This window comes from Agromyces aerolatus (assembly GCF_031432255.1).
Lineage (GTDB): Bacteria > Actinomycetota > Actinomycetes > Actinomycetales > Microbacteriaceae > Agromyces.
In genome coordinates this window covers 1-57,671 of sequence record NZ_JAVKGQ010000004.1, presented here as the reverse complement: position 1 = coordinate 57,671, position 57,671 = coordinate 1, and the positions used below count along the sequence as shown (strand labels likewise).

General features: G+C 69.9%; 47 protein-coding genes and 1 pseudogene. 10 read left to right on the top strand and 38 right to left on the bottom strand.

The window, feature by feature from the left end; translation table 11 throughout:
• Window positions 1-4: 4 nt before the first annotated feature.
• The 20 genes and pseudogenes from RH864_RS06740 to RH864_RS06645 form a co-directional block, all read right to left on the bottom strand.
• Window positions 5-1,657 (bottom strand): GMC family oxidoreductase, encoded by a 1,653-nt coding sequence (locus tag RH864_RS06740; protein WP_310516760.1) that lies wholly within the window; start codon window positions 1,655-1,657, stop codon window positions 5-7.
• 41 nt (window positions 1,658-1,698) lie between these two features.
• Complete coding sequence (locus tag RH864_RS06735; RefSeq protein WP_310517040.1) at window positions 1,699-2,649, bottom strand: aldo/keto reductase; 951 nt, start codon at window positions 2,647-2,649, stop codon at window positions 1,699-1,701.
• 66 nt (window positions 2,650-2,715) lie between these two features.
• A pseudogene (locus tag RH864_RS06730) lies at window positions 2,716-3,666 on the bottom strand (LacI family DNA-binding transcriptional regulator); the annotation flags it as partial.
• 90 nt (window positions 3,667-3,756) lie between these two features.
• On the bottom strand, window positions 3,757-4,824 hold the full coding sequence (locus RH864_RS06725) for an ABC transporter permease (protein WP_310516759.1): 1,068 nt from the start codon (window positions 4,822-4,824) through the stop codon (window positions 3,757-3,759).
• A gap of 48 nt (window positions 4,825-4,872) precedes the next feature.
• Window positions 4,873-6,483: a sugar ABC transporter ATP-binding protein gene (locus RH864_RS06720; RefSeq protein ID WP_310516758.1), complete on the bottom strand. Its 1,611-nt coding sequence runs from the start codon at window positions 6,481-6,483 to the stop codon at window positions 4,873-4,875.
• A gap of 71 nt (window positions 6,484-6,554) precedes the next feature.
• Window positions 6,555-7,637 (bottom strand): sugar ABC transporter substrate-binding protein, encoded by a 1,083-nt coding sequence (locus RH864_RS06715; protein WP_310516757.1) that lies wholly within the window; start codon window positions 7,635-7,637, stop codon window positions 6,555-6,557.
• A gap of 440 nt (window positions 7,638-8,077) precedes the next feature.
• A complete protein-coding gene (locus RH864_RS06710) occupies window positions 8,078-9,214 on the bottom strand; it encodes a LacI family DNA-binding transcriptional regulator (protein WP_310516756.1) in 1,137 nt (378 codons plus the stop codon).
• 29 nt (window positions 9,215-9,243) lie between these two features.
• On the bottom strand, window positions 9,244-10,767 hold the full coding sequence (gene araA / locus RH864_RS06705; RefSeq protein WP_310516755.1) for an L-arabinose isomerase: 1,524 nt from the start codon (window positions 10,765-10,767) through the stop codon (window positions 9,244-9,246).
• Window positions 10,768-10,813: 46 nt separating this feature from the next.
• A complete protein-coding gene (locus RH864_RS06700) occupies window positions 10,814-12,451 on the bottom strand; it encodes a xylulokinase (RefSeq protein ID WP_310516754.1) in 1,638 nt (545 codons plus the stop codon).
• Complete coding sequence (locus RH864_RS06695) at window positions 12,448-13,164, bottom strand: L-ribulose-5-phosphate 4-epimerase (RefSeq protein ID WP_310516753.1); 717 nt, start codon at window positions 13,162-13,164, stop codon at window positions 12,448-12,450. The genes RH864_RS06700 and RH864_RS06695 overlap by 4 nt, the downstream gene beginning before the upstream one ends.
• Window positions 13,165-13,458: 294 nt before the next feature.
• Complete coding sequence (locus RH864_RS06690; RefSeq protein ID WP_310516752.1) at window positions 13,459-14,580, bottom strand: substrate-binding domain-containing protein; 1,122 nt, start codon at window positions 14,578-14,580, stop codon at window positions 13,459-13,461.
• A gap of 49 nt (window positions 14,581-14,629) precedes the next feature.
• Window positions 14,630-15,982 (bottom strand): multiple monosaccharide ABC transporter permease, encoded by a 1,353-nt coding sequence (gene mmsB, locus RH864_RS06685; RefSeq protein WP_310516751.1) that lies wholly within the window; start codon window positions 15,980-15,982, stop codon window positions 14,630-14,632.
• On the bottom strand, window positions 15,979-17,499 hold the full coding sequence (mmsA, locus tag RH864_RS06680; protein ID WP_310517039.1) for a multiple monosaccharide ABC transporter ATP-binding protein: 1,521 nt from the start codon (window positions 17,497-17,499) through the stop codon (window positions 15,979-15,981). Before mmsA ends, mmsB begins: the two co-directional genes overlap by 4 nt.
• A 244-nt stretch (window positions 17,500-17,743) precedes the next feature.
• Complete coding sequence (locus RH864_RS06675; RefSeq protein ID WP_310516750.1) at window positions 17,744-18,751, bottom strand: LacI family DNA-binding transcriptional regulator; 1,008 nt, start codon at window positions 18,749-18,751, stop codon at window positions 17,744-17,746.
• A gap of 133 nt (window positions 18,752-18,884) precedes the next feature.
• Window positions 18,885-20,309 carry an MFS transporter gene (locus tag RH864_RS06670; protein ID WP_310516749.1) on the bottom strand — a complete coding sequence of 475 codons (1,425 nt, stop codon included), beginning with the start codon at window positions 20,307-20,309 and terminating at the stop codon, window positions 18,885-18,887.
• Window positions 20,310-20,369: 60 nt separating this feature from the next.
• The gene (locus RH864_RS06665; protein ID WP_310516748.1) at window positions 20,370-21,200 is read right to left on the bottom strand and encodes an aldo/keto reductase; all 831 of its coding nucleotides are present in this window, start codon (window positions 21,198-21,200) and stop codon (window positions 20,370-20,372) included.
• Between the two features lie 95 nt (window positions 21,201-21,295).
• Window positions 21,296-22,624, bottom strand: coding sequence for an APC family permease (locus RH864_RS06660; protein WP_310516747.1), 1,329 nt, complete (start codon window positions 22,622-22,624; stop codon window positions 21,296-21,298).
• Window positions 22,625-22,788: 164 nt separating this feature from the next.
• Window positions 22,789-23,952 (bottom strand): cystathionine gamma-synthase, encoded by a 1,164-nt coding sequence (locus tag RH864_RS06655; RefSeq protein ID WP_310516746.1) that lies wholly within the window; start codon window positions 23,950-23,952, stop codon window positions 22,789-22,791.
• A gap of 76 nt (window positions 23,953-24,028) precedes the next feature.
• The gene (locus RH864_RS06650; RefSeq protein WP_310516745.1) at window positions 24,029-25,396 is read right to left on the bottom strand and encodes a cystathionine beta-synthase; all 1,368 of its coding nucleotides are present in this window, start codon (window positions 25,394-25,396) and stop codon (window positions 24,029-24,031) included.
• A gap of 123 nt (window positions 25,397-25,519) precedes the next feature.
• On the bottom strand, window positions 25,520-27,025 hold the full coding sequence (locus RH864_RS06645) for a sugar porter family MFS transporter (RefSeq protein ID WP_310516744.1): 1,506 nt from the start codon (window positions 27,023-27,025) through the stop codon (window positions 25,520-25,522).
• Between the two features lie 165 nt (window positions 27,026-27,190).
• Here RH864_RS06645 and RH864_RS06640 point away from each other — a divergent pair, with 165 nt between their 5' ends.
• Both RH864_RS06640 and RH864_RS06635 read left to right on the top strand, forming a co-directional pair.
• Window positions 27,191-27,874: a DUF3105 domain-containing protein gene (locus tag RH864_RS06640; protein ID WP_310516743.1), complete on the top strand. Its 684-nt coding sequence runs from the start codon at window positions 27,191-27,193 to the stop codon at window positions 27,872-27,874.
• Window positions 27,871-28,632 carry a DUF305 domain-containing protein gene (locus tag RH864_RS06635; protein WP_310516742.1) on the top strand — a complete coding sequence of 254 codons (762 nt, stop codon included), beginning with the start codon at window positions 27,871-27,873 and terminating at the stop codon, window positions 28,630-28,632. Before RH864_RS06640 ends, RH864_RS06635 begins: the two co-directional genes overlap by 4 nt.
• Before the next feature lie 92 nt (window positions 28,633-28,724).
• Here the strand turns inward: RH864_RS06635 and RH864_RS06630 are convergent, their stop codons facing one another.
• The 4 genes from RH864_RS06630 to RH864_RS06615 form a co-directional block, all read right to left on the bottom strand.
• The gene (locus RH864_RS06630; RefSeq protein WP_396129952.1) at window positions 28,725-30,641 is read right to left on the bottom strand and encodes an ABC transporter ATP-binding protein; all 1,917 of its coding nucleotides are present in this window, start codon (window positions 30,639-30,641) and stop codon (window positions 28,725-28,727) included.
• A gap of 87 nt (window positions 30,642-30,728) precedes the next feature.
• A complete protein-coding gene (locus tag RH864_RS06625) occupies window positions 30,729-31,727 on the bottom strand; it encodes a carbohydrate ABC transporter permease (RefSeq protein ID WP_310516741.1) in 999 nt (332 codons plus the stop codon).
• Window positions 31,724-32,692 (bottom strand): carbohydrate ABC transporter permease, encoded by a 969-nt coding sequence (locus RH864_RS06620; RefSeq protein WP_310516740.1) that lies wholly within the window; start codon window positions 32,690-32,692, stop codon window positions 31,724-31,726. The genes RH864_RS06625 and RH864_RS06620 overlap by 4 nt, the downstream gene beginning before the upstream one ends.
• Before the next feature lie 141 nt (window positions 32,693-32,833).
• A complete protein-coding gene (locus RH864_RS06615; RefSeq protein ID WP_310516739.1) occupies window positions 32,834-34,192 on the bottom strand; it encodes an ABC transporter substrate-binding protein in 1,359 nt (452 codons plus the stop codon).
• A 281-nt stretch (window positions 34,193-34,473) separates the two neighbouring features.
• On the opposite strand from RH864_RS06615, the gene RH864_RS06610 reads away from it, so the two are divergent.
• Window positions 34,474-35,490 (top strand): LacI family DNA-binding transcriptional regulator, encoded by a 1,017-nt coding sequence (locus RH864_RS06610; protein ID WP_310516738.1) that lies wholly within the window; start codon window positions 34,474-34,476, stop codon window positions 35,488-35,490.
• Between the two features lie 343 nt (window positions 35,491-35,833).
• Here RH864_RS06610 and RH864_RS06605 read toward each other — a convergent pair whose 3' ends face one another.
• The 4 genes from RH864_RS06605 to rplJ all read right to left on the bottom strand — a co-directional run bounded on the left by RH864_RS06605 (window position 35,834) and on the right by rplJ (window position 38,804).
• The gene (locus RH864_RS06605; protein ID WP_310517037.1) at window positions 35,834-37,081 is read right to left on the bottom strand and encodes an MFS transporter; all 1,248 of its coding nucleotides are present in this window, start codon (window positions 37,079-37,081) and stop codon (window positions 35,834-35,836) included.
• Between the two features lie 59 nt (window positions 37,082-37,140).
• Entirely contained in the window at window positions 37,141-37,608 is a 468-nt protein-coding gene (locus tag RH864_RS06600) for a MarR family winged helix-turn-helix transcriptional regulator (RefSeq protein ID WP_310516737.1), read from the bottom strand.
• A gap of 246 nt (window positions 37,609-37,854) precedes the next feature.
• The gene (gene rplL, locus RH864_RS06595) at window positions 37,855-38,244 is read right to left on the bottom strand and encodes a 50S ribosomal protein L7/L12 (protein ID WP_310516736.1); all 390 of its coding nucleotides are present in this window, start codon (window positions 38,242-38,244) and stop codon (window positions 37,855-37,857) included.
• A gap of 44 nt (window positions 38,245-38,288) precedes the next feature.
• On the bottom strand, window positions 38,289-38,804 hold the full coding sequence (gene rplJ / locus RH864_RS06590; protein ID WP_310516735.1) for a 50S ribosomal protein L10: 516 nt from the start codon (window positions 38,802-38,804) through the stop codon (window positions 38,289-38,291).
• A 386-nt stretch (window positions 38,805-39,190) separates the two neighbouring features.
• Here rplJ and RH864_RS06585 point away from each other — a divergent pair, with 386 nt between their 5' ends.
• The 3 genes from RH864_RS06585 (at window position 39,191) to RH864_RS06575 (ending at window position 42,414) form a co-directional block, all read left to right on the top strand.
• Window positions 39,191-40,912, top strand: a complete 1,722-nt coding sequence (locus tag RH864_RS06585; RefSeq protein ID WP_396129951.1) for an MDR family MFS transporter — start codon at window positions 39,191-39,193, stop codon at window positions 40,910-40,912.
• A gap of 1 nt (window position 40,913) precedes the next feature.
• Window positions 40,914-41,372: a MarR family winged helix-turn-helix transcriptional regulator gene (locus tag RH864_RS06580; RefSeq protein WP_310516734.1), complete on the top strand. Its 459-nt coding sequence runs from the start codon at window positions 40,914-40,916 to the stop codon at window positions 41,370-41,372.
• Between the two features lie 148 nt (window positions 41,373-41,520).
• The gene (locus RH864_RS06575; protein ID WP_310516733.1) at window positions 41,521-42,414 is read left to right on the top strand and encodes an oxygenase MpaB family protein; all 894 of its coding nucleotides are present in this window, start codon (window positions 41,521-41,523) and stop codon (window positions 42,412-42,414) included.
• Here RH864_RS06575 and RH864_RS06570 read toward each other — a convergent pair.
• Window positions 42,411-43,619: an NAD(P)/FAD-dependent oxidoreductase gene (locus RH864_RS06570; RefSeq protein ID WP_310516732.1), complete on the bottom strand. Its 1,209-nt coding sequence runs from the start codon at window positions 43,617-43,619 to the stop codon at window positions 42,411-42,413. The two genes, RH864_RS06575 and RH864_RS06570, sit on opposite strands and share 4 nt — an antisense overlap.
• On the bottom strand, window positions 43,616-43,954 hold the full coding sequence (locus tag RH864_RS06565; protein WP_310516731.1) for a Rieske (2Fe-2S) protein: 339 nt from the start codon (window positions 43,952-43,954) through the stop codon (window positions 43,616-43,618). The genes RH864_RS06570 and RH864_RS06565 overlap by 4 nt, the downstream gene beginning before the upstream one ends.
• A 48-nt stretch (window positions 43,955-44,002) precedes the next feature.
• Between RH864_RS06565 and RH864_RS06560 the strand changes: the two genes are divergently transcribed.
• Window positions 44,003-44,398: a RidA family protein gene (locus tag RH864_RS06560; RefSeq protein ID WP_310516730.1), complete on the top strand. Its 396-nt coding sequence runs from the start codon at window positions 44,003-44,005 to the stop codon at window positions 44,396-44,398.
• 116 nt (window positions 44,399-44,514) lie between these two features.
• On the opposite strand, the gene RH864_RS06555 is transcribed toward RH864_RS06560, so the two are convergent.
• Both RH864_RS06555 and RH864_RS06550 read right to left on the bottom strand, forming a co-directional pair.
• Window positions 44,515-46,146: a sensor histidine kinase gene (locus RH864_RS06555; RefSeq protein WP_310516729.1), complete on the bottom strand. Its 1,632-nt coding sequence runs from the start codon at window positions 46,144-46,146 to the stop codon at window positions 44,515-44,517.
• On the bottom strand, window positions 46,143-46,892 hold the full coding sequence (locus RH864_RS06550) for a response regulator transcription factor (protein ID WP_310516728.1): 750 nt from the start codon (window positions 46,890-46,892) through the stop codon (window positions 46,143-46,145). The genes RH864_RS06555 and RH864_RS06550 overlap by 4 nt, the downstream gene beginning before the upstream one ends.
• A gap of 298 nt (window positions 46,893-47,190) precedes the next feature.
• On the opposite strand from RH864_RS06550, the gene RH864_RS06545 reads away from it, so the two are divergent.
• The 3 genes from RH864_RS06545 to RH864_RS06535 all read left to right on the top strand — a co-directional run bounded on the left by RH864_RS06545 (window position 47,191) and on the right by RH864_RS06535 (window position 50,375).
• Window positions 47,191-48,693 carry an ABC transporter permease gene (locus RH864_RS06545; RefSeq protein ID WP_310516727.1) on the top strand — a complete coding sequence of 501 codons (1,503 nt, stop codon included), beginning with the start codon at window positions 47,191-47,193 and terminating at the stop codon, window positions 48,691-48,693.
• 116 nt (window positions 48,694-48,809) lie between these two features.
• Complete coding sequence (locus RH864_RS06540) at window positions 48,810-49,478, top strand: ABC transporter ATP-binding protein (protein ID WP_310517035.1); 669 nt, start codon at window positions 48,810-48,812, stop codon at window positions 49,476-49,478.
• 168 nt (window positions 49,479-49,646) lie between these two features.
• Window positions 49,647-50,375, top strand: a complete 729-nt coding sequence (locus RH864_RS06535) for an amidase domain-containing protein (protein ID WP_310516726.1) — start codon at window positions 49,647-49,649, stop codon at window positions 50,373-50,375.
• 128 nt (window positions 50,376-50,503) lie between these two features.
• On the opposite strand, the gene RH864_RS06530 is transcribed toward RH864_RS06535, so the two are convergent.
• The 6 genes from RH864_RS06530 to RH864_RS06505 all read right to left on the bottom strand — a co-directional run bounded on the left by RH864_RS06530 (window position 50,504) and on the right by RH864_RS06505 (window position 57,620).
• The gene (locus tag RH864_RS06530; protein WP_310516725.1) at window positions 50,504-51,532 is read right to left on the bottom strand and encodes a sugar phosphate isomerase/epimerase family protein; all 1,029 of its coding nucleotides are present in this window, start codon (window positions 51,530-51,532) and stop codon (window positions 50,504-50,506) included.
• A complete protein-coding gene (locus RH864_RS06525; RefSeq protein WP_310516724.1) occupies window positions 51,529-52,398 on the bottom strand; it encodes a sugar phosphate isomerase/epimerase family protein in 870 nt (289 codons plus the stop codon). Before RH864_RS06525 ends, RH864_RS06530 begins: the two co-directional genes overlap by 4 nt.
• Before the next feature lie 125 nt (window positions 52,399-52,523).
• Window positions 52,524-53,735: a substrate-binding domain-containing protein gene (locus tag RH864_RS06520; RefSeq protein ID WP_310516723.1), complete on the bottom strand. Its 1,212-nt coding sequence runs from the start codon at window positions 53,733-53,735 to the stop codon at window positions 52,524-52,526.
• Entirely contained in the window at window positions 53,735-54,904 is a 1,170-nt protein-coding gene (locus RH864_RS06515; protein WP_310516722.1) for an ABC transporter permease, read from the bottom strand. The genes RH864_RS06520 and RH864_RS06515 overlap by 1 nt, the downstream gene beginning before the upstream one ends.
• Window positions 54,901-56,070 (bottom strand): ABC transporter permease, encoded by a 1,170-nt coding sequence (locus RH864_RS06510; RefSeq protein ID WP_310516721.1) that lies wholly within the window; start codon window positions 56,068-56,070, stop codon window positions 54,901-54,903. The genes RH864_RS06515 and RH864_RS06510 overlap by 4 nt, the downstream gene beginning before the upstream one ends.
• Window positions 56,067-57,620 (bottom strand): sugar ABC transporter ATP-binding protein, encoded by a 1,554-nt coding sequence (locus RH864_RS06505; RefSeq protein WP_310516720.1) that lies wholly within the window; start codon window positions 57,618-57,620, stop codon window positions 56,067-56,069. Before RH864_RS06505 ends, RH864_RS06510 begins: the two co-directional genes overlap by 4 nt.
• Window positions 57,621-57,671 lie beyond the last annotated feature (51 nt).

Sequence of the window (57,671 nt, the reverse complement as noted above, 5' to 3'; positions counted from 1 at the left end):
CGGATCAGGCGTCGGTCCAGCCATGGCGGTCGACCTGCAGGATGCGGTCCGCGCAGCGCCAGGCGTTCGCCATGATCGTGAGCGCGGGATTGATTCCGGTCGCTGTCGGGAAGAAGCTCGCGTCGAAGACGTAGAGGTTCGGCACCTCGTGGGACCGGCACCAGCGGTCGACGACCGAGGTCGCCGGGTCGTTCCCCATCCGGGTCGTGCCGAGCTCGTGCGAGGTGTTGCCCGTGATCCGCTCCATGTTGACGGGGACCACCCGACGGGCACCCGCGGCCTCGAGGATCTCCCCGTTCTTCCGCACCTGCCACTGCTCCTGCGCGAAGTCGTTCGGGTGCGGCGTGTGCGTGATGCGCGCCACCGGCAGCCCCCACGCGTCGGTGACGGTCGGGTCGAGGTCGACGCGGTTGTCCTCCACGGGGAGGTCGTGCAGGAGGATGCCGATCTTCATGCTGTGGTTGAAGAAGTCGCGATCGGCGTCCTTCGCCGACTGACCCCACGTCGGACGGCCGGGGAAGCTCCAGTTCACGGGGTGGCCGATCATCGACGGGAAGATGAGCGATCCGAGGATGTGACCACGGCTCTCGTCGGTCTCGTAGAAGTCGAACGAGCACAGGCTCATGTAGTGGCCCGCCCAGCCGTAGAGCGGGTCGCTCACCTCGCGGTCGAAGAGTCCGACCGAGAACGAGTACTGGTGGAAGGTGGCGTTCTTGCCGACCATGCCGCTGCCGTTGCCGAGGCCGTCGGGAAAGAGCGCCGACTTCGACATGAGCAGGAGGCGCGGAGTCTCGATGCCGCCCCCGCAGACGATCACGGCCTTGCCGTACTGGACGAACTCGTCGCCGTCCTCGTCCTGGTACCGCACGCCCGTCGCACGGCCGTCCCTGCCGACCAGGATCTCACTGACGTAGCAGTCGGGCCGGAGATCGTAGTTGCCCGTGGCGATGGCGTCCGGGATGAAGCTGATGAGCGTCGACGACTTGCCCGATCCGGGATCCGGGTACTGCTGCCAGAACCCGTTCTCGCTGAACGGCTCGCGCCCGCGGTAGGGCTCGGTCACCATGCCCTGCGGCATCGGGAACGTGCTGTGGCCGAGCTTCGACATCGCCGTCGCGAAGGTGCGGCCGATCTGGCTCAGGGGCGAGGGCTTGGTGGGGTAGCCGCGGCTGCGCCACGCCTCCCACTTGTTCGCCCCGGCCAGGCCCGACGTGCCGAACTCCCACTCGACGCGCGTGTAGTACGGCTCGAGCTCGTCGTAGGTGATCGGCCAGTCGACGAGGCTCGCGCCCGGCACGTCGCCATGCAGCGAGCGCAGCTTGAAGTCGCTTTCGGTCATGCGCGGCACCATGCCGCCCCAGTGCGTCGTGCCGCCGCCCACGACCTGCGGGGTCGCCGAGAAGTTCGTGACCACCGCCTCCTCCCGATCATTGGGCCGGTAGGTGCGCGGCTTGATCTTGGGGTCCTGCCAGATGAAGTTCCGGTTGAGGAACTTGAGCTCGTCGCCGGACGCGTGCTCGGGCTTCAGCCACGGGCCGCGCTCCAGGCCGACGACCTTGAGTCCGGCTTCGGACAGCACTTTCGCCGCCGTCGCGCCGCCGGCTCCCGCCCCGACGATGACGACGTCGACCGGCTCGGGCTGCTGCTTTCGGTTCATGGATGTGTTTCCTCTCTGTATACGCTGCGAGGACGCGCGGCTCAGGCCGCGTCCGACTCGATGCCGTGGCGGCCCACCGCGGCGAGGGGCAGGAGCTCCGACCAGAGCTCGTCGGGGATCTCGACGTCGAGGAGGCGGATGGTCTCCTCGACCCGGCTCGGACGGCTCATGCCGACGATGGTCGAGGTCACGCGATCGTCGCGAACGGAGAACTGCAGGGCGGCCGCGGCCAGCGGCACGCCGTAGCGCTCGCACAGCGCCTCCATCCGCAGCACGCGGTCGATGGTCGACGGCCCGACGGGCGCGTAGCAATAGCGCGGGACCGCGCGCGGGCCCTTCACGAGCATGCCGCCGCCGAACGGGGCCGCGTTCACGAATGCGACGCCGCGACGCGCCGCGTCGTCGAGCAGCGGTTCCGCCGTCTGCTCCACGAGGGTGTACCGGTTGTGGCTGATGACCGCGTCGAACGCCTCGGTCGCGAGGTACTGCAGCTCGAGGTCGATCGGGCCGCCTGCGACCCCGAGCGAACCGATGACTCCCTGGTCGCGCAACTCGATGAGCGCCTCCAGCGGTCCGCCCGGTGCGACGCCCTCCTCGAAGGAGATCTTCTCGGGATCGTGCAGGTAGACCAGTTGCAGCCGGTCCAGCCCGAGTCGCTCCAGGCTCTCTTCCACGGATCGACGGACCCGATCACCGGAGAAGTCCGTGGTGCCCGGGATGGGGTCGACCTTCGTGGCGATGACGACGCCCTCCGGGATGCCGCCCGCCTCGGCGATCGCACGTCCGATGCGCGCCTCGCTCGCTCCCCCGCCGTACTCGTTCGAGGTGTCGATGAAGGTGAACGGGCTGTCGAAGACCCGGCGGATCGTGGCGACCGCGGTGTCCTCGTCGACCTCGTAGCCGTACTGGGCGGGGAAGCTGCCGAGCGCGCTCGTGCCCACGCACACGCTGGAGACGTCGAGGCCGGTGCGGCCGAGTGGACGGAGAGACATGACTGGTTCCTGCTTTCTGGTGGGGATGGATTCGAAGTTCGGCGACAGCTTCGCGCTCTCGCGGAGCACGAGCCTGGGTCGGACGGGCGGAGCAGGCCCCGGCTCGCCCCCGTCCATGAGCCGCAGCAGCTGGTCCACCGCGAGCCGGCCGACCTCGGCGAAGTCGAAGTCGACCGTCGTCAAGGCGGGTCGGAAGTAGGCGGACTCGGGCACGCCGTCGAAGCCGACGACGCTCACGTCGCCCGGCACCCGAAGGCCCGCGTCGGCGAACGCCTTCATGACCCCGAGCGCCATCTGATCGTTCGCGGCGAAGACCGCGTGCACCGCTCCTGAGCGCGCGAGCCGGCGACCGGCGAGGTAGCCGGACTCGGTGGTCCAATCCCCCGCGATGGGCGGAGGCGTCACCGCGCCGCGCTCGGTGAGTGCCGCCGACCAGCCCTCGAGCCGGGCGGTGGTGCCGAGCCAGCCGGCAGGCCCGCTGACGTGGTGGACCGTCGGATGCCCCGCGTCGAGCAGCGCCTCCGTCGCGAGCCTCGCACCCGCCACCTCGTCGGTCGAGATCCGTTCGGTCGCCGGGCCGCCGCCCGGGTGGAAGATCACGAGCGGCACGTCCGCCTCGAGCTCGTCCAGCGCCGACCGGGCGGCAGCGATGGGTGCGAGCACGATGATGCCGTCGACGCTGTCGGCGGTCAGGTGGTCCAGCGCACGCCGCATGGTGTCGCGATCCACATCGACGAGGCTGACGATGTCGGTCGCGTAACCGGCTCGGCGAGTCTCCTCGGCGATGCCCGTGAGCGTGAGTGCGGGGCCGTACTGGGCGAGTCCGAAGCTGATCACGCCGACGCTCATGCTGCGGCTGGTCGCGAGCGCCCTGGCCGCAGGGTTGCGACGGTAGCGCAGGCGCTGGATGGCCTGCTCGACGCGCTCCCGCACCTCGGGGGTGACGCCGCCGGCCTGATTCATCACACGCGAGACGGTCTGATGCGAGACACCGGCGAGACGCGCGACATCGATCATGCGCGGGCCGCGCGTGGCGGTGGGTTCACGGCGCACGGGACCCTCCCTCCCTGGGCTGCGTGGATGTGGGCTGCGGTCGCGGGACGGGCGTCAGACGGGACGTGCTCTCCCTCGTCCGAAATGCCTGGAGAAGAAGCCCGAGATCCGCTGCACGCCGCCCGCGCTCGACAGGAAGACGGCGATCACGATGACGGCGCCCTTGATCACGAGCTGCGGCTCGGAGGAGATGCCGACGAGGTTCATGATGTTGATGATCGTCGCGAGCACGAAGACGCCGATGACGGCGCTGATCGGGTCGCCCTTGCCGCCCATGAGCGACGCCCCTCCGACGACGACCGCGGCGATCGCGTCCAGCTCGTATCCGACGCCGATGAGCGAGCTGCCCTGCCGAAGCTGGGCTGCCGCGATGAGACCCGCGAGCCCGGCGAGCAGGCCGGACAGGGTGTACGTGATGATGAGGTTGCGGGCGACCGGCAGGCCCGAGAGGCGAGCCGCCTCGGGATTGCCGCCGATGGCGTACAGCGAGCGCCCGAACGTCGTGAACTTCGCGACGAGCGCGGCGATCACCGCGACGACGATGAAGATGACGACCGGGTTGCGCACGCCGAGCACGGTGCCCGTCGCGAACGCCTCGATGAAGGACTGGTCGAGGATCTGGATGAGGCTCGTCGACTGGATGATGTAGCTGAAGCCCTTCACCGCGCTCATCATCGCGAGCGTCGCGATGAACGGCGGGATGTGCAGCCAGACGACCAGGAGTCCGTTGATGAACCCGGCGATCGCGCAGCAGAACAGCGTGAACACGACCGACAGCCCGGCGGACATGCCCGATTGCAGCGTCAGCGCCACGATCACGGTCGACATGGCGAGGATCGAGCCCACCGACAGGTCGATGCCGCCGGTGAGGATCACGAAGAACTGCCCGATGGCGAGCACGGCGACGATCGAGGCCGCGGCGATCACGTTCTCGGCATTGCGGATCGTGAGGAAGTCGGCCGAGACGTAGTACCCGATCACGATGATGGCGATCAGCACGAGGATCAGGTAGCTCTTCGGCAGCGCGCGCCGCGCGAGGTCCTTCAGCCTCGCGCCGGCGCCGGGGGCCTGAGGCCGGTCGCCGCCTCGTTCGGGCGGGGACTGCAAGGTGGTGTGCGACATGATGATTCGTTCTCCTGGGTGGATCGGACCTGATGGCGTCGGTGCGGCTCAGGCGAAGCGTTCGAGGATGGCGTGACCGTGCGGGTCGATCTGGTCGTGGGTGAGCTCGTCGACGACGCGTCCCCTGGCCATGACGAGGACCCGGTCGCACATCATCGCCTCGGTGATCTCGGAGCTCGCCACCACGACCGTGCCGCCGGCTTTCGCGAACTCGCGGATGAGCTCGTACATGTCCTCTTTGGCGCCCACGTCGACGCCTCGCGTCGGCTCGTCGCAGACGAGGATCCTCGCGTCACGCACGAGCCAGCGGGCCAGGATCGCTTTCTGCTGGGTACCGCCGGAGAGCGTCTTCAGCGATTGACCGACGCCCGAGACCTTCATGCCGAGCCTGGTCACCATGTCGGCCGCGACGCGCTTCTCACGTCGGGAGTCGATCACGCTCAGCCGGCTGAACATCGGCAGGCTCGCCAGCGTGATGTTGGCGGCGACGCCCATGTCCGGGACGAAGCCCGCCGCTTTGCGGTCCTGCGGGAGCAGGCCGATGCCACGGCGGATCGCGTCCCGGGGCGCGGCGAAGTCCACGTCGTCTCCGTCGACTCGAATCCTGCCCGACGTGCGTTTCCGCGCCCCCGCGATGAGGCCGGCGAGTTCGGACTGGCCGCTGCCGATGAGTCCGGAGAGCCCGAGGACCTCGCCGGCGCGCAGCTCGAACGACACATCGTCGACGCTGCCCTCCTCGGAGAGGCCCTCGACCTGGAGGATGACCTCGTCTCGTGCTCCCGGGCCGAGCCGCGGCGAACGCTCGCCGCGGAGCGCGGCATCGGCGATCGAGCCCTCGAGGCTCTTGCCGACCATCGCCGTCACCACGTCGGCGGGCTTCGAATCCGCGGTCTGCAGGTCAGCGGCATTGACGCCGTCGCGGAGGACGGTCACGGCATCGCACAGGGAGTAGAGCTCGTCCATGCGGTGCGAGATGTAGAGCAGCGTGACACCCTGCTCTGACAGGCTGCGGAGCACCGTGAACAGCCGTTCGACGTCCGGCAGCGGCAGCGTGGAGGTGGGCTCGTCGAGGAGGAGCACCCTGGCGTCCTTGTGCAGCGCCTTCGCGAGCTCGACGGCCTGCTGTTCGGCGGTGGAGTAGCTTCCGACCGGCCGGCGCACATCGAGATGGAAGCCGACCCGGTCGAGTGCGTTGCGGGCCTCGGCCTGCATCCGCCCCCAGTTCACGGCCGCTCCGCCGCGCTTCGGCAGCCGGCCGAGGAAGATGTTCTCGGCGACCGAGAGCGAAGGCACGAGCGAGAGTTCCTGGTAGATGGTGTGGATGCCCGCGTGCTGGGCGTCCATCGGCTCTCGGAAGCGCTGCACTTCACCGCCCAGCCGGATCGTGCCCGCATCGGGCGCTTCAGCGCCCGAGAGGATCTTCACGAGTGTCGACTTCCCCGCACCGTTCTGACCCGCGAGCGCGTGGATCGAGCCGCGGCGGACGCTGAAGCTCACACCCTTCAGCGCTTGCACGCCGGGGTAGGACTTGGTGATGCCGTCGAGCTGCAGTTCAGGAACCGCGAGTTCGGCGCCGACCGCCTCGAGACGGACGGCGGCGTCGGCCGCGTCGGCGGGGCCGGCCGCGTCGGCGGCGCCGGCCGGTTGGTTCGCAAGCATCGTTGCTCCTTCGTGCGTGGGGATGCGGATGGTGGGGCCGGCCCCGGAGGCACCGGAGCCGGCCCGAAGGGTCACTCGCCCTGAGCCCGGACGTACGTGTCCTCGGCCACGTAGTAGTCCGCTGCGTTCTCCGGGGTCACGACCGTGGTGTCGATGTACAGCGTCCCTTCGGGGCAGGCCGACTGGTCGTCGTTGTACGCGGCGAGCGCCATCTTCACGGCGGTCGCACCCTGATCCCATGGCTGGTTCGACGCCGTCGCCTGCAGCGGGCCGTCGGGGTCATCCATCATCTCTTTGACGGACACCATGCCGCCGTCGTAGCTGGCGAGGATGATCCCGTCGCCCCAGAGCCCCGCCTGCTGCAGGCCCTGCACCACGCCGCCGTTCATGACGTCGCTCATGCTGTAGACGACCTTGAGGTCGGGGTTGGCCGTGGCGACGTCGCGGATCGGCGCGAGCGCCTTGTCGGGCTTCCACTCGCCGTACTTCGTCTCCAGTTTGACGGTCGAGACGCCGGCGTGCTCCGCCATGATGCGCTCCCAGCCCTCCATGAAGCCGTTGAAGCGGAGGTCGCTGAGGACGTCGCCGGGGAAGCCGCCGATACCGACGACCTTCATCTCGCCCGCGTCGCCGAACTTCTCGAGCGCCCTGTTCGCGGCCACCTCGCCGGCGAGCGAACCCGTGTACCCCTGGTCCTCGGCGACGTAGCAGAACATGTCGGCGACGAGCGATTCGTCGAGGTTCGAGTTGACGGTGACGAGCGGGATGCCGGCCGCCTTGAGCGCGTCGACCGACGGTCCGACGCCGATCGGGTCGTTCGCGTTCATGATGACCACGTCGACGCCCTTGGTGATGAGCGTCTGGATGTCCGCGTTCTGACGGACGGTGTCGCCGTTCGCGTCGAGCAGCTCGATCCGGGCGCCGATCTTCTCGGCCTCGGCCTCGCCTCCTTCGACGAGGGTCTTCCACCAGTCGCTGCCGCTGATGCCACGCTGGCTCCAGCCGATGACCAGGCCTTCGCCGGACGCCTTGTCCTCCTCGGTCGTGGCGCCGCCGTCGGCGCGACAACCGGAGAGGGCGAGGGCCGCGACGGCGAGCGCCGCGGCGGCGAGCTGCCGCCGGCGTCGTGACACACGTGCTGAGGGGTTCGCCATGCCAACACTCCTTTGTGCTTGGGGACGACCCGTCTATGGGCCGTCGGTGACCCGAAGGTATCGCAGTGTTAGCGCACTATCAAGGGGGGTTTTCGACGATGGCCACCGAATGAACCCCGCCCGCATTCCGGAACACGCGCCCGACTCGGCTATAAACGCCTGATAAAAAGATATTTACATTATTACCGCGTGAGAGGTCGATGGCGTCACCATGCGCGGGTCAGTCGCCACTATGAACCTAGACAGTGATCGCTAACTTTCGGATCGCTCTGCACGACCAGGCGCGCCGGCGCCGAGCCCCGTTGGTCGAGTAGTGAGCGCCAGCGAGCGTATCGAGACCCGGTGTCCCGACCTCGAGACCGGGTCACCGGGGTCTCGATACGCGTGCTCGTTCCTCGCGCGCTACTCGACCAGCGAGGGGGCGGCGCGGTACTCGCGCGCTACTCGACCGGCGAGGGCGGCGGCGTTGTGCTCGCGCGCACGACGAGGTCCGGCACGCGTGCCGTCCGGTCGGGTGCGTGCGCGTCGTCGCGCATCGCGTCGAGCACGGTCGCCATGACGTCGCGACCGAGCCAGTCGAAGTCCTGCCGCACCGTCGTCAGCGCGGGCGTGAAGTACGCGGCTTCGGGGATGTCGTCGAATCCCACGATGCTGAGCGCATCCGGCACGGCGACGCCCGCCTCGTGGCAGGCGTGCAACAGACCGAGCGACATCTGATCGTTCCCGACGAAGACGGCCGTCGCCCAGCCCTCCGCGAGCAGTGACCGGCCGACCTCGTACCCCGAGGCCGCGAGCCATTCACCCGCGAACGGCGCGCGCAGCTCGAGCGAGTGCTCGCGCATGACGTCGGTCCAGCCGCGGCGCCGCTCCGCGGCATCCATCGAGTCCGAGGGCCCCGTGACGTGCGCGATTCTGCGGTGGCCGAGCCCGATCAGGTGCTCGGTCGCGAGCCGGGCACCCGCGTACTGGTCGAGTGAGACACGATGCACGCGGCGCGCGCCAGTGACGCCAGTGGCGCCGGTCGCGGCGCCGCGCGGTCCGCCCGCGCCCTCCGACGCCACCGCGACGAGCGGGACCCCCGCCTCGATGCCGCGCAGCACCTCGGACGCCTCACGCTCGCCCGCGATCAGCACGATCGCCTCGACGCGTTGCAGCACGAGCCGGTGCACGGCCTGCCGGAGCGCGACCGCGTCGAGCGTGCGCATGCTCGCCTGGCTCACGGTGTACCCGGCGTCGCGCGCAGCCTCGTTGAAGCCGAGGGCCGCGCTCGACGGCCCGTAGTCCGGGCGACCCGCCTGGATGAGCCCGATCGAGCCCGAGCGGCGCTTCGCCATCGCGCGCGCAGCGGGAGACGGCGTGTACCCGAGCTCGGCGATCGCCTGCTCGACGCGAACCTTCGTTGCCGCCGCGACACCCGTCAGACCATTGAGCACGCGCGAGACGGTCTGATGCGACACGCCCGCGCGGCGCGCGACGTCGAACATGGTCGGCACGCCGGCCGAACCTGGCGGCTCGACGGGCGAGACCTCGGGTGAGCCATCCGGCCCACCCGGCGCATCCACACGAGCCTCGCTCACACGACCCGACCTCCCGGCGCCTCGAGTCCCTAGAGGCCTTGGGCCAACCGGTAGTACGCCTGGTTCCACCGTACTTCGTCGACGAACCCGCGCTGCGTCGTCTGCTCGTCGATGACCAGCAGCTCGAGCTTCGCCATCTCGGCGAAGTCGCGGAAGACCTCGACGCCCACGGCCGTCGACATGACCGAGTGGTGCGCGGCGCCAGCGGTGAGCCAGGCGGCGGCACTCGTCGGGAAGTCGGGTGCGGGCTTCCAGATCGCGCGCCCGACCGGCAGGTTGGGCAGCGGATGCCTCGGGGCCACGTTCTCGACCACGTTGGCCGTCAGCCGGAAGCGGTCGCGGAGGTCGCTCAGCGCGACCACGATGGCCGGCCCCGGGTCGGCCGTGAACACGAGCCGCACCGGGTCGTCCTTGCCGCCGATGCCGAGCGGATGGATCTCGAGCGACGGACGGGCCGTCGTGAGCGAGGGCGAGACCTCGAGCATGTGCGAGCCGAGGATCAGCTCGTCTCCGGGCGTGAGGTCGTACGTGTAGTCCTCCATGAGGCTCGCGCCGCCGGGCAGCCCCGCGCCCATGACGTTCGCGATGCGCACCAGCACCGCGGTCTTCCAATCGCCCTCGGCACCGAACCCGTAGCCCTCGGCCTGCAGGCGCTGCACGGCCAGGCCGGGCAGTTGCTTGAGAGCGCCGAGATCCTCGAAGCTCGTCGTGAACGCCCCGAAGCCGCCCTCCTCGAGGAACGATCTGAGGCCGAGCTCGATCGCGGCACCGTCGCGCAGCGAGCCGTGGCGCTCACCTCCGCGACGCAGCTCGGGCACGACGTCGTACAGGTCCTCGTACTCCTGCACGAGCACGTCGACCTCGGCGTCGGTCGCGGCGGCGACCGCCTCGGCGAGCTCGTTGACCCCCCAGGTGTTCACCTGGACGCCGAGCCTGATCTCGGCCTCGGTCTTGTCACCCTCGGTCACCGCGACGAAGCGCATGTTGTCGCCGAACCGCGCGAGCTTGAGGTCGCGGCTCGCCGCAAGCCCCGCGGCGGCGCGCTGCCAGGTCGCGAGCTCGCGCTGCACGCGCGGGTCGGTCGCGTGCCCCACGATCGTCTTGCGGGGCACGCCGAGGCGGGTCTGGATGTAGCCGAACTCGCGGTCGCCGTGCGCGGCCTGGTTCAGGTTCATGAAGTCGAAGTCGATCTCGCCCCACGGCAGCTCGACGTTCGCCTGCGTGTGCAGATGCGCGAGCGGCTTCTGCAGCGCCTCGAGCCCCGCGATCCACATCTTCGCCGGGCTGAACGTGTGCATCCAGGTCACGACACCGATGACCTGGGGGGCCGCGTTGGCCTCGAGCATGACGCGCTTGATCGCCGCCGAGTCGGTGAGCACGGGACGCCAGACGACCTTCACCGGAACGGCGGATGCCTCGTCGAGCTGTTCAGCGACCCGCTGCGACTGCTCGGCGACCTGGCGCAGCGTCTCCTCGCCGTAGAGGTGCTGACTGCCGGTGAGGAACCAGACCTCGAGCTGGTCGAGGCTCGTCGTGAGTGGCGTGCGGGTCATGGCGTCTGCTTTCTGTCCGGCGGTCTGGTGGTTGAGAGGGGACGGGTCAGAGTGCGCCGACGGCCGCCGCCTCCGCGGCGAGCCCGGCGCGGTACCGGTCGAGATAGCGGGCGAAGCCCGCGACATCCGCCGGGTCGGGTTCGGCGACCGTGACGGATGCCTCCGCGAACACCGTCCCGTCGAGGTAGTCGCCGAGCGCGGTCGGCGCCGACGCCGCGGCCGACGTGACGTACGACGCGAGCACGGCCATACCCCACGCGCCGCCCTCGGACGCGGTCGCTCCGACCGCGACCGGCGCGTCGAGCGCGCCCGCGAGGAAACGCTGCGCGACCCCCGCCGTGCGGAAGATCCCGCCGTGCGCGTACATGCGATCGAGCGCGACACCCTCGTCCGCGAGCACCCGCATGCCGAGCGCGAGCGTGCCGTAGACGCCGTACAGCTGGGCGCGCATGACGTTCGCGAGCGTGAGCCGGCTGTCGGGCGTGCGCACGACCATCGGACGGCCCTCGTCGAGACCCGCGATCGGCTCACCCGCGAGCGTGTTGTAGGCGATCACGCCGCCCGCATCCGGCTCGCCCTCGAGCGCCTCGCGGAACAACAGCTCGAACACCGTGTCCGGCGAGGCCGCGCTGCCGGCGAGCTCCGCGAAGCGCGAGAACACGCTCGCCCAGGCTCCGAGCTCGCTCGCACCGTTGTTGCAGTGCACCATGGCCACCGGGTCGCCGGCCGGCGTGGTCACCAGGTCGACCTCGTCGTGCGGGCTCGAGAGCGGGCGCTCGAGCACGACCATGGCGAAGATGCTCGTGCCCGCGCTGACATTGCCGGTCCGCGGCGCCACCGCATTGGTCGCGACCATGCCGGTGCCGGCGTCGCCCTCCGGAGGGGCCAGCACGATGCCGGGGCGCAGCACACCGCTCGGATCGAGCAACGCCGCGCCCTCGGCGGTCAGCTCACCCGCGGGTCGGCCGGCGACGAGCACCTCGGGCAGAAGCCGCTCGACGTGGAGACCGGGCGCACGATCGGCGACGAACGCGTCGAAGCGGGCGAGCAGGTCGCGGTCGTAGTCGGCGGTGCCGGCGCCGATCGGCGCGGCGCCGATCGGGAACATTCCCGAGGCGTCGCCGACGCCGAGCACCTTGCGGCCAGTGAGCCGCCAGTGCACATACCCCGCGAGCGTCGTGACGAAGTCGATCTCGGGCACGTGCGGCTCGCCGTCGAGCACCGCCTGCCCCAGATGCGCGATCGACCAGCGCAACGGGATGTTCACGCCGAACAGCTCGCTCAGCTCGGCCGCCGCCCGACCGGTCGACGTGTTCCGCCAGGTGCGGAACGGCACGAGCAGCTCACCGGCCGCGTCGAACGCCAGATACCCGTGCATCATGGCCGAGATCCCGATCGCGCCGAAGGTCTCGGGCTGCACGCCGTACCGCTTCCGCACGTCGGCGACCAGGTCGGCATAGGCCGCCCGCAGCCCCGACCACACGTCCTCGAGCGAGTAGGTCCACACCCGGTCGACGAACTCGTTCTCCCATTCATGGCCGCCCGACGCGAGGACGGTCGCCGGATCGTCGGACCGCACGAGGCAGGCCTTGATCCGCGTCGAGCCCAGCTCGATGCCGAGTGAGGTCCGGCCCGCGAGGATGGCGTCGCGGGCTGCGCCGTCGCGCTGTGCTGAGGAATTCATCGCCGGGCATCCCCCGCCTGGCCGTAGACGTTCTGGTAGCGGTCGTAGAGCCGGTCGATCTGCTCCTGCGGGATCGGGATCAGCGGGCCGGCCTCGCGCGCCAGGTGCACCGTGCGCGCCACGTCCTCGGCCATGACGGCCGCCTTCACCGCATCCTTCGCGTCGACCCCGATCGTGAACGGGCCGTGGTTCTGCATCAGCACCGCCCGCGACCGGTGACCCGACAGCGTCTCGACGATGCCGCGACCGATCGAGTCGTCGCCGATGATCGCGAACGGGCCGACCGGGATCGGGCCGCCGAACTCGTCGGCCATTCCCGTGATCACGCACGGGATCTCTTCGCCGCGCGCGGCCCACGCGGTCGCGTACGTCGAGTGCGTGTGCACCACACCGCCGACCTGGGGCATGTTCCGGTAGACGTACGCGTGCGCAGCCGTGTCGCTCGACGGGCTGCGGTCGGAGCCGGGCGAGCCCGGAATCACTCGGCCTTCGAGATCGCAGAGGATCATGTTCTCGGGCGTGAGGTCGTCGTACGACACGCCCGACGGCTTGATCACGAACAGGTCGGCGCCCGGCACCCGCCCCGAGACGTTGCCCCCGGTCCAGATCACCAGGCCGTACCGCGTGAGCTCGCCGTGCAACCGGGCGACCTCGGCTCGCACCGCGGCGATCGCCGCCTCGACCTCGGGGCTGAACGTTCGACCGGCTTCCATGAGACCCCTTCGGCAGTTCCGTTAGCGCTAACGGTTCTCGATGTTAGCGCTCACGGTTCGGTCGAGCAACCGCTGCCCGAGGCATCCGCCCGCCCCCTGACCCGCCACCCATTCCTTGCTCAGGAACGACGGAGCACCACGCCGGCGCGGCGCGCCCGCCGCGCCGGCAGGCGTCGCGATGTTCCTGAACACGGAACGCGGGACGGTTCGAGGGCGACGCGAAGCGGCCCCCGCTTCCCATCGGAAGCGGGGGCCGCGAGCGCGAACGCGCGAGACGGTGCGTGCTGCGCCGTCTTACTGTGCCGCGGTCACGATCTCGAGGAGGTTCGGGTTGTTGGCGTAAGCCTCAGCCGCGTTCTCCTTGGTGACGATGACCGGGTCGAGCAGGTACGCCGGGACGACCTTCACGCCGTTGTCGTACTGCTCGGTGTCGTTCACATCGACCTCTTCGCCCTTCTGGAGCTGCTCGATCATCTTGATCGTCTGCTCGACGAGGAGCGTGGTGTCCTTGTTGATGGTCGAGTACTGGATGCCCTCCATGATCGACTTGACCGACTCGACCTCGGAGTCCTGGCCGGTCACGGTGATCTTGGTGACGTCCTTGCCGGCCTGCTGGGCCGACGTGAGGATCGCGCGCGCGAGCGTGTCGTTCGGCGACAGGACGCCGTCGATCTCCTTGTCACCGTAGGTCGAGGTCAGCAGCGAGTCCATCCGGCTCTGCGCGTTCTCGGCCAGCCAGCCCTCGGTCGCGGTCTGCGCGATCTCGGTCTGCCCCGAGGCGACGACCAGCGTGCCGTCGTCGATCTTCGGCTGCAGCACGTCCATCGCGCCGTTGAAGAAGACGGCCGAGTTGGCGTCGTCGGGCGAGCCCGAGAAGAGCTCGATGTTCCACGGCGCCTCGTGACCCGAACGTGCGGCCAGGCCTTCGAGCAGTGCCTCACCCTGCAGCTGGCCGACCTTGAAGTTGTCGAACGCCACGTAGTAGTCGACGTTCTCGCTGTTCTCGAGGAGCCGGTCGTACGCGATGATCTTCACGCCCGCGTCAGCAGCCTGCTGGAGCTGCGTGCCGAGCTGCTTGCCGTCCTTCGCACCGATCACGATGACCTTCGCGCCGTTCGTGATCATGGCCGAGATCTGGTTCTGCTGCTCGGCGACGGTGTTCGACGCGGGGGCGTACTGCACGTCGGGCTTGAACCCGGCGTCACGCAGCCCCGACTCGAACAGGCCGCCCGCGAGCACCCAGTTCTCCGACGTCTTGTCGGGCAGGGCGACGCCGATCGTCGCGTCCGCGGCGAAGCCGCCTGCCGACTCTGAGCTTCCCGCGTCGGAGCCACCGCGCTCGCCGCTCGCGCAGCCGGCCAGCGCCAACGCTGCCGCCGCTGCCACGGCGGTTGCCGTCAAAGCGATTCTCTTCATCGATGTGTCACTTTCTCTCTTGGTTGGTGAGACGAATCGGCGGGTGCGCTCAGTCGCGCACGACGTCGGCCGGCTGGCTCGTCTCGTTCGTCCCGGCCGTCGGCACGACGGCGGGAGCTTCGGGGGCGGCGGTCTCGAGGCGTGCCTGACGGCGACGCGACCAGATCCCGAGGATGGACGGGCCGCCGCTGCGCTTGCTCAGCACGTCGACGCCGACCGCGAGGAGCAGCACGAGGCCCTTGATGATCGACACGAAGTCGGCACCGACGCCGAGCAGCTGCAGGCCGTTGTTGAGGAACGCCATGACCAGGCCACCGATGATCGACCCGATGACGGTGCCGATGCCGCCGGACACCGCCGCGCCGCCGATGAAGACCGACGCGATCGCGTCGAGCTCCCAGCCGTTGCCGTCCTGCGGGCCGGAGGCCGTCGATCGGGCCACGAAGATCATGCCCGCGAGCGAGGCGAGGACCGACATGTTCATCATGACGAAGAAGTCGATGCGCCGGTCCTTGACGCCCGAGAGGGTCGCCGCGAGCCGGTTGCCGCCGACCGCGTAGATGTGCCGGCCGAAGATCGTGCTGTTCGTGATGAACGAGTAGAGGATCACGAGCACGACGAGGATGATGCCCGAGATCGGGAAGCTCGTGCCCGGCCGGCCCGTCGCGAAGAGCCACGCCGCCCAGAGGATGACGCCGGCGAGCACGACGACCTTCACGATCGAGACCCAGGCGGGTGCCATGTCGGAGCCCGTCTTCCGTTGCTGCGCCCGGATCCGCAGCTCGTTCCACACGATCCAGGCGGCGCCGAGCAGGCCGAGCACCATCGTGAGCACGTTGAAGTTCAGGGGCACGGCCAGCTCGGGCAGGTAGCCGGCGCCGATCTTGCCGAACTCGGGCGGCACCGGCACGGTCGTCGACTGGCCGACGACCTGGTTGGCACCGCGGAAGATGAGCATGCCCGCGAGGGTCACGATGAACGCCGGAACGCCGACGTAGGCGACCCAGAAGCCCTGCCACGCGCCGATCGCGACGCCGACCAGCAGGCCGATGACGATGGCGAACGGCCACGGCACGTTCCAGTCGGCCATGGACTTCGCGACGACGATGCCCGTGAACGCCGCGACCGAGCCCACGGACAGGTCGATGTGGCCCATGATGATGACCATCACCATGCCGATCGCCAGGATCAGGATGTACGAGTACTGGTTGACGACGTTGATGAGGTTCGTCGGCGAGAGCGTGAGCCCGTTCGTCATGATCTGGAAGAAGACGATGATGACGATGAGCGAGCCGAGGATGCCGAACTGGCGCAGGGTCGACTGGCCGCCGCCGAACACCTTGCGGATATCGGCGAGTCCACCGCTCTTCTTCTTCGGGCTGGTGTCGGTCGCGCTGGTCATGCGATTGCCTTCTTCTTGGCGGAGGTCATGCTGCGCATGAGGTTCTCCGGGGTCGCTTCTTCTGCGGGGATGTCGTCGGTGATCTGGCCCTCGAAGACCGTGTAGATGCGGTCGGCGATGCCGAGCAGCTCGGGAAGCTCACTCGAGATGAGGATCACGCCCTTGCCCTGCGCCGCGAGCTTCTGGATGATCGTGTAGATCTCGTACTTCGCCCCCACGTCGATGCCGCGGGTGGGCTCGTCGAGGATGAGCAGGTCGGGGTCCGTGAACATCCACTTCGCGAGCACGACCTTCTGCTGGTTGCCGCCCGAGAGTTTCGAGACGCCGGCGTCGACGCTCGGCGTCTTGATGCGCAGCTGCTTCCGGTAGTCCTCGGCGATGCCCGCCTCACGCGTGTCGTCGACCACGCCGCGCTTGGCGATCTTCGAGAGCTTGGCCGAGACGATCGATCGCTTGATCGTGTCGAGCAGGTTGAGCCCGAGCACCTTGCGGTCCTCGCTCACGTACGCGAGCCCGTGGTCGATCGCGGCCTCGACGTCTTTCAGGACGATCTCTTTTCCATCCTTGACGATGGTGCCCGACAGGTAGTTGCCGTACGAGCGCCCGAACAGGCTCATCGCGAGCTCGGTGCGGCCGGCGCCCATGAGCCCGGCGAGCCCGACGATCTCGCCGCGACGCACGTGGAAGCTCGAGTTCTTCGCGACGAGTCGCTCGGGCGCCTGCGGGTGCTGCACGGTCCAGTTGCGGACCTCGAAGAAGACCTCGCCGATCTTCGGCGTGCGGTCGGGGTACCGACTCTCGAGGGACCGGCCGACCATGCCGCGGATGATGCGGTCCTCGTCGACGCCTCCCGCGCGCACGTCGAGCGTCTCGATCGCGCGGCCGTCGCGGATGATCGTGATCGAGTCGGCGATCTGCTCGATCTCGTTGAGCTTGTGGCTGATCATGATCGAGGCGATGCCCTTGCCCTTGAGCCCGAGGATCAGGTCGAGGAGGTGCTGGGAGTCGTCTTCGTTCAGGGCCGCGGTGGGCTCGTCGAGGATGAGGAGCTTGACGTTCTTCGCGAGGGCCTTCGCGATCTCGACGAGCTGCTGCTTGCCCACGCCGAGGTGCTTGATCTGGGTGTCGGGGTTCTCGTCGAGGCCGACCCGGGCCATCAGGTCGATCGCCTCGCGCTTGGCCTCGACCCAGTCGATGCGGATGCCCTTGGCCACCTCGTTGCCGAGGAAGATGTTCTCCGTGATCGACAGCTCGGGGATCAGTGCGAGCTCCTGGTGGATGATCGCGATACCCGCGTGCTCGCTCGCCCGGATGTCCTTGAACTCGACCTTCGCGCCGCGGAACCAGATCTCCCCGGTGTAGGTGCCGACCGGGTAGACGCCCGAGAGCACCTTCATGAGGGTGGACTTGCCCGCCCCGTTCTCGCCGCAGATGGCGTGGATCTCACCGGCCTTCACGGTGATCGACACGTCGGAGAGCGCCTTGACGCCGGGGAACTCCTTGGTGATCGAGCGCATCTCGAGGATCGGCGGCTGGCCGGTCTCGGGCGAACGCAACGTCGGGCTCACAGTTGACCTCACTGTCGATGGGGACGAATCTGACGCATCGATGTGTCGGCATGTGACCGTTCACATCGGAGACCATCGTGCATCTCGGCCGGTCGGGTGTCAAGTCGATCGGAGACGCTTTTCCAAGCGATGCCAATCCGATACCGTCGGCGGCCGAGGCGGCCCGCCGGCGCGGCCTGCCGACGGCCGGACATCAGCGGACGGCGCGCACCGCCAGGGGTGACGCCGTCGACTCGCGGATGACCAGCCTGGGCTCGATCACGGCGCCGAGCGCCGTGGGTTCCTCGCGCATCTCGGCGAGCAGCAGGGCCATCGTGCGGCGGCCGAGCTCGGCGAAGTCCTGATGCACCGTGGTGAGCGGCGGCCAGACGTGCGGTGCGACCGGAAGATCGTCGAAGCCGACGACGCTCACGGCTCGCGGCACGTCGAGCCCGGCGTCCCGGAACCCGTGCATCACCCCGATGGCCATCAGGTCGTTCGCCGCGAAGACCGCCGTGAAGTCGCGACTTCGCGCGAGTTCGCGGCCCGCGAAGTAGCCGAAGTCGGCGGTCCAGTCACCGAGGATCGGGGGCCTCGTGGGCAGGTCCGCGTCGGAGATGGCGTCGAGGAAGCCCTGCATGCGGCTCTCGGCCTCGATCCAGTCGCGCGGGCCCGCGAGATGCACGATCTCGTGATGACCGAGCTCGATCAGGTGCTCGGTCGCTATGCGGGCGCCCTGCACCTGGTCGGCGGCGAGCTCGGTGCGCAGCGCACCGGTCGCCGACTGCAGGCTCACGAACGGCACGCCGAGCGAGAGCTCGGCGAGCACGTTGAAGACCCGCACCTGCGGGGCGATGACGACGAGCCCCTCGATGGCCTGCTCCATGAGATGCTCGACCGCCTCGACGATGGCCTCGGGCGTCGTGCCCGCCAGATTGGCGGTGTTCACCCAATACCCTTCGCGACGTGCGGCGTCCTCGATCGCCGCGACCGACGACGATGGGCCGTACTCGCCCGTCGTGGCCATGAGCACGCCGATCGTGCGGGAACGGCTCGTGACCAGGGCGCGGGCGGCCCGGTTTGGGCGATATTGCAGGGTCTCCATGGCCTGGAGCACGCGCTGCTTCGTCTCGGGGCGGATGCTCGGGTGCTGGTTGAGCACCCGCGAGACCGTCTGATGCGACACCTCAGCAAGGCGCGCGACATCGCGAATGCTCGGCATTCGCCCTCCATCAGACTCAGGCATCTTCCGCGACCGTTCGAACTGGAGATGTGCACGTTCACACGCGGCGCCTCCATTATGCACGCGCTGGGCGACCGGCCGCGCATCGATGACGCGACGGATGCCTCGCGGCTCAGCCGTTGGGCACGCCCGGCGGACGTACGCGGCCCGCCACGAACAGCGCGACGAGCGCCACGACGACGGTGACGGTGAACTCCGGGTAGTACCAGTCGAACGCGAACGCGCTCGCGACGAGCGCGGTGACCGCGATCGACACCGACGCGCCGAGCGACTCGCCGATGGTGAGCGCTGAGCTGTTGAAGCCCTGTTCCCGTTTCGGCGACAGCTCCAGCACCGCGACCGAGAACCTCGGGTACATGAATCCCATGCCGAACCCGGCGATCGTCCAGGCGGCGAACCCGATCGCCGGATGCCACGCGAACACCGAGCCGCCGAGCACGACCACGAGGGCGACCAGCAACAGGCCACTGCCGATGCGGACGATCCGCGTGTTCGGGACCCGGTCGAGCCGTCCCTGCAACCAGCTCGCGATCGCCCAGCTCACGCCCGCACCGGTGAGCACGGCGCCCGCGAGGCTCGGTCGCATCTCGTACGTGTCGCGGAAGAACGCGGGCAGGTAGACCTCCGTCGCGAAGAACGCGGCCGCGACGATCGCCCGCATGAGCACGGTCGCAGGCAGGCCGCGCCGCCCGCTCAGCGTGCCCGGTGGCAACAATGGACGAACCGCGATGAGGACCACGACGATCGCGACCGGTGCGGCGATCCAGCGCCACGGGTCGCCGAGATCCTTGGCGAGCCCGAGCCCGAGGGCTGCGCCCGCCGCGAGCAGCGACCAGAGGATGCGACTGGCGCTCCAGGGGACATCATGGTCACCCGCGAGCTCGTGCCGCGCCCGCGCCAGCGGCATCAGCACCATGACGCTGATCGGCAGCGCGAGCACGGCGACGCCGAGGAACACCCAGTGCCAGCTCGTGGCCTCGGCGACCAGGCCGGCGAGCGTCGGGCCGATGATCGACGGGATCACCCAGGCCGCGGCGAATCCCGCGAACACCCGCGAACGCAGACGCTCGGGGTAGATCCGCGCGACGATGACGTAGAGCGGGACGATCACGGCGGCGCCCGCGAACCCGTGCACGAACCGGCCGATGACGAACACGACCATGGTGGTCGCCGTGCCGGCGATCACCACGCCGATCAGCCAGACGATCGCCGAGGCGATGAGCGGGGCCATCGGACCGCCGCGATCGGACCAGTTGCCGGCGATCACCATGCCGACGACGCCGGCGGCGAGCGGGATCGCGAACGCCACGGCGAACAACGACCAGCCGTCGAGATCGTCGGCGATGAGCGGCATCACCGTCGTCACCGCGAGCGTCTCGAACGCCGCGAGGAAGACCAGCGCGAACATGCCGAGGCTCAGCCAGCGGAACCGGGCCGAGAACACGCCGTCGGCGCGCGGCGCGTCGCCGTCGGCGCGCGGCTCACCGGCTTCGGCGCCGCTCGCGGCGTCCGACTCACGTGGCGTGGCTCCGGTCACACGCTCGACTGTATGACGTCGGAGGCGGACGACGTCAATCCTGACGCGCGCCGCGCGGGCTCACATCTCTTCGTGGGAATCGGGGTCGCCGTCCCAGAGGCGCCCGCGTTCGAGCGATGAGATGGCCTCGACGTCCTCGGGCAGGAGCTGGAACCCGAACACGTCGAGGTTGCTGCGCCGCCGTTCGGCGTCCGCTGACTTCGGGATCGGGATGGACTCGAGCTCGACGTGCCAGCGCAGCACGAGCTGCGCGGGCGTCACCCCGTATCGTGCGGCGAGCTCGGTGATCACGGGCTCCTGCAGGAGCTCGGTGCGCTTCGCGAGCGGGCTCCAGCTCTCGGTGCGGATGCCGTACTCGTCGTGGAACGCGCGCAGCGCCGTCTGAGGGTAATACGGGTGCAGCTCGACCTGATTGACGACTGGCATGAGTCCGGTCTCGTCGAGCAGGCGGGTGAGCATGACCTCGGTGAAGTTCGAGACGCCGATGGAGCGCACGAGCCCCTTCTCACGCAGCGTGATCATGGTGCGCCACGTCTCGACGTAGCGGTCGACGCTGGGATTCGGCCAGTGGATGAGGTACAGGTCGACCCACTCGACCCCGAGTCGCCGCCGCGACTCCTCGAAGCTCGCGAGCGTCTCCTCGGTGCCGTGGTGCCGGCCCGGCAACTTCGTGGTGACCACGAGATCGGAACGGTCGACGCTCGTGCGACGGAGCGCCTCCCCCACCGCGGCCTCGTTGCCGTAGTTGTAGGCGGTGTCGATGAGGCGGTAGCCGTCGTCGATCGCCGAGAGGATCGCCTCGACCCCCGGCTCGTCATCGAGCCCGTACGTGCCGAGGCCGAAGGCGGGGATCCGATTGCCGTCGCGCAGCGCGTACTCGGGAACGGTCATTGCTCCATCCTCACCCACAGCGGGACCGGATGCCACATCGCCTCGCGCGTCGGCCCGAGACGACGGCTCGGACACGGCAACACAAACCCGACGACTCAGACACGACGCTCGACGCCGCGGCGGCGGCGCGCGCGGCGCACCACGGTGACGGCGACGGATGCCACGGCGAGCGCGAGCGGCACCAGGAGGTTCTGCCAGGCGAGCACGAGCAGGCCCGCCGTCATGGCCGTCGCGACGACCGCGAGCCACCAGCCGACGCTCCAGCGGCGCAGCAGCAGGGTCGCAGCGAGCATCCCGGCGGCATAGATCGCGACCATGTTGCTCGTATGGATCAGGATGAACGCGGTCAGGTCGAGCCGGTTGAGGAGCATGAGCCCGAAGTAGACGACGATGAGCGCGCCCGTCAGGGCGAGCGACCGGCGCGGGATCTCACCGTCGGCGGCCCCCTTCGCGAGGAACCGGGGCAGGTCGCCGTCGCGACCGAGGGCCGCCCCGAGCTTGCCGAACGCCGGAAGGTAGGCGTTCACGACACCCAGGCTCACGATTCCCGCCACGATCGCGACGAGCACGGACCCGATACCGGGAGCGGTGGTCTCGACGAGCGCGAGCAGCGGCACCTGGCCCTCACCGGCCCGCTCCCCGAGCACGGCCACGGTCACGAACTGCAGCGACAGGTAGCCGACTCCGACGATGACGATCGCGATGGCGGTCGCGATGGGGATGGTGCGGCGCGGGGTGCGGAACTCGCCCGCGATGTGGGTGCCGACCTCCCAGCCCGCGAACGCCCACACGAAGAGGCTGATCGCGAGGCCGACACCCGCCCATCCGTGCGGCAGGAACGGTTCGAAGTTCGCCGCGTCGACCGCGGGGAAGGTGGCTGCGACGACACCGATCACGACCGCGAGCAGCAGGCCCGTGAGCACGAACTGCACCCAGCCCGCGATGCGGACGCCGAACCAGTTGGCGACGAACGGCGGGATGAACAGTGCGAAGCCGATGATCGGCACGGCGGCCCGGTCGACGCCGAGCACGGCCACGACGTACTCGCCGCCGAGGATCGCGACGACCGGTGCGCCGACGCAGACCCCGAAGAAGAACCAGTAGCCGGTCATGCGCGCGGCGGTCGGACCGAGCGCGCGCCGCACGTAGCTGGCCACGCCGCCCGCATCGGGGTACCGCGCCGCGAGTGCCGCGAACGTGCCGGCCAGCGGCACCGAGAGGACGAGGACGGCCGCGACGGCGACGATCGAGGCCGGCCCGGCCGCCGCCGCCGCGAGCCCGGGCAGCACGAGGATGCCCGTTCCGAGCACGCTCGCGACGTACAGCGCGGTCCCCTGACCGAGGCCGAGCGTGCCACGCGCTGTCCCCTGCGCGCGCCCGTCGACGTTCGGCGCTGAGGCCCCGGCATCCGTTCGCGAGCTCACCCGCCCAGTCTGGAGGACGCCGGCCGGCGCTCGCGCACCCCTGGACGTCGATGTCCGAAAACATCCTGCCAACGCTCCCCCGCTGGTCGAGCAGGGAACGCCAGCGACCGTATCGAGACCCCGCGACCCGGCCTCGATACGCCGCGCTCCTCGACCGACGGGACCTACAGGCGCGCGAGCGCGGCGTCGATGTCGGCGAGCAGGTCGTCGACGTCCTCGATGCCGACCGAGAGGCGCACGATGGACTCGGGGACCTCGGCCTCGGTGCCGCGCACCGAGGCGTGCGTCATCGACCAGGGGTGGTTCACGAGCGACTCGACGCCGCCGAGGGACTCGGCGAGCTGGAACAGCTCGGTTGACTCGGCGAAGCGGCGCGCCGCCTCGCCGCCGCCGGCCAGCTCGATCGAGAGCATGCCGCCGAAGCCCGACATCTGACGCGCTGCGAGCTCGTGCCCGGGGTGCGAGGCGAGCCCGGGATAGAAGACGCGCGCGACGCCCGGATGGCCGGCGAGGCGCTCGGCGATCGCGAGCGCGTTCTCGCTATGGCGCTGCATCCGGACCGCGAGGGTCTTGATCGCGCGTGAGGTGAGGAACGCGTCGAACGGGCTCGAGACCGCGCCGGCCGCGAACTGCGTGAAGCCGGCCCGCTCGGCGAGCTCCTCCTGTCCGGCGGCGAAGACGAGTGCGCCCCCGATGAGGTCGGAGTGGCCGCCCAGGTACTTCGTCGTCGAGTGCACCACGACGTCGGCGCCGAGCGCGATCGGCTGCTGCAGCGCCGGGCTCGCGAACGTGTTGTCGACGACCGTGAGCACGCCGGACTCCTGGCCGAGCTCGGCGAGCGCCGCGACGTCGGAGATCTTCATGAGCGGGTTGGAGGGCGTCTCGACCCACAGCACCTTCGTGGTGCCGAGCTCGATGGCGCCGCGCACGGCGTCGAGGTCGCTCGTGTCGACGGTCGAGTGACGGATGCCCCAATCGCCGAATATCTTGCGGATCAGGCGGTGCGTGCCGCCGTAGACGTCGTTGCCGATCACGACGTGGTCGCCGGGGCGGAGCACGGTCCGGAGCAGCGCGTCCTCGGCCGCGAGACCCGACGCGAACGAGAGGGCGCGGATGCCGCCCTCGAGCGACGCGAGCTGCGTCTCGAGCGCCGTACGTGTCGGATTGCCGCCACGGGAATACTCGTACCCGCCGCGGAGCCCGCCGATGCCGTCTTGGACATACGTCGAGGTGAGGTACACCGGGGGGATCACCGCGCCGGTCGTGGGGTCGAAATCCTGACCGGCGTGGATGGCGCGGGTCGCGAAGCGTGCGTCGTCGTCGTGCATGGTGGAGCCTTTCACTTCGGTGGCGGCGGGGCCGCCGAGCCGGGCCGGCCGGTCGGCGGGCCGGTGCCGGCCTGAGTCAGTGGGAGAGATAGGTGAGCAGGTCGGTGCGCGAGATCACGCCGACCGCCTTGCCGCCGTCGGTGACGAGCAGCGCGGGTGACCCGGTGAACGCCGAGCGCGCGGTCGCGACCGGCTCGTTCACGCCGATCAGCGGCAGCGGCTCGTCAATGACCGTCGCGACCTGGTCGGTGAGCTTCACTTCGCCCGAGAAGACCTTGCCGAGCAGGCCCTCCTCGCCGAGCGAGCCGAGCACCTCGCCGAGGACGACGGGCGGTTCGGCGGAGAGCACCACGAGCTGCGAGACGCCGGTCTCGGTCATGAGGTCGATCGCCTCGCGCACCGTGTCCTGCGGGTGCACGTAGACGAGCGGGGCCGTGCGGTCGGCCTTGGCCGACACGACGTCGGCGATCGTGTGCCCCTCCGGCGCATTGCCGAAGCCGTACGCGCGCATCCACTTGTCGTTGAAGATCTTGCCGAGGTAGCCGCGGCCGCTGTCGGGCAGCAGCACGACGAAGACGTCGTCGGCCGACGCATTCGCGGCCGCCTTGAGCGCAGCGACGACGGCCATGCCGCTCGACCCCCCGACGAGGATGCCCTCTTCGCGGGCGAGGCGACGCGTCATGGCGAAGGACTCGGCGTCGGTGACCTCGATGATCTCGTGCGGCACGGCGGGGTCGTACGCCGCCGGCCAGAAGTCCTCGCCGACGCCCTCGACGAAGTAGGGGCGGCCGGTGCCGCCCGAGTAGACCGAACCCTCGGGGTCGGCTCCGATGATCCGCACGCGATCGTCGGAGACCTCGCGCAGGTACTTCCCGGTGCCCGAGATCGTGCCGCCCGTGCCGACACCGGCGACGAAGTGCGTGACCTTGCCGTCGGTGTCGCGCCAGATCTCGGGACCGGTCGTCTCGTAGTGCGAACGCGGACCGTTCGGGTTGGCGTACTGGTTCGGCTTGAACGCGCCCGGGATCTCGCGCGCGAGCCGGTCGGACACGCTGTAGTACGACTCGGGGCTGTCGGGCGCGACCGCGGTCGGCGTGACGACGACCTCGGCGCCGTAGGCGGTGAGCACGTTGCGCTTGTCCTCGCCGACCTTGTCGGGGCAGACGAACACGCAGCGGTAGCCGCGCTGCTGCGCGATGAGCGCGAGACCGACGCCCGTGTTGCCCGACGTGGGCTCGACGATCGTGCCGCCCGGCTTCAGGAGGCCCTCGGCCTCGGCGGCGTCGATGATGCGCGCCGCGATGCGGTCCTTCGACGAACCGCCCGGGTTCAGATATTCGAGCTTCACCAGCACCGTGGCATCCGTCACGCCTTCGGTGACGTGACGGAGCTTGACGAGCGGGGTGTCGCCGACGAGGTCGGTGATGGACTCTGCGTACTTCATGCGGTGTTCATTCCTCTGGTGGAGTGCGCGGACCGAGCGAGCGGATACGACGGCGCGACGCGCGGGGAAGGGGTCGCCTACTCAGCGAGGGCAACACAGCAGGGAGGAGCTCACCCGCCCAGCCTAACCCGTCGGCGCGGGACGCTTCGCCGTGCGGGCCGAGCCCTTCGCCGGGAAGAGCGTCTCGGATTCCTCGAGCGACATGCCGTTGGTCTCGGGCACCTTCCAGAACACGAACACGAACGACAGCGCCGCGAACGTCGCGTACAGGCCGTACGTGAACAACAGCGAGATGTCGCCGAGCACCGGGAAGGTGACCGTGACGGCGAAGTTCGCGAGCCATTGCGCGGCGGCCGCGAGCCCGAGCGCCCGCCCGCGGATGCGGTTCGGGAAGATCTCGCCGAGCAGCACCCAGACGAGCGGGCCCCACGAGGCGCCGAAGAAGACGACGAACAGGTTCGCGGCGACGAGCGCGATCGGCGCCCACGCGCCGGGCAGCGTGACCTCGCCGCCCACCTCGACCGAGTTGGCGAACGCGAGCGCCATGGTGCCGAGGCTCACCGTCATGCCCGCGGAGCCGATGAGCAGCAGCGGGCGCCGGCCGACGCGGTCGACGAGGGCGATGGCGATGAAGGTCACGACGATGTTCGTGACCGACGTGATGACGCTGATGGTGAGCGAGTCGGACTCGTCGAACCCGACGGCCTTCCAGAGCGTGGTCGAGTAGTAGAAGATCACGTTGATGCCGACGAACTGCTGGAACACCGACAGCAGGATGCCGATCCAGACGATGCCCTTCAGCCCGAGCACCGGGCCGCGCAGCGCGCCCTTCGTCTGCTTCGCCTCGGCGTCCTCCTGCATCGAGGTGCGGATCTCGCCGAGCGAGCGGTCGACGTCGGTCGGCTGGATGCGGGACAGGATCCGCCTCGCGTCGTCCTCTCGGCCGGCCTTCATGAGGAAGCGCGGCGACTCGGGCAGGAACAGCGCGATCACGCCGTAGACGATCGCGGGGACGGCGCACGCGAGGAACATCCACCGCCAGGCTTCGAGCCCGAACCAGAACGGCTCGCCAGCCCCACCGGCGGTGTTGGCGAAGATCGCGTCGGAGAGCAACGCGGCGAAGATGCCGAACACGATCGCGAGCTGTTGCAGCGATGCGAGCCGCCCGCGCGCACGGCGCGGGGAGATCTCGGCGATGTACGCGGGGGCGACCACCGAGGCGATGCCGATGCCGAGCCCGCCGACGAGCCGCCAGATGATGAGGTCCCACACGGCGAACGCGAAGCCCGACCCGATCGCGGACACGAGGAAGAGGATCGCGCCGATCACCATGACCGGGATCCGGCCGTACCGGTCGGCGAGCCGTCCCGCGAGCTCGGCGCCCGCGGCGCACCCGAGCAGCGCGCTCGCGACCGCGATGCCGGTCCACGCCGCCGAGAGGTCGAACTCGGCCTGGATCGCATCGACCGCACCGTTCACCACGGACGAGTCGAACCCGAACAGGAAGCCACCGACCGCCCCCGCCACGGCCAGCCAGATCACGCGCGCGTTCAACCCGCTGCCGCGCCCCGCTTCCGCCGGATCGATGACCCCTCCGGACACCCCGCCCGCGCCGCGCGCATCAGCCATTCCGCTCCCCCTCCGTCGTCGGCTCGTCGAGCCTACTCCCGGCCCCGCGCCCAGCCGCGGATTGCGGCTCAGCAGGAATGCAGCGGGTTCACAGGTGGTTACGGTCGGATGATTCTCAGCACCCCCCGCAGAAATCGTTCCCCTCCGAATGGAAGGTCCCCCTCCGTGAGCGCCACGCCTCGCCAGACCGGCTCCGACAAGCCCCTCTCCACGAAGCAGCAGCGCGCCGCGGAACGCGAGCGCAAGCTCGAAGCCTTCCGCAAGAAGGAAGCGCGCAGCAAGCGCAACCGGAAGCTCGGCCTCATCGGCGCGATCGTCGGCGTCGTCGCGATCGCGGGCCTGCTGGTCGCGTCGATCGTGTTCGCCCCGCGCCCCGCGACGTACGCGGGCGGCGGCACGGGCACGGGCGCCGACATCGAGGGCGTCGAGCTGTTCGAGAACACCTCGAACCATGTCACCACCCCGGTCGACTACGCGCAGACGCCGCCCGCCGGCGGGGAGCACAACCCCGCGTGGCTGAACTGCGGCGTGTACACCGAGCCCGTGCCGAACGAGAACGCCGTGCACTCGCTCGAGCACGGTGCCCTCTGGGTCACGTACGACCCGTCGCTGTCCGAGGAAGAGCTCGCGACGCTCCGCTCGAAGCTCCCCTCGAGCTACGTGATCCTGTCGCCGTTCGAAGACCTCCCCTCGCCCATCGTGGTGAGCGGCTGGAACTCGCAGCTCCAGGTCGACGAGGCCGACGACCCCCGCATCGAGGCGTTCTTCGAGGAGTTCTGGAAGAGCAACCTCGTGCCCGAGCCGGGCGCGCTCTGCTCGGGCGGCGTCGACGGCCCCGGCAAGGCATGACCCCACCCGATGGCGGTGCGACCGGGCACGGCGAGGCCGCGTCCGGGGCGAGTGAGCCCGACGCGACCGCCGAGCACGCGCACGACGTGCCCGGCCCGGCCCCGCGCGGCCGCCGGCTCGCCGTCCTGGTCGCCGCCGGCATCGCCATCGTGGTCGTCGCCGTCGTCGCGTTCTCGATCGGCCGGCTCTCCTCGCTGGGCGTCGCGACGCCGAGCGACCGCAGCGCCGACGCCGGCTTCAGCCGCGACATGCAGGTCCACCACCTTCAGGGCGTCGAGATGGCCATGATCATCCGCGGCATCTCCGACGCCGACGACATGCAGCACCTGTCCTACGACATCGCGACCACGCAGGCGCAGCAGGCCGGGCAGATGTACGGCTGGCTCGAGGAGTGGGGCCTCTCCCAGTTCAGCGCCGAGCCGATGGCGTGGATGGCCGCCGAAGGCGGCCACGCGCACGGCTCGACGGCGACGGATGCCACGGACGGGGCGGATGCCACGGACGCCGTCATGCCGGGCATGGCCACGCCCGCGCAGATGCAACAGCTGCGTGACTCCACCGGCGTCGAGGCCGAGCGGCTCTTCCTCGAGCTCATGATCGCCCATCACCTCGGCGCGGTCGAGATGGCGGAGGCCGCGCAAGAGCTCGCGGATACCCCCGTCGTGCTGCGCCTCGCCGACTCCGTCGTGCAGAGCCAGGAGGCCGAGATCTCCCTCATGGAACGCATGCTCGCCGACCGCGGACCGTTGGTCGAGTAGTGAGCTCCAGCGAGCGTATCGAGACCGGGTGCGAGGTCTCGATACGCGTTCGACTTCGTCGCCCGCTACTCGACCGACGGTCGGGCCGCCCGCTACTCGACCAGCGGGACGGGCTCGGGGCGGTCGGCCTGCTCGCGGTACAGCGACGCGTACACGCCGCCCGCGGCGATGAGCTCGGCATGCGAGCCCTGCTCGACGATGCGGCCGGCGACGACCACGAAGATGACGTCGGCAGCCACGACCGTCGACAGCCGGTGCGCGATCGCGATCGTCGTCCGGCCGCGTGAGGCGTCGTCGAGGGCCTGCTGCACGACCCGCTCCGAGATCGTGTCGAGCGCGCTGGTCGCCTCGTCGAGCACCAGCACCGGCGGGTCCTTCAGCAGCACGCGCGCGATCGCGATGCGCTGCTTCTCGCCACCGGACAGACGGTACCCGCGCTCGCCCACGACGGTGTCGTAGCCGTCGGGGAACGACGAGATCGTCTCGTGGATGTTCGCGGCGCGAGCCGCGGCCTCGAGCTCGGCATCCGAGGCATCCGGCTTGGCATACCTGAGGTTCTCCGCGATCGACGCGTGGAACAGGTACGTCTCCTGACTCACGATGCCGATGTGCGAGACCAGCGAGGCCTGCCGCAGCTCACGCACGTCGACCCCCGCGAACCGCACCGTGCCGCTCGAGACCTCGTACAACCGCGGCACCAGATACGACACGGTCGTCTTGCCCGCCCCGGACGGCCCCACGAACGCCGCATACTGCCCCGGCTCGATCGTGAACGACACGTCGTCGAGGGTCGGCCGGACCTCGTCCGTGGCATCCGGATACCGGAAGGACACGTCCTCGAACTCGACCCGCCCGAGCTCGGGCCCCGCGGGCACGTCGCGCGCCGCGCGCGCATCGGTGATCGCGGGCCGCAGATCGAGGTACTCGAAGATGCGCGCGAACAGCGCGCTCGAGGTCTGCAGGTCGAGGGCCACCCGCATGAGCCCCATGAGCGGGAACAGCAGCCGCGCCTGCACGGTCGTGAACGCGACGATCGTGCCCGCCGAGACATCCGCCGACCCGCCCGTGATCAGCCAGCCCGACGCGAGGTACACGATCGCGGGGATCGACGACATGAAAATGTTCACCATCGCGAAGAACCACTGGCCCGTCATCTGCTGCTTGACCTGCAGGCCGATCTGGTTGCGGTTCTCGTCCGCGTAGCGGTCGATCTCGCTCTGCTGCCGCGTGAAGCTCTTCGAGAGCAGGATGCCCGAGACGGACAGCGTCTCCTGCGTGATCGAGGTCATCTCCGACAGCGACTCCTGCGTCTTCGCCGCGACCCTGGCGCGAACCTGGCCGACCCGGCGCTGCGCGATGACCATGACGGGCAGCAGCACGAGCGCGATCAGCGTCAGCTGCCAGTTCAGCAGCAGCATCGCGATGAACGCCGAGATGACCGTCACGGTATTGCCGAGGACGCTCGACACGGTGTTGGTGAGCACCGATGCCACACCGCCCACGTCGTTCTGCAACCTGCTCTGGATCACGCCCGTCTTGGTGCGCGTGAAGAAGCTCAGCTCCATGGACTGCAGATGGCTGAACAGCCGCACCCGGAGCGCGCCCATGACCTTGTTGCCCACGGTCGCGGTCAGCCACGTCTGCCAGACGCCGAGCAGTGCCGACACGACGAACACCAGGATCATGAGGCCGACCAGCGCCGCGAGCACCGGCAGGTTGGGGCCCTCGACCTCACCGTCCGGGGCGACCGGGAACAGCCCGTCGTCGAACGCACGCTGCGTGAGCAGCGGCGGCACGATGCCGAGCGCCGCACCGACGAGCACCAGCACGACCGTCGTGGCGAGCGCGACCTTGTGCGGCGCGAACAGCTCGACGATCCGCCGCAGCAGGTGCGGGATCTTCGGCGCCTCAGCGTTCTCGGCGCGCTGCGCCGCGGGATCCGCGTTCGAGATCCGCGTGCGCGGTTTGCCGAACCTGCCCGACTGGCCGCCGGGCGCATTGGTGCTCACCGCTTCACCATACGCCCGGCCGCAGGCGCGCCCGCTCGGCTTGACGACGCGCTCGCTGCCCGCCGAACCGGCCCGGCACGCCCCTCGCTACCCCTTCGTCGAGCCCGCCAGCAGGCCGCGCACGAAGTACCGCTGAAGCGAGAAGAACACGATCAGCGGGATCACGATCGAGATGAACGCCGACGCCGTGAGCAATTGCCAGTCTTGACCTCTCGTGCCGACCAGCTCCGCCAATCGCTGGGTGAGTGGCGCGACGTCTTGCGTCCCGCCCGAGAAGATCAGGGCGACGAGCAGGTCGTTCCAGACCCAGATGAACTGGAAGATGGCGAACGACGCGATGGCGGGCGTCGCCAGCGGCAGCACGATCCGGAAGAAGACCTGCCCGTGCGTCGCGCCGTCGACGCGCGCGGCTTCGATCACGTCTGACGGGATCTCGGAGATGAAGTTGTGCAGCAGGAAGATCGCGAGCGGCAGGCCGAACATCGCATGCGCGAGCCACACCGGGGCGTAGTTCTGCTCGGGGATGATCGGCACCACGTCGTGCAGCCAGGCCTGCATCGGACGCAGCCAGGTCGAGAAGATCTGCAGCAGCGGCACGAGCGCCATCTGCAGCGGCACGATCTGCAGCGCGAACACGAAGATGAACAGCCAGTTCACCCACTTGAACTTGATCCACGCGAACGCGTATGCGGCCATCGACGCGAACACCAGCGGGATCAGCGTGCCGAGCAGCGCGATGGCGATGGAGTTGACGATGTACGCGCCGAGCTGCGGCGAGGACGACGAGGTCGACAGCAGCACATCGGCATAGTTCTCGAGCGTGAAACCCGGGTTCTGGAAGATCGTCCACCAGCCGGTCTCGCGGATCAGCTCGGCCGGCCGGAACGACGAGATGAACAGCCCGAACGTCGGGATGGTCCAGAGCACCGCGATGACGAGGGCGACCACGGTCGCCGTCCGTGACGTGAGGCGTTTCTTCACCCGCCCGGCTTTGGTTCCCGACGTCGCGTACTCGGTCTCCTCCGCGGCTTCGATGGATCCCAGGTTCTTGCCGACCGGGAGATCGGCCGGGGCGACGCTGCTCATCGGATCTCCCTCTGCTTCCTCAGGACGTTGACGTTGTAGATCACGATGGGCAGCACGAGCACGAACAGGATGAGCGCGAGCGCCGATCCCCGCCCGACCTCGCTCGCACGGAATGCCTGCGTGTACATCTCGTTCGCGATGACCGAGGTGTTGAAGTTGCCCGCCGTCATCGTGCGCACGATGTCGAAGACCTTCAGGGTGGCGATCGAGATCGTCGTGATGACGACCACGAGCGCGCCGCGGATGCCCGGCACGGTGACGTTCATGAACCGCTGCCAGCCGTTCGTGCCGTCGAGCTGTGCGGCCTCGATCTGCTCGGTCGGCACGCCCTTGATGGCCGCGGAGAGCAGCACCATAGCGAAGCCCGTCTGGATCCAGATCATGACCACGATGAGCAGGAGCGTGTTGATCGGGTCGGTCTGCATCCACTGCACGGGCTCCCCGCCGAACGCGACGACGATCGCGTTCAGCAGACCGATCTGCTCGCGCTCGCCCGACCGGTACTCGTAGACGAAGCGCCAGATGACACCCGCGCCCACGAACGAGATCGCGATCGGCATGAACAGCACGACCTTGAAGTACCGCTCCCCCCGTGAACGGTCGATGAACACGGCGTACGCGAGCCCGATGACGGTCGAGAACGTCGGAACGAGCAGCACCCAGACGATGGTGTTCACGAGCGTGCGCAGGGCGCTCGGCTGCGTGAACGTCCAGATGAAGTTGTTCCACGTGAAGTCGCCGCCGTCGGTCTGGAACGCGAGGATCGCGGTGCGGATCGCCGGGTAGACGAGACCGATCACGATGAACAGCATCGCGGGGAGCAGGAAGCCCGCGAGCTGCCAGTAGTCGCGGCCCTTCTTCGGCGCCTTGTCGATGAAGAAGATGAGGAGGCCGACGACCGCCGCGAAGACGGCGAGCCCCATCACCACCTGCAGGATCTTGCCGATGAGATCGGCCGTGGTCATCGTGCCTCCAGTGTTCGTCGTTGAACGCAGTCTTCGTTGAGGTCCGCCGTCGTGAAGCCGGGGTGCCGAGGGGCGGGGCCTTTCGAACCCCGCCCCTCGATCATGCGGTGCCGCCCGAGTGCGGGCACAGCGACTCGCGGATCAGCTGGCGGGCCAGGCCGCCTCGATGGTGTCGAGCGTCTGCGCGGTGTCCGCGCCGGTGACCCACGAGACCATGCCCTTCCAGAACGCGTCAGCGCCGACGGCGCCCGGCATCAGGTCCGACCCGTCGAACCGGAACGTCGTCTCGGGATCCTGCAGGATCTCGATCGACTGCACGAGCAGCTCGCTCGACGCGTTCTCGGGGTCGACGCCCGTGTTCGCGCTGATGACGCCGCCGAGGCTGACCCGGTTGTTGGCCCAGGTATCGCTCGAGAGGTACGTGCGCACGGCCTCGACCTCTTCGGCGTCGCGGAACGCGACGGGGAACTCGCCGCCGCCGGTCACGGCCTGCGGGTCGTCGGCGTTCACCGGCGGCATCAGGAAGCCGAAGACATCGCCGTCGGACGCGACCGTGACCTCGTCGCCGCCCTCGGGGTTCCAGAAGGTCTCGTAGAACGAGGCCTGGTGGTGCAGCGAGCACTGGCCGTCGAGGATCGGCAGACCTGCGGTCTGGAAGGCCTCCGTCACGATCGTGGAGACATCGCCGATGCCGCCGTTGACCATGTCGTTGCTCTTCAGGATCGCACCTGCGGCATCGAACGCCTCCGCGACCTGCGGGTCGTTGAACGGAATGCCGTGCGTGACCCACTGGTCGTACACGTCGGCGCCGTGCAGGCGCAGCATGTAGTCCTCGATCCAGTCGGTACCGGGCCAGCCGGTCGCGTCACCTGACTCGAAGCCGACACACCAGGGCTTGTGGTCGCCCTCGTCGGCAATGGTCTGCGAGAGCGTGGTCAGCTCGTCGAGCGTCTTCGGGATCTCGTAGCCCTTCTCCTCGAACTCGCTCGGCGAGTACCAGATGTACCCCTTGATGCTGGCCATCAGCGGCGCGGCGTAGAACGTGCCGTCCGCGGTTCCGTAGGTCTTCCAGTCCTCGGACCAGAACTCGTCGACGTTGGCTTCGACGCCCTCCGAGGCCGGGATCAGCCAACCGCCCGCGGCGAGTCGTTGCAGCAGACCGGGCTGCGGCACGATGCCGATGTCGGGCGCGTTGCCGCCCTCGGCGAGCACCGCGATCTGGGCTTCGAACTCGCTCGAGCCCTGGTAATCGATGTTGATGCCCGTACAGGTCTCGAAGTCGGCCCAGGACTCGTTGAGTCGGTCGGCCTCGAGGTCGAGGATCGTGCCGCTGATCGTGACGTCGGCATCCTCGAAGGTGCCGTACGTCTCGTAGTCGGCGCAGTCGACGTCGGCCGCATCCTCGTTCGCGATGTCGCCCGTGCAACCGGTGAGGGCCAATCCGACCGCGGCGGCGCCCGCGACGGGGATCAGCCAACGGCGATGCCGTGTGAGTCTCATGTCGTCTCCTCGTTGAGTGCGTGAGTGCAGGATGTGGCCGCGGGTGAACCCGGAACCGATTCCAGCCCCCACGGTAGGACACACCCGAGACCGGGCACAACCCGTCGACGGTTACGATCCGGCCACCGATCTCCGATCGCCCCAGTATTGGCTGAGAGCGCGACCACATGGTCAACGGATGCTCCGGCCGAGGCGGCGGCTTCGTCATGGAACCGGTTCCACTCCGAAGCATCCGGACACTACACTCAGCACCGGAACCGCCCGAAGGAGGGAGGCGCTCGATGCCCGCGATCGGCGATGTCGCGCGCCTGGCCGGCGTCTCCAAGGCGACCGCGTCGCGGGCGCTCTCCGGGCGCGGGCACGTCGCGCCCGACACGCGCCGGCGCGTGGAGGCCGCAGCGGCCGACATCGGCTACATCGCGTCGCCCGACGCCGCGAGTCTCGTCACCGGCCGCACGAAGAACGTCGGCGTCGTGATCCCGTTCGTGAACCGGTGGTTCTTCGGCGAGGTCCTCGAGGGCGTCGAGCGCGCCCTGCTCGCGGCGGGATACGACCTCACGCTGTACAACCTGCCGCCCTCCGGGCCGGAACGCGAGCGCGTGTTCGACTTCTTCCTCGCCAGGAAACGCGTCGACGCGGTGCTCGCCGTCGGCGTGGACCTGGTCGCGCACGAGGTCACGGCACTCGACCGACGGGACAAGCCGCTCGTCTGCCTCGGCGGCAGCGGAGCGGGCGACACCCGACTCGCGGTCGACGACCGCGCGGTCGGCCAGCTCGCGACCGAGCACCTGCTGCACCTCGGACACACGCGCATCGCGCATCTTGCGGGCGCCGGGTCGGCGGCCGCGCCGCACAGCGTGCCCGGCGCGCGCCGTCGCGGGTTCGCCGAGGCCATGGTGGCCGCCGGACTCGAGGCGACCGACGTCGTCGAAGCCGAGATGAGCCTGCCGGGCGGCTACGCCGCGGGCCTCCAGCTGCTCGGTCACCCGGGACGCCGCCCCACGGCCGTGTTCGCCGCCTCGGACGAGCTCGCGTTCGGCCTCATGCGCGCCGCCGAGCGGCTCGGCATCTCCATCCCTGCCGACCTGTCCGTGATCGGCATCGACGGTCACGAGTACGCCGAGCTGTTCGGCCTCACGACCATCGCCCAGGAGCCGGGAGACCAGGGCCGGTCGGCCGTCGAGGTCGTCCTGCGGCTGCTCGGCGAGGGCGACGAGGCCGACCCGCTGCCCGACTCCGGCGCCCCGCTGCCCACGCGCTTGATCGTGCGCGCGAGCACGACCGCTCCCCCGCGCTGAGCCGTGTTCGGGGCGGACGGGGCCGCGGCCGCACCCACGTCCCGCTTCCGGTTCCTTGCGCAGGAGTTTCGGTGACTCGCTCGGCGCGTCGAACCGCGACACGCCGCCGCGCGGCCGGAAGTTCCTGAGCTGGGAAGCAGCCTCGGATGGAGCGCGCGGGGCAGGGGCTCGGGGCTCGAACACACCCACGCTCCACCTGCGCTTCCTTGCTCAGGAATGTCGATGACGCGCTCGGCGCGTCGGCCCACGACACGCCGCCGCGGCAACCCCGGTTCCTGAGCAAGGAAGCAGAAAGGAAAAGTGGGAATGCGCCGGGTGCGGGATCCGGGACGACGCGCCCGGGTCAGGTGGCGTCGCCGGCGGTGATCGCCTCCGCCTCGGTGGCGGATGCCTCGGCGGCACCGGGCTCGTCGACGCCGTCGACCCTGCGGAGCGCGCGCCGGCCCAGCACGATGATGAGCGCCGCGACGGCGACCGAGCCCGCCGCCGCGTAGTACGGCGCCGAGGGCGCGATCAGATGCGCGAGCTCGGCGGCCGCGGGCGGCGCCACCGCGCCGCCGAGGAACCGCACGGCGGAGTACGCGCTCGATGCGACGGACCGCTGCAGGTCGGTCGCCTCCATGACGCACTCCGTGAGCACGGTGTTCAGCACGCCGAGCAGGAGCCCGCCGACGACGATGCAGACCACGAGGCCCACCGGCGACTCGATCAGCAGACCGGCCACGACGAGATCGACCGCGAGCACCGGCAGCGTGATCCAGAGGACGCGGGTCCGAGGCATCCGTGCGGTCAGCAGTGGCGCGACGAAGACCGATGTGACGGCGAGCGCGACACCCCAGCCGAAGAACGTGAAGCCGAGTCCCATCGCGTCGAACCCGAGCGGGAACGGCGAGTAGGCCAGCAGCACGAAGAAGCCGATGTTGTAGAAGAGCGCCGCGGCCGCGAGCACGCCGAGGGCGGGCTGGCGCAGCGCGCGGATCGGTGCCGACAGCCGGGTCGGCTGCGGCGTCGCAGCGCTCGCGGCGCCACCCGGGGCGCCGGCCCGCTCGTCGCGCAGGAACGCCACGATCGCGATGAACCCCACCGCCATGAGCGCGGCCGTGCCGAAGAACGGCCCGCGCCAGCTCACGCTGCCGAGCAGCCCGCCGAGCAGCGGGCCGACGGCGATGCCGAGCCCGAGCGCGGCCTCGTAGAGGATGATCGCGGACGCGGTGCCGCCCGACGCGGCGCCCACGATGGTCGCGAGCGCGGTGGAGATGAACAGCGCGTTGCCGAGGCCCCATCCGGCCCGGAAGCCGATGACGGACTCGACGTTCTGCGACAGCCCGGCCGCCGCGGCGAAGACCACGATGAGCGCGAGCCCGATGAGCAGCGTCTTCTTGGCGCCGATACGGCTCGACAGCCAGCTCGTGACGAGCATCGCGAGCCCCGTGATCAGCAGATAGCTCGTGAACAGCAGCTCGGTCTCGGTCGGCGTCGCCTCGAGGCTCTCGGCGATGGCGGGCAGGATCGGATCGACCAGCCCGATGCCCATGAACGCGATCACGCACGCGAACGCGACGGCCCAGACCGCCTTCGGCTGCTTCAAGATCGACCCGGATGCCCCGTGGCCGGCGCCGTGCGCGCCGGGCGCCTGCGTCGCGCCCGTGCTCACGCGACCGCCCCCGACCGGAGCTCGTCGTCGGCACGGTCGAGCCGCTCGCGCACGATGGCGACGGCGCGCTCGAGTGCTGCGGCGTCGGCGTCGTCGAGATCGCTGAACCGCGGTGCGAGCTGTGCCGCGAGCTCGGCACGCCAGGCGTCGAGCGCGACGAGTCCGCGCCGATCGGCCGAGATGAGCCAGGCCCGGGCGTCGTGCTCGTCGGCGATGCGGCGGATCCAGCCGCGCTCGTCGAGCGTGTTCACGAGCTTGGTCATGGTGGGCTGGCTGACCCGGCTGACGCGGGCGAGCTCGCCGAGGCGCATGGGGCCGAAGTCACGCAGCACGCTCAGTGTGCGCCAGATCGCGGGCGACTCGGTGCTGCCCGTGGCCGTGGCCGCGAGCCGCGTGAGGCGGTGGTTGACGGAGACGAGCTCGCCGATCAACTCGGTGAGCGCACCGGGCTCGATGGATTGCATAGCTCAACTATATAGCCGCTCTATGCATCCGTGCCCGCCCCGCCCCGCCCCGCCCCGCCCCGCCCGCCCCGCCCGCGAGTGTGATCATTCGAGACGACTGTTACCGTTACGGCGGCCACACTCGGTCGGAACGGCAACACTCGGCGGGCGGAGACGAAGGATGCCCCGTGCCGAAGCTTCGGCACGGGGCATCCGTGTGGTGCGGTGACGCGAGTCACCTCAAGTGCGCGCCTTGCAGCGCGGCGATTACTTGAGGGTGACGGTCGCGCCGGCCTCTTCGAGCGAAGCCTTCGCCTTGTCGGCGGTCTCCTTGTTCGCGCCCTCGAGCACGGCCTTGGGGGCACCGTCGACGACGGCCTTGGCCTCGCCGAGGCCGAGCGAGGTGAGCTCGCGGACGACCTTGATGACCTGGATCTTCTTGTCGCCGGCAGCCTCGAGGATGACGTCGAAGGAGTCCTTCTCCTCAGCCTCTTCAGCAGCGGCGCCGCCACCGGCGGCAGCGGGGCCGGCGACCGCGACGGGCGCGGCGGCGGTGACCTCGAAGGTCTCCTCGAACGCCTTGACGAACTCCGAGAGCTCGATGAGGGTCAGGCCCTTGAACTGCTCGAGCAGCTCCTCAGTGGACAGCTTTGCCATTTCTATCTCCTTAGTTGGTTACTCACCGCTTGAGAGGCTCGCGCCTACGCAGCGGACTCCTGCTTCTCACGCAGCGCGTCGACCGTGCGAACGGCCTTCGACAGCGGTGCGTTGAACAGATATGCGGCTCCGAACAGCGAGGCCTTGAAGGCGCCGGCGAGCTTGCCGAGCAGCACTTCGCGGGACTCGAGGTCGGCGAGCTTGCCTACCTCTTCGGCGGTCAGGGGCTTGCCATCGAAATAGCCGCCCTTGACCACGAGGAGAGGGTTCGCCTTGGCGAATTCACGCAGCGACTTCGCGACGGCGACGGGGTCACCATGCACGAACGCGATCGCCGACGGGCCCTTGAGCTCGTCGTCGAACGCGGAGATGCCGGCCTGGTTGGCGGCGATCTTGGTCAGCGTGTTCTTCACCACGGCGTAGCTCGCGTCCCCACTGATGGACTTGCGCAGCGTCTTGAGCTGGGCAACAGTGAGGCCGCGGTATTCGGTCAGCAGAACGGCGGTCGAGCTCTCGAACAGGTTCTTGAGTTCGGCAACCGAGGCTTCCTTGTTCGCCATGGCCACTCCTTGTGTCTTCAACGCGCATCGCGGAGGCGATGCGCGGCCTGGGAGCGCTGGCGAGGCTGTGAAATGAAAAAAGCTCCGGCGCAAGCGCGCGGAGCTCGATCGGGAGAAACCCGGAAGTCTTCGTCACACCTGCGCGGGCCCCTGCATTCGCAGAGCTTCGGTCGGTTCGCCTTGCGGCTCACACGACGACCAGCGGTCTTCGGCTCAGAGCAGCATAACGGATGCCCCGGGGTCGGCCAAATCCGCACGGTTCCGCCGGGGCATCCGCTCGAAGCGCCACCGCGGAATAGTTGACCGACCTCAATAGTTGACGTATGTCATCGACTTGTTCTATGGTTGACCCCTCTCAACTATCTGTGCTGGAGATCTCACACCGCATGTCACGCAAGACTTCCCCTTCCTCCGCCGCCGGTGAGCAGCTCACCGAGAGCGGCATGACGCACCGGGCCGTGCTCACCGCCCTCTCGGGCCTCATCCTCGGCATGTTCGTGTCGATGCTCGCCACGACCGTCGTGGGCAGCTCCCTGCCCGTCATCATCTCCGACCTCGGCGGCGACCAGAGCGCCTTCACGTGGGTCGTCACCGCGACGCTGCTCGCGACGACCGTCTCCACGCCCATCTGGGGCAAGCTCGCCGACCTGTTCAACCGCAAGTTCCTGCTGCAGCTCGCCCTCGTGATCTTCGTGCTGTCGTCGGCGGTCGCCGGCTTCGCGCAAGACCCGGGCATGCTCATCACGATGCGCGTGTTCCAGGGTCTCGGCGCGGGCGGCCTCGGCGCGCTCAGCCAGATCGTCATGGCCGACATCCTCAGCCCGCGCGAGCGCGGCAAGTACGCCGGGCTCTTCGGCGCGGTCATGGCCATCGCCACGGTCGGCGGCCCGCTGCTCGGCGGCGTCGTGACCGACGCGTTCGGCTGGCGCTGGAACTTCTTCGTCGGCCTGCCCATCGCGATCGTCGCGCTGATCATCCTGCAGCGAACCCTGCATCTGCCGAAGCTCGAACAGCGCAAGGTCTCGATCGACTACGCCGGCATCGTGCTCATCTCGTCCGGGGTCGCCCTGCTGCTGATCTGGGTGTCGCTCGGCGGCAGCCAGTTCGAGTGGAACTCGCTCGAGTCGTGGCTCATGGTCATCGGCGGCGTGGTGCTGCTCGCGATCGCGGTGGTCGTCGAGCTGAAGTCCAAGGAGCCGCTAATCCCGCTCTGGCTGTTCAAGAACCGCACGTTCACGCTCTCGGTGCTCGCGAGCATCTCGGTCGGCGTGGCCATGTTCGGCACGGCCGTGTTCCTCAGCCAGTACATGCAGCTCGCACGCGGTGCGACCCCGACCGAGTCGGGCCTGCTGACCATCCCGATGATGGCGGGCGTGCTCATCTCGTCGACCGTGATCGGCGCGCTGATCTCACGGCGCGGCAAGTGGAAGGCGTACGTCATCACGGGAGCCGTGCTCATGATCGCGGGCACCGTGCTGCTCTCGCAGCTGCACTACGACACCGACTTCTTCTACGTCGGCGCCTCGATGTTCGTGCTCGGCGCGGGCGTCGGCATGATCATGCAGAACCTCGTCCTGGTCGTGCAGAACACGACCGAGGTGCGCACCATGGGCGTCGCGACCAGTGCCGTGACGTTCTTCCGCAGCCTCGGCGGCACCGCGGGCGTCGCGGTCATGGGGTCGATCCTCGGCACCGTCGTCGCCGACCAGGTGAAGTCGGGCCTCGCGACGCTCGCGCCCGAGCAGCAGGCGGTCGCCGCGCAGGCGCTCGCCGGTGGCGCGATCCCGCACGTGAACGAGCTGCCGCAGCAGATCCGGGTCGTGGTCGAGTCGGCCTACGGGCTCGGGGTCGGTGCGGTGTTCCTCGCGGCCGTGCCGCTCGCCGTGGTCACGCTCATCACCGTGATCTTCCTGCCGAACGTGCAGCTCGGCACGCTCAACGCGGTCCAGCGCGCGAAGGCCGAGCACGGCGCGCCCGCCCCGGTTTCCGAAGCGGAGCTCATCGGGGAAGAATTGTTCGAGGCATCCGAAGCGACCGTCGCGGTGCCCGTGACCGGAACCGTGCCGGTCATCGACGAAGCGCGCCCACGTAAGGAAGGCCGGCCCTGACATGACCGCCGCGACCGCCGATCCCGCCGTCGACGAGGCCATCGCCCTCGTGGAGGAGCAGCTCAGCGTCGTCTTCACCCGGGCACGTCAGCTCTGGAAGCAGGCGGCCGAGCAGATCCACCCCGACCTGCAGCCCGCCGGCTACAAGGTGCTGGCGACGATCGTCCGCCTCGAGGCGACGAACGCGCACGTGCTCGCCGATCTGCTCGACATGGACAAGAGCTCGGTCAGCCGGCAGGTGCGCGTGCTCGAGGAGGCGGGCTTCGTCGAGAGCCGCCCCGACGAGCGCGACGGCCGGCTGCGCGTGCTCGCACCGACACCCGTCGCGGTCGAGCGCATCCGTGCGGTGCGCGAGCGGCATCAGGCGCGCGTGCGCCGCGTGCTCGAGGACCGCGCGCCCGAGGAGCTCGTGGCGTTCGCGGGCATGCTCCGCCTGATCGCCGACGCCCCCGACGAGTAGTCCGCGACCGACCTCTCACGGTTCACCTCGGGGATAGTGCGATGCACTAGCCTCGGGAAAGCGCAATCCCCCAATCTGCACCGATGTGCTCCGTTCTGTCGAACGACGCTGAGGTGCGACCCCGCGCTTCCGAGAGAAGAGGATTCCAATGACGGACGTCCACCCGAGCCGTTCGCTCGCCGATGCGCCGCGCGCAGATGATGGGTATTACGGCCCGAACAGTGTCTCCTGGCGGGTGTTCTCCGACCCCGGCTCGATGCTGGGTGCGAAGAACGCGGTGTTCCTGCAGATGCTCGAGCCGGGCATGATGACCCATTTCGAGCGCGTGTCGATGACCAACGAGGGCCCGGAGGCGATGGCGGCCCGGTTCGATCGGACCTCCGCATACCTGCGCGACGCGGTCTTCGCCGACAAGGCGCACGCCGACGCCGCGGCGAAGCATGTCGACATGCTTCACGAACGGGCTTCCTGGACGAATCCGGAGACGGGCGAGGTCGTCAGCGCCAAGCAGCCGGCATGGCAGCGCTGGACCTGGTGGACCTACATCTGGTCCGCCGTGCGCGGATACCAGGAGTTCGGGCCCGGGCTCTCCACCGCGGACGCCGATCGCGTGGTCGTCGAATCGCGACAGGGCGCTGAGCAGCTGCACGTGCCCGGACCGTACTTCGACACCTTCGCCGAGTTGGATGCATACATCCGGTCCGAGCTCGACTCGAAGGCGCTCACCCTCTTCGCCGCACTGGCCGGGCACTCGCTCCGTCACCCCGACGTCAAGGGACCGCTCGCCAAGTGGGTGACCCGGCGGGTGCTCAACGGTGTGCTCTCGCTGCTGCCCGAGAAGGCGCTGCTCTTCTACGCCCTCGAGGATCGCAGTGCGAAGGAGCTCGCGCGAGGCGCCAGGTTCACCAAGTGGATCGCGAAGCTCTCGCGGAAGAACCAGTCGGCCGAGGAGCTCATCGCCACAGCGATCGGTGATTCGATCGCGAAGCCGTATCAGAAGGTGCGGGTCAAGAAGCCGGCGGCGGCGGCCACCGCCGCCTAGCCTCTCGGCAGAAGCGACCGCAACGACACGTGCGGGTCGGTCAGTTGCGCGAGACTGACCGACACCGCGCGGTCGATGAGCCGGCGCGCGGCACGCACCGTGTTCGGATCGTCGACACTGGACGCACCCACCAGGCGTTCGCCGTCGATCCGGAACACGGTCGGGTGCGCTCCGGGACGGACGACCTCGCGGCCCTGCGCGACCACGTCGCCGACGACTTCGATGTGGTGCCCGTACCGGTCCGACCAGAACCATCCGGCGCCGCGCGGTTCACGCGGCAGCCCGAGGATGGCCGCGGCCACCGCTCGTCCGTCCTGCTGCGCCGCTTCCCAGTGTCCGCGCGGAGTCGCGGGTGCGTCGATGGGCACGCGCGCGCGGGTCGCGTCGCCGACGGCGAACACGCCCGATGCGGAGGTGCGGCCGTCCTCGTCGACGAGGATCGCGCCGTCGACGTCGAGGCCCGCCGCTGCCGCGAGCGTCGTGTCGATGGTGATCCCGGTTCCGACCAGGACGCCGTCGACGTCGATCGAGTCGCCGCTCCCGAGGGTGACGCGCAGTCGCGTGCCGACCGGCGTGATCGCCGCGATCGTGCTCGCGCGGACGTCGACCCCGTGCTCGGCGTGCATGGCGTGCAGGTGCTGAGCCATCGTGGATCCGAAGATCCGGGATCCGGGCACCTCGTTCGGGTCGATGAGCACGACCTCGGAGCCGAGCGCGCGCAGGGCTGCAGCGGCCTCCGCCCCGATCAGACCCGCGCCGATGACCGCGACGGTGCGCGCGGCGAGCGCGCGCAGCGCGACGACATCCGCGTACGTCCGGAGCGTGGTCACACCGGGCAGGTCGGCACCCGGGAACGCGGGGATCCGCGCACTCGCCCCCGTGGCGAGGACGACCGCTTCTCCGTCGACGACCTCGCCGTCGTCGAGCACCACGGCGCGCGCCTCGGCGTCGAGCCGGATCGCGTTGCTCCCCAGCCGGACGTCGATACGGAGATCCGCGATCGTCGCTGCATCGGCGAATGCGAGTGCCGCAAGCGGCGAGCCGTCGATCAGCGCCGTCTTCGACAGCGGTGGCCGGTCGTAGCAGGCCGCCTCCCGCTCGATGAGGACGAGGTCGCCGTCGAAGCCCTGTGAACGCAGCGTTGAGGCGACCGTCCACCCACCGATGCCGCCTCCGACGATGACGACTCGCCGGTCACCGCTCACGCGAGGGATGCCGGATTCGGCGTGAGCATGAGTGCCTCGCCCTCCAGCGCGATGGTGTGGGTTGCGACACCCTTCGGGGCCGGCGGGCCGAGCACCGCGCCGTCGGAGAGCCGGAATGTCGAGGCGTGCAGCGGGCACTCCACGCAGCCCGCCTCGATCCAGCCCTCGGCGAGGGCCGCCTCCTCGTGGGTGCAGGTGTTGTCGATCGCGAAGTACCGGCCGCCACTGAAGACGACGGCGATGTCATCTCGCGTGCCGGAGACGGATCGCGGGACCACGAGCGCCTCATCCTCACCGATATCGCCGGCGACGCCCACCTTGATCGACTCCGTCACCCGGCCAAACTATCAGTCGTGACGGCGGTTGGTGGCAGCATGCGGGGCATGGAGATCACACACGTCAACCCGGCGTCGCTGCACACGAACCCGGCGTTCAGCCAGGGGGTGCTGGTGCGCGGCGACCACGACACACTGGTCGTCGGCGGCCAGAACGGCACGGATGTCTCGGGCGCCATCGTCGACGGCGGCGCGGCCGCCCAGACCGAGCAGGCGCTCCGCAACGTGCTCGCGGTGCTCGCCGAGGCCGGCGCCGACCAGACCAACGTCACCCGGCTCGCGGTCTACCTCGACCCGACGGTCTCGGTCGACGAGGGGTTCGGAGCCTCGATGCGCGTCTGGGGGCCGCACCCCACCGCGATCACGGTGCAGGTCGTCGCCAAGATGGGCCGCCCCGGCGCGCTGGTCGAGATCGAGGCGCTCGCGGCCATCCCGCGCGAGTAACCCCGCCGCTGGTCGAGTAGCGAGCGACGGAGGAGCACGCGTATCGAGATCTCGTCGCTCGCTACTCGACCAACGGGGCGTCGTCGCTCGCAACTCGACCAGCGGGGTATCCGTCGCTACGCGAGCGGCAGCCGCACCGTGAACACGGTGCGCCCCGGCTCGCTCGCCACCGACACCTCGCCGTGGTGCGCCTCGGCCACGGCGCGCACGATCGCGAGCCCGAGGCCCGTGCTGCCCGCGCGGCGCGAGCGCGAGCTGTCTCCGCGTGCGAAGCGCTCGAACAGCGTGTCGCGCAGGTCGGGGTCGATGCCCGGGCCGTCGTCGGCGACCGTGATCACCGCCGACGAGGCATCCGTCGTCAGGGTCGCGACGATCGAGGTGCCCTCAGGCGTGTGCACGCGTGCGTTGGTGAGCAGGTTGCCGAGCACCTGGCGCAGGCGCGCCTCGTCGCCGGGCACGACGACCGGCTCGTCGGGCAGCTCGACCGTCCACTCGTGATCGGGCCCCGCGACCTGCGCGTCGGCGACCGCGTCGGCGACGATGGGGCCGAGCTCGACCTCGCCCGCGACGAGCTCGCGGCCCTCGTCGAGCCGAGCGAGCAGCAGCAGGTCCTCGACGAGCTCGGTCATGCGCACCGACTCGGACTCGATGCGGCCGAGCGCGTGCACCACGTCCTCGGGCAGCGCGCCGCCATGCAGGCGCGTGAGCTCGGCATAGCCACGGATCGACGCGAGCGGCGTGCGCAGCTCGTGCGACGCGTCGGCCACGAACCGGCGCACCTTGCGTTCCGATTCCTCACGGGCCGAGAGGGCGGATGCCACGTGGCCGAGCATGCGGTTGAACGCCGTGCCGAGCCGGCCCACCTCGGTGCCCGGCTCGTCCACCGGCACGCGCTCGTCGAGGTCGACGTCGCCGCGCTCGAGCGGAAGCTCGGACACCGCCTGCGCGGTCGCGGTGACCCGCTCGAGCGGTTCGAGCGAACGCCGCACGACGAGCGAGCCCGCGCCCAGCGCGATGAGCAGCCCGCCCGCGGCGACGAGCACGACGGTGCCGGTGAGCTGCGCGGTCTGCGCGCTCACGTCGGCCAGCGGCAGCGCGAGCACGACGACGACGCCGGGCTCGGACTCCACGGCGAGCGCGCGATACTCCCCCAGCGCACCGGCCGTGATGGTGTGCGGCGAGCCGTCGGGCGAGACCGCGGCGAGCGCGGCCGTCGCCGCCGGGCCCGCCTCGATGATCTGCCCCTCGTCGATGTACGCCGCGGTCGACGCGGCGCCGCGGACGAGACCGCCGAGCGTTCCCTCGGGCTGGCCCGGCACACCCAGGAAGCCCTGCACGGTCGCGAGCGCATCCCCCGGGAAACCGGACCCTGCGGCCGTGTCGGCGCGCGACGACGCCGCCCGCAGGCTCGCATCGAGCCGGGCGACCGACGACGCGTGGAAGAGCAGCACGGTCGCGACGCCGACCGCGACGCTCATGGCGACGAGCAGGCCCGCGATGAGCACGAGCAGCCGGCGGCGGATGGTCCACGGGCCGCGCGCGAACGGCGTGCGGTCGATCACGGCACGGAACCCCGAGGCATGCGCGCCGGCCGAGGCATCCGCCCTGGCCGAGGCATCCGCCCTGCCTGAGGCATCCGTCCCGCTCGAGGCATCCGCCCGGCTCGTCGCGTCCCGCTCGCGAAGCTGCTCGCGCGCGTGCGCCGCGCGCGACGCCGCGGCGTACCCGGGCTCGCCCGGGTGGGTCACGCGTTCACCGCTTTCAGCATGTAGCCCGCGCCGCGGACCGTGTGGATCATGGGCGCGCGACCCTGGTCGATCTTCTTGCGCAGGTACGAGATGTAGAGCTCGACCACGGTCTCCTTGCCGCCGAAGTCGTACGACCACACCCGGTCGAGGATCTGCGCCTTCGACAGCACCCGGCGCGGGTTGCGCATGAGGAAACGCAGCAGCTCGAACTCGGTCGCCGTGAGCTCGATGGGCGTGCCGTCGCGCTCGACCTCGTACGAGTCCTCGTCGAGCGTCAGGTCGCCCACGCGCAGCACCGGGTCGCGCTGCTGCGCGAGCGTGAGGGTCGAGCGGCGGATGAGTCCGCGCACGCGCGCGACGACCTCTTCGAGGCTGAACGGTTTGGTGACGTAGTCGTCGCCGCCCGCCGTGAGACCCGCGATGCGGTCGTCGAGCGAGTCCTTCGCGGTCAGGAAGAGCACGGGGGTCTCGGTGCCGTCGGCGCGCACGCGCTGCAGCACCTCGAGGCCGTCGATGTCGGGCAGCATGATGTCGAGCACGATCGCATCGGGGCGGAACTCGCGCGCGGCCTTCACGGCCGCGAGGCCGTCGCCCGCGGTGCGCACGTCCCAGCCCTCGTAGCGGAACGCCATCTTGAGCAGGTCGGCGAGGGATGCCTCGTCGTCGACGACGAGCAGCCGGACCATCGACCCGTCGGGCTTGTGCAGCTGGGGGGTGCGGTGCGCGGCGGTCTGCTCGGTGCTCATACTCCCAAGTATCCGCACGTATCTATGCGATTCCTATGAGGTTTCTCTTCGTTAGTCGAGTGAGCTGACCACCCGTCGGTCGAGGAGCGAGCGCCAGCGAGTGTATCGAGACCCGGCGGAGTCGGATCGTAACGCGGGTCTCGATACGCGTGCTCGTACCTCGCTCGCTACTCGACCAACGGGGGCGTGCTCGTACCTCGCTCGCTACTCGACCAACGGGAGGTCAGACGGGGGCGACATGGGGAGTCCATAGCGGCGCGAGGGGGTGGGCATAGTCGGCGCTCGTACGTTCGGCGGCATGTTCTTCACATATCTTCGGCGCGAGCTCGCCGGGCGGAGACGACAGACCGCCATCGTCGCGATCGGCATGGCCCTCGCCATCGCGCTCGTCATCCTCGTCAACGCCGTCTCGACGGGGGTGCGCAACGCGCAAGCGTCGGTGCTGGAATCCGTCTACGGCGTCGGCACCGACCTCACCGTGACCGCAACGCCCACGGCCCCGGGCGAGGGCGGCCCGCAGCGCTTCGAGTTCGGGGTCGACGACGGCACGACGGCGGACGGGTCGACGGCCATCAGCCAGTCGCGCCTCACCACCGGGCCCGGCGGTGCGACGCTCGACGCGTCGGCGCTCGAGACCGTCGAGCAGGTCGACGGGGTCGCGGCGGCAGCCGCGACGCTGTCGCTGACCAACATGACGTTCTCGGGCGAGCTTCCGCAGCGCTCGACCGGCGACGCCACGACCGGCGGGCCGAGCGACGAGATGCAGCAGGCCGGGCCGCCCGCCGGAGGCGGGTTCGACGGGGCGGGTGGCAGCGCGTTCGACGTCGACAGCTTCAGCGTGCTCGGGCTCGACCCGGCCGCGGCGGCCGTCGGACCGCTCTCGTCGGTCGAGCTCGCCGAGGGGCGCGGGCTCGAGGCATCCGACACCGGTCAGGCCGTCGCCGTGCTCGACGCGAGCTACGCGACCACCGCGGAGCTCGCCGTCGGCGACCGCATCGACGTCGGCGGCACGGAGTTCGAGGTCGTCGGCACCGTGAGCTCGACGTCGGCCGACGCCGAGACCGCCGCGAACGTCTACCTTCCGATCGACCTCGCGCAGTCGCTCTCGGGAAACGACGGACTCATCACCGACGTGTACGTGCAGGCCGCCTCGGCCGACGCCATCGCGAGTGTGCAGGCCGATCTCGAAGAGGCGCTGCCCGACGCGACCGTGAACACCCAGTCCGACCTCGCCTCGCAAGTCTCGGGCTCGCTGTCGACCGCGTCGAGCCTCATCTCGAACCTCGGCCTCTGGCTCTCGCTCGCGGTGCTCGTCGCGGCGTTCCTGATCGCGATCCTGTTCACGATCCAGTCGGTCACGCGACGCACGCGCGAGTTCGGCACGCTCAAGGCGATCGGATGGTCCGACCGCCGCATCGTCGGCCAGGTCGCGGGCGAGTCACTCGTGCAAGGGCTCATCGGGGGCGCCGCGGGGCTCGTGATCGGGCTCGTCGGCATCTGGATCGTGAACCTGATCGGGCCGACGCTCGGCGGAGGCGTGAGTGGCGGCGGGCTGACCGGCGCGATGCCGGGCGGCGGTCCCGCGGGCGCTGCAGATGCAGCAGGCGGCGGAGCCTTCGGGGCCCGAGCCGACGCCTTCGGCGGCGCGACCACCGAGGTCGTGCTCAACGCCCCCGTGACGGCCTGGGTCATCGCGATCGCGATCGGGCTCGCGGTGCTCGGCGGGCTCATCGCGGGTGCGGTCGGCGGCTGGCGGGCGTCGCGGCTGCGCCCGGCCGAGGCGCTGCGGAGCGTCGCATGAGCGCGGCGGCCCCGACCGGCGCGAGCACGGCGCACCGCTCGCCCGAGGCATCCGTCACCCGCGAGGCATCCGTCACCCGCGAGGCATCCGTCACCCGCCCCAGGAAAGGAATCCCCATGTACACGCTCGAGCGCGTCTCGAAGACGTACCGGCAGTCCACACGCACCGTGCACGCCCTGAAGGAGGTGAACCTCGAGATCGGGGCGGGGCAGCTCGTCGCGATCCAGGGCCCGACCGGCGGCGGCAAGTCGACGCTGCTGCAGATGCTCGGTGCGCTCGACCGACCGACCGACGGGCGCATCGTGCTCGGCGACGCCGAGATCTCTCACCTCGGCGACCGCCGGCTCGGGAAGATCCGCGCCGAGGAGATCGGGTTCGTGTTCCAGCACTTCAACCTGATCCCGACGCTCACCGCGCAGGAGAACGTCGAGGCGGCGCTCGAGCCGCTCGGTGTGCCGGCCGCCGAGCGGCGGGACCGCGCCGCGGCGGCGCTCGCCTCGGTCGGGCTCGGCGAGCGTGCCGGGCACCTGCCGGGCGAGCTCTCGGGCGGGCAGCAGCAGCGCGTCGCGATCGCGCGGGCGCTCGTGAAGGAGCCTCTCGTGCTGCTCGCCGACGAGCCGACCGGCAACCTCGACGAGGGGACGCGCGACGAGATCGTCGGACTGCTCGAGGGGTTGTGGCGCGATCGCGGGCTGACGGTCGTGATCGTCACGCACGACTCGGCCGTCGCGGCACGGGCGGAACGGCGGCTGCAGCTCAAGAACGGCACGGTCACCGAGCGGTAGCCGTCGGTCGAGTAGCGCAGCGTATCGAGACCTGGCGGGCGGTCGTCGAGACGGGACCGGGTCTCGATACGCGCCCTCGTTCCTCGGGCGCTACTCGACCGGCGTGCATGGCCGAGCCCGTCACGACACTCGGGTTCTTCATAGATGCGCATGAAATGTTGCTCGGAGATGTCGAAGCACCATGCACCACGCACCATCGTCCGTCGCCGGCTCCTGGCGGTGGGCGCGGGGGCCGCGCTGCTCGTCGGGGTCGTCGGGGTCAGCATCGGTGCCGCGGTCGGCGGGGTGGACGAGTCGCCGGGCGATTCGGCGGCGTCGAAGGGCTCGATCTCGGCGGCCGCGCCGAAGGCCGAGCCGGAGGGAGCGACCTCGGGCGAGGCATCCGCCGCCGCTATGAGCGCGCCGCTCTCGCCCGCCGTCGCCGCCCAGCTCGCGTACGTCGAGGCCAACTGGCAGGCCACGTCGAACGAGGAGTTCGGATTCCTCGAGGCGAGCGACTGCGTGAACTTCGCGAGCCAGTCGCTCCTCGACCGCGGCTGGCAGCCCGACGACGAGTGGTGGTACGAGGCGGGCGGCGACCCGTACGCGCACGCGTCGGCGTGGATCAGCTCGACCGCGTTCCGCGACTACCTCGCCGCGCGCCCCGACCGGGCGACCGCGCTCACCGACGACCAGCGCGACCAGGTCAAGGTCGGCGACATCGTGCAGTTCGACTGGGACAACTCGGGCGACCGCGACCACACGGGCATCGTGACCGGGGTCATCACGCTCGCCGACGGCACGATCTCGATCGAGTACGCGGGGCACACCGACCCGACGTTCGACTTCACGGTCGACGAGGCCATCACGGTCAAGCACCCCGGCGGCACGGCGTACTACTGGAGCATCCCGGAGTGACCCACCCGTCGGTCGAGTAGGCGCGCCAGCGCCGTATCGAGACCCGGTGAGCCGATCTCGAGATCGGGATGCGAGGTCTCGATACGCGTGCTCGTTCCTCGCTCGCTACTCGACCAGCGAGGCAGCGATCACTGGTTGCTGAAGGCGGCGTCGAAGGACGCCGCGGGCAGCGGCCACAGCTTCGAGCGGATGAATCCCACGGCCTCCGCCGCGCCGTGCAGGCGGTCCATGCCGGCGTCCTCCCACTCGACCGAGATCGGCCCGGCGTACCCGATCGACTCGAGCGCGCGGAACGAGTCCTCCCACGGCACATCCCCGTGCCCCGTCGACACGAAGTCCCAGCCGCGCCGCGGGTCGCCCCACGCGAGGTGCGAGCCCAGGATGCCGGCCCGCCCGTTCGCCGGACGCAGCCTCGTGTCCTTGCAATCCACGTGGTAGATGCGGTCCTTGAAGTCGAGGATGAACCCGACCGGGTCGATGCCCTGCCACATCATGTGCGACGGGTCCCAGTTGAACCCGAACGCCTCACGGTGCCCGATCGCCTCCAACGTCCGTACGCTCGTCCAGTAGTCGTACGCGATCTCGCCCGGGTGCACCTCGTGCGCGAAGCGCACGCCCTCCGCGTCGAACACGTCGAGGATCGGGTTCCACCTCGCCGCGAAATCGTCGTACCCCGCGTCGATCACCGACGCCGGCACGGGCGGGAACATGGCCACGTACGGCCAGATCGACGACCCCGTGAACCCGACGACGGTGTCGACGCCGAGCTTGCGGGCGACCCGCGCCGACCGCTGCATGTCTTCGGCGGCACGCTGCCGGACCCCCTCGGCGTCGCCGTCGCCCCACGTGTACGGGCGCACGATCGCCTGATGCCGGAAGTCGATCGGCGCATCGCAGACCGCCTGCCCCGTCAGGTGGTTCGAGATCGCGTACACCTCGAGCCCGTACCGCTTGAGGATCTCGCGGCGCTCGTCGAGGTATCCGGGCTCCTCGTCGGCGAGCTTCAAATCGAGGTGATCACCGGATGCGGCGATCTCGAGGCCGTCGTACCCCCATTCCGACGCGAGCCTCGCCACCTCCTCGAACGGGAGGTCCGCCCACTGGCCCGTGAACAACGTCACCGGGTGGGTGCTCTTCGGCGTGGACGCATCCGTCATCGGGTTTCCCTTTCGTCTTGCAACGCGTTCAGATAGCGGATGCTCCGCTCGGCGAGCGCATCCTGCGACGGGGCGAGCGGCCGCCAGACGGATGCCGCGACCGCGATCGTCGCATTCTCGCCCGTGAAGCTCTCGAGCCCGAGCGGGCCCGCGTACCCGGCGTCGTCGAGCGCGTCGAGGAAGCCCGGCCAGTCGATGTGGTCGTCGCCCACGGCGCCGCGGTCGTTGCCGCAGACCTGCACGTGCGCGAGATGCTCGCCCGCCGCGCGGATCGCGTCGCCGATGTGCTTCTCCTCGATGTTGAGGTGGTAGCTGTCGAGCGCGAGCCCGAGGCCCGGCCCGAGCGACGGGCCGAGCGCCTCGAGCGCCTGCTCGACGGTGTTCACGAGGCTCGTCTCGTAGCGGTTCAGCGGCTCGATCGCGAGCCGGATGCCCCGCTCCTCCGCCTGCCTGACGACCGGCGCAAGACTCGTGCGGAGCTCACGGTACAGATCGTCGCGCTCCTCGGCGTCCATGCGCCAGGTGCGGCCCGTCGAGGCCGTGAACGGGCCGGCGACGACCCGTGAGCCGAGTCGCTCGGCGACCTTCACGCAGTGCACGAGATAGTTCTGGGTAGCCACGATCTCGGAGCCCCGCGCCGCGACGAGATTGCGGCCAGGGCCCATGGCGCCGACCACGATCGGGGCGAGGCCGTGCTCGGCGAGGGTCTCGGCCGCCGCATCGGGCGACCAGTCGCCGGGCTGCTCGACCGGCAGCTCGATCGCTCCGAACCCGAGCCGCGCGGCCTTCGCCGCAAGCTCGGGCAGCGAGGCATCCGTCACCGGTGACACCCACACCCAGGTGTTGACGCCGATCGTGCGCCGCATGCGTGTTCCTCTCAGACACCGTTGGTCGAGTAGCGAAGCGTATCGAGACCCTGGTGAGCCGGTCCAGGGATCGGCTCACCGGGTCTCGATACGGCGCTGGCGCGCTACTCGACCAGCGAAGGGGGTTACGGGATGACGCGGTCCTCCCAGACCTGCGGGTAGCCGGGCAGGTTCTCGCCGCCGAACTTGGCGTAGTGGCCGTCGGGCATGTTCTCGTTCAGCGCGAGGTACTCGTCGACCTCCTCAGCCGTGATCGGCGACTGCGGGAGCACCCACTCCTTCGGCACCTGCTGGCCCGCGAAGATCATCTGCGCGGCGAGCAGCGGGGTCCGCCACTGGAAGTTCGAGTACACCGGGGCGAGACCCGTGAGACCCGTCTCCTTCCACTTGCGGAGGAAGCTCATCTCGTCCTCGCCCGTCATCACGGGGTAGTCCGCGCCGGCGTCCTCGAACGCCTCGATGGCGGCGACGGCGCCGTCACCGGCGTCCATCCACACACCCTGCACGTCGCCCTTGGCGAGCTCGTCGGAGATGATCTTCTTGATCTCGGCCGGGTCGGCCCCGGTGAAGTAGTCGACCGCCTCGATGCCGGCCTCCTCGAACAGCTTGTCGGCCGCAGCCCACCGCTGTTCCAGCACGTCCACACCAGGCAGGATGCGGAGCGCCACGACCTTGTCGCCCTCGTTCAGGTTCTCGATGAGGAACTCGGCCGTGTCGATGCCCCACGCGAAGCCACCGATCGGGTGGATGAACGTGACCGGGCAGTCGGTCTCGACGCCGCGGTCGAACACGATCACGGGCTTGCCCGTGTCGCACGCACGCTGCACCGCCGGCGTCATCGCGGCCGTGGAGTTCGGCGAGATGATGAAGACGTCGCAGTTGCCCTCGTTGATGAAGTAGTCGATATCGGCGATCTGCGTGTCGTCGGAGTCCTGCGCGTCACGCGTCTCCATCTCGGAGATGGCGCCGGCCTCCTGCAACACCTGCAGCTGCTGGTTCATCGTGATCCAGCCGGTCTGCCGCCACGGGTTCGAGATCGAGGCGTTCGCGAAGCACGCCTTCTTCGCCCCCTGGCTCGCGAACTGGGACGTGTCCACGAACTCGGCGTTGATGTACTGCAGGTACGGCTCGCCCTCAGGGCCCTCGGGCACGACGTCGCGCTCGGCGTCCTGCTTGTCGAAGAGCGCCTGGTCGAACCAGTCGACCGACTCCTCGGTCTCTTCAGGTGCTGCGGACTCGGTGCTCTCGCTCACATTCGGGTCGGTGGTACAGCCGGCGAGCGTGAACAGCGCGAGTGCGCCGATCATGGCGGATGCCACGGTGATCCTGCGTCGCATCACGAACCTCCTTTGGTGTCGTTGTCGGCCCTCTGCGTCGAGGGAACGGGTGCAGGACGAGCGGATGCCTCGTTGGCAGCCTGCTCCTTCGACGCGTCGGGCCCTGGTGCTTGCGGCGGCCCGCCGGGTGAAGTCTCGAGGGCGCGGCCACGACGGCGCGCGCGGAAGGTGGTCGCCGCGTAGGCGACCGCGAGGATGATGATCGCGCCCTGGACGGCGTCGCGATACGTCGACGGCACGCCCGCGAAGTTCAGCAGCGTGAACAGGGCCTCGAGCGCGAACGCGCCGGCCGCCGCGGCGACGACCCAGCCGCGACCGCCGCCGAGCACCACGCCGCCGAGCACGACCGCGGTGATCGCGGTGAACTCGTAGCCGCGGCCGACGCTCGGGTGCACGCCCGCGTAGCCCACGAGCAGGATGCCCGCGACCGTCGCGGAGAGCGACGAGATGATGAACGTCGACGTCTTGACCCACCACACCCGGGCGCCCGCATAGCGGGCCGTCACGGGGTTGTCGCCGAGCGCGATGATCGTGCGGCCGAACGGCCGGCGCGCGAACCAGATCGCGAGCGCGAGGACCACGGCGAGGACGACGACCGACCACGGCAGGATCTCGAGCACCGGGATGTTCCGGATGCCGCCGCGCCCGACCTCGCGGAACGAGTCGGCGGGGTTGCCGGTCGCGGCGCCGCCGGTCCAGTAGAGCACCGCGCCGAGCAGCGCGAGCATCATGCCGAGCGTGACGATGAAGCTCGGCACCCGCAGGAAGCTCACGACCAGGCCGTTGATGAGCCCGATGAGCGCCCCGAACGCGAACATGAAGATCGTGACCGGGACGATCTTCGACTCGTCCTGCCCGATGAGGTTGCCGGCGATCACGACCTGCGCGGTCACGACCGAGCCCATCGAGAGGTCGAACTCACCGCCGACGATCACGAAGTACTGGCCGATCGCGACGATCGCCACCGGGGCGACCCGCTGGATGAACCTGATGAACTGGCCGGGCTCGGCGAACGCCGGGTTCATGACGGTGATCGCGACGAGCAGCACGATGAGCAGCAGGAACACCGCGCCGCGCGGGCTCACGAGCGTGCGCCCGAACTGGGCGAGGCGGTCGAGGAAGGTCGGCTGCTGGGCGGTCGTGGTCGCCCGGGAGTCGGTGGCGGTCATCGCTGCACCCCCTCGGTCTCGGTGCCGGCTCCGGTGCCGGTCTCGGTGCCGGCTCCGGTCTCGGTGCCGGCTCCGGTCTCGGACTCGTGGTCGGTGCGATACGGGCTCGCCGCGGTCGGCGGCCCCGCGTTGCTCTCGGGGCCGATGAGCCCGCCGGGGCCGAACCTCGGCCGGCGCCGATCGAGCTGCCGGCTCGTGTAGATCGCGACCGCGGCCACGATGACGATGCCGCGCACCACGTCCTTCAGGAACGGGTTCACCTGCAGCACGCTCATCACGTTGTCGACGACCGCGAAGATCGCGACGCCGCCGATCGTGCCCCAGATCGAGCCGCGTCCGCCCATGAGCAGCGTGCCGCCGAGCACGACCGCCGCGATCGACAGCAGGTCGTACCCGCCCTGCGTGCCCACCGTGGGGCTGCCGACGCCCAGCCGGCTCGCGAGCAGCAGCCCGGCGAGCGCGGCCGACACCGAGCACAGGATGTGCGCGATGATGAGCGGCCGGGCCGTGCGGATGCCCGAGAGCCGCGCGACCTGCTCGTTGCCGCCGACGGCGTACATGTGGTTGCCGGTGCGCGTGCGAGCGAGGAACAGCGCCGCGAGCAGCGCGACGAACAGCATGAGCAGCGTCGACACGGGGATCGGGCCGAGCCCGGTCGCGCCGATGAGCTGGAAGTCCCACGGCACGTTGCCGCTCGTGCCCTTGTAGTTCGTGTCGAGATAGCCCTTGATGATGAGGCCCGTGCCGAGCGTCGCGATGAAGCCGTTCACCTTGAGCTTCGACACGATGAGCCCGTTCGCGAGGCCGATGACGACCGCGACGCCGAGCACCGCGAGCACGGCAATGGGGATGTTCGCCGGATTGCCCGCCATCAGGTCGGCCGCGATCAGGCTCGACAGGCTCACCACGTACGGCACCGACAGGTCGAGCGAGGCGCACAGGATGACGAGCGTCTGCCCGATCGCGACGAAGCCGAGCACGCTCATCCCGGTCAGGATGTCCCGGATGTTGCCCGCGCTGAAGAAGTTGCGGCCGACGCTCGCGAGCAGGATCGCGCCGATGATGATCACCGCGACGAGCGCGATGCCGACGATGAGGCTCGCATCGAGTCGCCGGCGCCTGCGGCGCGGGGCGCGCGTGGCGGTCGCGGGTGCGGTGGCGGTCATCGCGCACCTCCCTCGACCTTGAGCGTGCCGGTCGCGGCCGCGAGGATCGTCGCCTCGTCGCTGCGCGCCGGCAGCTCCGCCGACGCGCGGCCGTCGTGCATGACCAGGATGCGGTCGGACATGCCGATGACCTCGGGCAGCTCGGACGAGATCATGAGGATCGCGACCCCTTCTTTGGCGAGCCGGCGCATGAGCCGGTACACGGCGACCTTCGCGCCGACGTCGATGCCGCGGGTCGGCTCGTCGAGCAGCACCACGCGCGGCTTCGTCGCGAGCCACTTCGCGAGCACGACCTTCTGCTGGTTGCCGCCCGAGAGGTACTGCACCTCCTGATCGGTGCCGCGCGACACGACCTCGAGCGAGCTGAGCACGCCGGGCAGCTCACGACGGGTCTCGCTCGTGCGCCGCGCGAACACCGAGCGGATCACGAGCAGCGCATTGTCGAGGATGGACTGGTTCAGCGCGAGACCCTGCGCCTTGCGGTCCTCGGTGATGAGCGCGAGCCCGTGCTTCACGGCCTGGCGCGCGTGCGTCAGCCTGATCGGCCGACCGTCGAGCCGCATCGTGCCGCGAGTGAACGGCGCGATGCCGAAGATCGCCTCGACGAGCTCGGTGCGGCCCGAGCCCTGCAGGCCCGCGATGCCGACGATCTCACCGGCCCGAACCTCGAGGTCGACGTCGTCGACGTACCCGTTGCCGGCACCGTGCAGCTCGAGCCGCGGCTCACCGACCGCGGTGTCCGGCTCGGCGTCCGGGAAGTACGCCTCGATGGGCCGGCCGACCATGCGCCGCACGAGCTCGTCGGTGTCGAGCTCGGACGCAGGGCTCGACGACACGAGCGCGCCGTCCTTTAGGACCGTGATCGTGTCGCACAGGTCGAAGATCTCCTTCAGCCGGTGCGAGACGTAGATGATGGCGACGCCGCGCTCCTGCAGCCGGCGGATGATCGCGTATAGCAGCTCGACCTCGTGGTCGGCGAGCGCCGCGGTCGGCTCGTCCATCTGGATGACGCGCGCGTCGGTCGAGAGCGCCTTCACGATCTCGACGATCTGCTGCTCCGCGACGGTGAGGGTGCGCACCGGGGCATCCGCCTCGATCTGCTCGATGCCGAGGCCCTCGAGGAGCTCGCGCGTGCGCCGCACCATGCCCTTGCGGTCGACGACGCCGCGCGTGCGCGGCTCGCGACCGAGGAACACGTTCTCGGCGACCGTGCGTTCGGGCAGCAGGTTGAACTCCTGGAACACCGTCGCGAGGCCGGCGCGCGCCGCCTCGACCGGGTGGTGGAAGTCGACCTCGTCACCCCCGAGCGTGACCGTGCCGGCATCGCGCTCGTACACGCCCGCGAGGATCTTCATGAACGTCGACTTGCCCGCGCCGTTCTCGCCGACGAGGCCGTGCACCTCGCCGGGGCGCAGCGTGAGGCCGACACCGCGCAGCACCGGAACGCCGAAGAAGGACTTCTCGAGGCCCTCGGCCACGAGGACCGGCTCCCGGGTCGCGGTCGGCGCGGCCTCGGCGCCGGACACGCCGTGCGTCTCGGGGGCGGTCATGCGGCGACCTCCGTCCACTCGCCGGTCGTGGCCGAGGCCAGCACGGCCTCG

Coding starts and splice junctions, on each gene's coding strand:
- RH864_RS06585 (WP_396129951.1), top strand. CDS start 39,191: ATGTCACGCAAGACTTCCCCTTCCTCCGCCGCCGGTGAGCAGCTCACC.
- RH864_RS06655 (WP_310516746.1), bottom strand. CDS start 23,952: ATGCACGACGACGACGCACGCTTCGCGACCCGCGCCATCCACGCCGGT.
- rplJ (WP_310516735.1), bottom strand. CDS start 38,804: ATGGCGAACAAGGAAGCCTCGGTTGCCGAACTCAAGAACCTGTTCGAG.
- RH864_RS06715 (WP_310516757.1), bottom strand. CDS start 7,637: ATGGCGAACCCCTCAGCACGTGTGTCACGACGCCGGCGGCAGCTCGCC.
- RH864_RS06520 (WP_310516723.1), bottom strand. CDS start 53,735: ATGCGACGCAGGATCACCGTGGCATCCGCCATGATCGGCGCACTCGCG.
- RH864_RS06600 (WP_310516737.1), bottom strand. CDS start 37,608: ATGCAATCCATCGAGCCCGGTGCGCTCACCGAGTTGATCGGCGAGCTC.
- RH864_RS06665 (WP_310516748.1), bottom strand. CDS start 21,200: ATGACCGTTCCCGAGTACGCGCTGCGCGACGGCAATCGGATCCCCGCC.
- rplL (WP_310516736.1), bottom strand. CDS start 38,244: ATGGCAAAGCTGTCCACTGAGGAGCTGCTCGAGCAGTTCAAGGGCCTG.
- RH864_RS06575 (WP_310516733.1), top strand. CDS start 41,521: ATGACGGACGTCCACCCGAGCCGTTCGCTCGCCGATGCGCCGCGCGCA.
- RH864_RS06720 (WP_310516758.1), bottom strand. CDS start 6,483: ATGCTTGCGAACCAACCGGCCGGCGCCGCCGACGCGGCCGGCCCCGCC.
- araA (WP_310516755.1), bottom strand. CDS start 10,767: ATGACCCGCACGCCACTCACGACGAGCCTCGACCAGCTCGAGGTCTGG.
- RH864_RS06735 (WP_310517040.1), bottom strand. CDS start 2,649: ATGTCTCTCCGTCCACTCGGCCGCACCGGCCTCGACGTCTCCAGCGTG.
- RH864_RS06540 (WP_310517035.1), top strand. CDS start 48,810: ATGTACACGCTCGAGCGCGTCTCGAAGACGTACCGGCAGTCCACACGC.
- RH864_RS06535 (WP_310516726.1), top strand. CDS start 49,647: ATGTCGAAGCACCATGCACCACGCACCATCGTCCGTCGCCGGCTCCTG.
- RH864_RS06700 (WP_310516754.1), bottom strand. CDS start 12,451: ATGAATTCCTCAGCACAGCGCGACGGCGCAGCCCGCGACGCCATCCTC.
- RH864_RS06675 (WP_310516750.1), bottom strand. CDS start 18,751: ATGCCGAGCATTCGCGATGTCGCGCGCCTTGCTGAGGTGTCGCATCAG.
- RH864_RS06560 (WP_310516730.1), top strand. CDS start 44,003: ATGGAGATCACACACGTCAACCCGGCGTCGCTGCACACGAACCCGGCG.
- RH864_RS06545 (WP_310516727.1), top strand. CDS start 47,191: ATGTTCTTCACATATCTTCGGCGCGAGCTCGCCGGGCGGAGACGACAG.
- RH864_RS06645 (WP_310516744.1), bottom strand. CDS start 27,025: ATGGCTGATGCGCGCGGCGCGGGCGGGGTGTCCGGAGGGGTCATCGAT.
- RH864_RS06740 (WP_310516760.1), bottom strand. CDS start 1,657: ATGAACCGAAAGCAGCAGCCCGAGCCGGTCGACGTCGTCATCGTCGGG.
- RH864_RS06615 (WP_310516739.1), bottom strand. CDS start 34,192: ATGAGACTCACACGGCATCGCCGTTGGCTGATCCCCGTCGCGGGCGCC.
- mmsB (WP_310516751.1), bottom strand. CDS start 15,982: ATGACCAGCGCGACCGACACCAGCCCGAAGAAGAAGAGCGGTGGACTC.
- RH864_RS06580 (WP_310516734.1), top strand. CDS start 40,914: ATGACCGCCGCGACCGCCGATCCCGCCGTCGACGAGGCCATCGCCCTC.
- RH864_RS06530 (WP_310516725.1), bottom strand. CDS start 51,532: ATGACGGATGCGTCCACGCCGAAGAGCACCCACCCGGTGACGTTGTTC.
- mmsA (WP_310517039.1), bottom strand. CDS start 17,499: ATGCGCTCGATCACCAAGGAGTTCCCCGGCGTCAAGGCGCTCTCCGAC.
- RH864_RS06505 (WP_310516720.1), bottom strand. CDS start 57,620: ATGACCGCCCCCGAGACGCACGGCGTGTCCGGCGCCGAGGCCGCGCCG.
- RH864_RS06515 (WP_310516722.1), bottom strand. CDS start 54,904: ATGACCGCCACCGACTCCCGGGCGACCACGACCGCCCAGCAGCCGACC.
- RH864_RS06695 (WP_310516753.1), bottom strand. CDS start 13,164: ATGGAAGCCGGTCGAACGTTCAGCCCCGAGGTCGAGGCGGCGATCGCC.
- RH864_RS06650 (WP_310516745.1), bottom strand. CDS start 25,396: ATGAAGTACGCAGAGTCCATCACCGACCTCGTCGGCGACACCCCGCTC.
- RH864_RS06725 (WP_310516759.1), bottom strand. CDS start 4,824: ATGTCGCACACCACCTTGCAGTCCCCGCCCGAACGAGGCGGCGACCGG.
- RH864_RS06625 (WP_310516741.1), bottom strand. CDS start 31,727: ATGAGCAGCGTCGCCCCGGCCGATCTCCCGGTCGGCAAGAACCTGGGA.
- RH864_RS06635 (WP_310516742.1), top strand. CDS start 27,871: ATGACCCCACCCGATGGCGGTGCGACCGGGCACGGCGAGGCCGCGTCC.
- RH864_RS06550 (WP_310516728.1), bottom strand. CDS start 46,892: ATGAGCACCGAGCAGACCGCCGCGCACCGCACCCCCCAGCTGCACAAG.
- RH864_RS06610 (WP_310516738.1), top strand. CDS start 34,474: ATGCCCGCGATCGGCGATGTCGCGCGCCTGGCCGGCGTCTCCAAGGCG.
- RH864_RS06525 (WP_310516724.1), bottom strand. CDS start 52,398: ATGCGGCGCACGATCGGCGTCAACACCTGGGTGTGGGTGTCACCGGTG.
- RH864_RS06690 (WP_310516752.1), bottom strand. CDS start 14,580: ATGAAGAGAATCGCTTTGACGGCAACCGCCGTGGCAGCGGCGGCAGCG.
- RH864_RS06510 (WP_310516721.1), bottom strand. CDS start 56,070: ATGACCGCCACCGCACCCGCGACCGCCACGCGCGCCCCGCGCCGCAGG.
- RH864_RS06620 (WP_310516740.1), bottom strand. CDS start 32,692: ATGACCACGGCCGATCTCATCGGCAAGATCCTGCAGGTGGTGATGGGG.